Origin of the sequence: Xanthomonas vasicola pv. musacearum NCPPB 4379 (assembly GCF_000277895.2) — a bacterium.
Classification (GTDB): domain Bacteria; phylum Pseudomonadota; class Gammaproteobacteria; order Xanthomonadales; family Xanthomonadaceae; genus Xanthomonas; species Xanthomonas vasicola.
In genome coordinates, this window is record NZ_CP034655.1 from 4,621,256 (window position 1) to 4,675,000 (window position 53,745).

The following is a 53,745-nucleotide window of genomic DNA, read 5'->3' on the forward strand; positions in this document are numbered from 1 at the left end:
CGCCAGCTTGCACGGTGACCGATTCTTCAACGCGTTGCGCGGTGCTTTGCACACTGGTGCGCACATTGGAAAAATCGGGCGCGGGCGTCACCGCAGCGGTACTGTCGACCGACGAGGTGACGTTGGAAAAATCTGCTTTCTTGTCGACACTCATTGCTGCAATCCCTGTGCATCGCGGTGTCAGCAGGGTGCGCGGGGCGCCGTTAAGCGTGGATCGCGCCACTGTGAAGCTGGCGCGATTCCATCAGTGGCGCTTACTGGCGCAGGTCCCGAAAAAAAGACAGCGGCGTCGGCACGCTCGGCGAGCTGCGCAGCGGATTGATGTCCAGGCCGCCACGGCGCGTATAACGGGCCTCGACTACCAACCACTCCGGTGCGCACTGCGTCAGCACGTCATTGAAAATGCGCTCGACGCATTGCTCATGAAATTCGGCGTGGTCGCGGAAACTCACCAGATAGCGCAGTAGCCCTTCGCGGTCGATCGGTGCGCCGCGGTAACGCAGGGTGACGCTGGCCCAATCGGGCTGACCGGTGACCGGGCAGTTGGATTTGAGCAGGGCAGAGGTCAGCACTTCTTCCACCACGGGCTGGGCGTGTGCGGCGAGGTACGCGGCATTTGGCGGGCCGTAATCGTCGATGCTGACATCCAGCGCATCGATCGATTCACCCTCGCCTACCGCGTCGATCGGCGGCAGGCCGAATTCCACCGCCACATCGGCACCCGCGCGCGTGGACAGATCGGTGGCAATACGGGTACGCACCGCTTCGGCGCTGTTGAAGCGGGTGGCGTTGAGCGAATTGAGATACAGCTTGAGCGATTTGGATTCGATCAGCGCCGGCGAGTCGCACGGCACATGCAAGGTGGCGGTGGCCACGCAAGGCTTGCCTTGCGCATCGAGCCAGCTGAGTTCGTAGGCATGCCAGCGATCGCGGCCGATAAACGGCAAGTCGCCGCTCAGCCCGATCGCCTCGCGCCCGGCCGCACGCGGAATCGGAAACAGCAACGACGGGTCGTAGCCGCTTGGATAGGCGACCTCACGACCGAGGGTGGAATCTTCTGGGGTATTCATCTGCCCATTTTAGGCCGCACGGGCTGGCCCTGAGGTGTATGGGCAGGCGCATCGCGGAGCCAACGAACCACTTGCAGTTCACCGCGCGTACCCAATCACCCCGCACCGCCGCAGGAGGAGGGAATCGCCGAGCCCGCAGACGATTCCCTATTCCCGATTCAGCCCGCTTCACCCTGATGCAGATAATCCAGCGACACCTGCAGCAGCGCGCGCAAGCCCACATCCAGCGACGACTCGTCCAGCAGGAACTGCGGCGAATGGTTGCTGGGCGCGGTGGCCGGGTCGATGCCCTTGGCGGTGGAGCCGACGAAGAAGAACATCGACGGCACCTGCTGGGCGTAGAAAGAGAAATCTTCCGCGCCCATCTGCAACGGCGGTTCGTACACATTGTCGGCGCCCACCACGGCCTGCAGGCTGGGCAGCATCTTGGCGGTCAGTGCGGGGTCGTTGACGGTGGCCGGGTTGCCTGGCTGATCCGGCACCTGCGCCTCGACCTTGGCCCCATGCGCGGCGGCGGTGTGTTCGGCCACGTTCTTGAGATCGGCAAAGATCTGCTGGCGCATGCCTGCGTCGAAGGTGCGGATGGTGCCGACCATTTCCACATCGTCGGGGATGATGTTGTAGCGGATGCCGCCCTTGATCGCGCCGAAACTGAGCACGGCCGGCTGCTTGGACAGGTTGGCGCGACGGCTGATCACCGTTTGCGCGGCGCCGATCATGTCGGCGCTGGCCACGATCGGGTCGATGCCGTTCCACGGCGCCGAGCCATGGGTCTGGCGGCCGATCATCTTGATCGCGAAGCGATCCGACGCCGCCATCAGCGGGCCGCCGCGCACGGCGATCTTGCCGGCCTGCACGCTGGAGAACACATGCAGGCCGAACACCGCCTGCGGCTTGAAGTCGGCAAACAGGCCTTCCTTCAGCATCAGCGAGGCGCCGCCCTCTTCGTTGCCGGGCGCGCCTTCTTCTGAAGGCTGGAAGATCAGCATCACTTCGCCCGGTAACTGGTCGCGCATGCCGACCAGCGCCTCGGCCACGCCGAGCAGGATGGCGGTGTGGGCGTCGTGGCCGCAGGCATGCATCACCCCAACCTGCTCGCCGCGGTAATCGGCGGTGGCCTTGGAGGCGAACGGCAGCCCGGTCTGCTCTTTCACCGGCAGCGCGTCCATGTCCGCACGCAGCGCGATCATCGGGCCGGGCTTGCCGCCCTTGATGATGGCCACCACGCCGTGATGGGCGATGCCGGTGCGCGGCTTGAGGCCCAACTTGCGCAGCTGCGCGGCCACCGTGGCGGCGGTGCGCTCTTCGCGGTTAGACAGCTCGGGGTGCTGGTGGAAGTTGCGGCGCCATTGCACCACCTTGGCCTGCAGCGGGGCGGCGGCGGCCTGGACTTCGGGCCGTTGCGCGGTCTGCGCAGCGGCGAGCGTGGGCAGGGCGAGCAGCAGCGCGCTGGTCAGCAGACGGGAGGGGCGCATCGGCAATCCTCGAAAGGTGGTTTCTTAATGTAGTGCAGGCGCGCGCCGGATGGGCTGCAGTGGGGCCCGATTCAGCCCGGCGGTCAACCGCGGTAGCCGTGGCGCGTTGCCGCTGCAGTGCAAGTGTGAACGTTGCGGCCGTTTCGCCGGCCGAGCCGTTACTTCAGTAACGTTCAATCGGTAGAGCGCAACGATATGCTTTGCACAGCCGCCCCACGGTCGCACCCACGCGCCCGGCCCGCCCTCAGGAGTTGTCGCATGTCGCGTTTTTGGAAGATCACACCGCTGGTTGTAGCGGTGTTTGTCGTGGTGTTCGTCGCAATGCGGATGATGGGTGGGGGCAATCATGGCAAGCGCGCAGGCGCGCCGGACGGCAATGACCCGGACAACAGCGGCCCGGTCCCGGTGACGGTGGTGGCGGCCTCCACGCAGGATGTGCCGGTCTATGCCAGCGCGCTGGGCACGGTCACCGCGCTCAATACGGTCACCGTCAGCCCGCAGGTGGGCGGCCAGTTGATGAGCCTGAACTTCAAGGAAGGCCAGGAAGTGAAGAAGGGCGATCTGCTGGCGCAGATCGATCCGCGCACGCTGCAGGCCAGCTACGACCAGGCGTTGGCGGCCAAGCGCCAGAACCAGGCGCTGTTGGCCACCTCGCGGGTGAATTATCAGCGTTCCAACGACCCGGCCTACAAGCAATACGTCTCGCGCACGGATCTGGATACCCAACGCAACCAGGTTGCCCAATACGAGGCCGCGGTTGCGGCCAACGATGCGCAGATGCGCTCGGCACAGGTGCAGTTGCAGTTCACCCGCGTCACTGCGCCGATCGACGGCATCGCCGGCATCCGTGGCGTGGACGTGGGCAACATCGTCAGCAGCAGCTCCACGATCGTCACCTTGACCCAGATCCGCCCGATCTACGTGTCTTTCAACCTGCCCGAGCGTGAGTTGCAGGCAGTGCGTACCGGGCAAACGGCGGCGCCGCTGGCGGTGGCGGCGCTGGATCGCGGCGATGCGCATGTGATCAGCAGCGACGGCAAGCTGGATGTGATCGACAACCGCATCTCCGCCGACAGCGGCACTTTCGGCGCGCGCGCGATCTTCGCCAACACCGATAACGCGCTGTGGCCGGGTCAGTTCGTCAACGTGCGCCTGCAGCTGCGCACCATCACCGGCGGCACTGTGGTGCCGACCCAATCGGTACAGCGCGGCCCTGACGGCGATTACGTCTACGTGGTGGGCAGCGACAACACCGCACAGATGCGCACCGTGGTGCAGGGCGTGGAGGTGGACGACAGCCATGTGCAGGTGACCAAGGGCCTCAAGCCCGGCGAGCGCGTGGTGACCGAAGGCCAGTTCCGCCTGAAACCGGGCAGCAAGGTCAGCGCGCTCAAGCCGGGCGAAACACCGCCGGAGCCGACCGAAGCCGAACTCAAGGCCGCGAAGGACAAACAGAGCCGTGCTGGTGGCGCCGGCGGCCGCCGTGGCGGCGGTCCGCGCTAACTCTCGACCAACGGCGACGGAACCTCCGTCGCCGATGTGCGTCGGCGCTGCATGCGCCGGCTTCGCTTGACGTCTTCAGCAAGGACACCCCCCCGTGGGCTTTTCGACCATCTTCATCCGCCGCCCGATCGCCACTTCGTTGTTGATGGCCGGCGTCCTGCTGTTAGGCATCCTGGGCTACCGTCAACTGCCGGTCTCTGCATTGCCGGAAATCGACGCCCCCAGCCTGGTCGTCACCACCCAGTACCCCGGCGCCAATGCGACCACCATGGCCTCGCTGGTGACCACGCCGCTGGAGCGCCAGTTCGGGCAGATCTCCGGCCTGCAGATGATGACCTCCGATTCATCGGCAGGTCTGTCCACGATCATTCTGCAGTTCTCGATGGAGCGCGATATCGATATCGCCTCGCAGGATGTGCAGGCGGCGATCCGTCAGGCCACCCTGCCCTCCTCGCTGCCATACCAGCCGGTCTATAACCGGGTCAATCCGGCCGATGCGGCAATTCTCACGCTCAAGCTCACCTCCGATTCGCTGCCGCTGCGCGAAATCAACCGCTATGCGGATGCGATTCTGGCCCAGCGCCTGTCGCAGGTGCCGGGTGTGGGCCTGGTGTCGATCGCCGGCAACGTGCGCCCTGCCGTGCGCATCCAGGTCAACCCGGCGCAGCTGTCGAACATGGGCCTGACCATGGAGTCGCTGCGCAGCGCGCTGACCCAGACCAACGTCAGTGCGCCCAAGGGCTCGCTCAACGGCAAGACCCAGTCATACAGTATTGGCACCAACGACCAGCTCACCGACGCGGCGCAGTACCGCGAGACCATCATCAGCTACAAGGACGGCCGCCCGGTGCGGCTTGCCGACGTAGCCAACGTGGTCGATGGCGTGGAGAACGATCAGCTTGCCGCCTGGGCCGACGGCAAACAGGCGGTGCTGCTGGAGATCCGCCGCCAGCCCGGCGCCAACATCGTGCAGACGGTGGAGCAGATCCGCAACATCCTGCCGCAGCTGCGATCGGTGTTGCCGGCCGATGTACATCTGGAGGTGTTCTCCGACCGCACCGAAACCATTCGCGTCTCGGTGCATGAGGTGAAGTTCACCCTGGTGCTGACCATTGCGCTGGTGGTGGCGGTGATCTTCGTGTTCCTGCGCCGGCTGTGGGCCACCATCATTCCCTCGGTGGCGGTGCCGTTGTCGCTGGCGGGCACCTTCGGGGTGATGGCCTTCGCGGGCATGTCGCTGGACAACCTGTCGCTGATGGCGCTGGTGGTGGCGACCGGGTTCGTAGTCGACGATGCGATCGTGATGATCGAGAACATCGTGCGCTACATCGAACAGGGCAAGAGCGGGCCGGAAGCGGCCGAAATCGGTGCCAAGCAGATCGGCTTCACCGTGTTGTCGCTGACCGTGTCGCTGGTGGCGGTGTTCCTGCCGCTGCTGCTGATGCCGGGCGTGACCGGGCGGCTGTTCCACGAGTTTGCGTGGGTGCTGTCGATCGCGGTGGTGATCTCGATGCTGGTGTCGCTGACGCTGACACCGATGATGTGCGCCTACCTGCTCAAGCCCGATGCCCTGCCCGAAGGCGAGGACGCGCACGAGCGCGCGACCGCCGCCGGCAAGCGCAATCTGTGGACGCGCACCGTGGGCACTTACGAGCGCAGCCTGGACTGGGTGCTTGCCCATCAACCGCTGACCCTGGCCGTGGCGATCGGCGCGGTAGCGTTGACGGTGGTGCTGTATGTGACAATCCCCAAGGGCTTGCTGCCCGAGCAGGACACCGGCCTGATCACCGGCGTGGTGCAGGCCGACCAGAACGTGGCGTTCCCGCAGATGGAACAACGCACCCAGGCGGTGGCCGCCGCATTGCAGAAAGACCCGGCGGTGACCGGCGTGGCCGCCTTCATCGGCGCCGGCACCATGAACCCCACGCTCAACCAGGGCCAGCTGTCGATCGTACTGAAGACACGCAGCGACCGCGAGGGCCTGGACGAGGTGCTGCCGCGCCTGCAGAAAGCCGTGGTCGGCATTCCGGGCGTGGCCTTGTTCCTCAAGCCGGTGCAGGACGTCACCCTGGACACGCGCGTGGCCGCGACCGAATACCAGTATTCGATCTCGGACGTGGACAGCAGCGAGCTGGCCACCTGGGCAGGGCGCATGACCGAGGCAATGCGCAAACTGCCCGAGCTGGCGGACGTGGACAACAACCTGGCCAACCAGGGGCGTGCGCTGGAACTGAGCATCGACCGCGACAAGGCCAGCATGCTCGGCGTGCCGATGCAGACCATCGACGACACGCTGTACGACTCGTTTGGCCAGCGCCAGATCTCCACCATCTTCACCGAACTCAATCAGTACCGCGTGGTGCTGGAAGTGGCGCCGGAATTTCGTACCAGCACCGCGTTGATGAATCAGCTGGCAGTGGCCAGCAACGGCAGCGGCGCGCTTACCGGCACCAACGCCACCAGCTTCGGCCAGGTGACCTCGTCCAACTCGTCCACGGCCACCGGTGTGGGCGCGCAGAACACCGGCATCGTGGTTGGTGCGGGCAGCATCATTCCGCTGGCCGCGTTGGCCGAAGCCAAGGTCACCAACACACCGTTGGTGGTGAGCCACCAGCAGCAGCTGCCGGCCGTCACCATCTCGTTCAATCTGGCGCCTGGGCATTCGTTGTCGCAGGCCGTGGCGGCAATTGAGAAGGCACGCGAAGCGCTCAAGATCCCGACCCAGGTGCATGCGCAGTTCGTCGGCAAGGCCGCCGAATTCACCGGCAGCCAGACCGACATCGTGTGGCTGCTACTGGCCTCGATCGTGGTGATCTACATCGTGCTGGGCGTGTTGTACGAAAGCTACATCCACCCGTTGACGATCATCTCCACGCTGCCGCCGGCCGGTGTCGGTGCATTGCTGGCCTTGATGATGTGCGGGCTAAGCCTGTCGGTGGACGGCATCGTCGGCATCGTGCTGTTGATCGGCATCGTCAAGAAGAACGCCATCATGATGATCGACTTCGCCATCGACGCACGCCGCGAAGGGGCGAACGCGCACGATGCGATCCGGCGCGCCTGCCTGCTGCGCTTCCGTCCGATCATGATGACCACCGCAGCCGCCATGCTGGGCGCATTGCCGTTGGCGCTGGGCACCGGTATCGGCTCGGAACTGCGCCGCCCGCTGGGTATCGCCATTGTCGGCGGCCTGCTGCTCTCGCAGCTGGTGACGCTGTACACCACCCCGGTGATCTATCTGTACATGGAACGCGGCGGCGAGCGGCTGCGTGCATGGCGTGCGCGACGCGCGGCGCAGCGTGACGGCATCACCGCAGCATCCACGTCGGAGCGCTCGGCATGATGACCGGTGACGTCATCGCTGTTGGGTCTGCTCGTCCTCAGCATCGTCTGCTCGCACGCAGCGTTGGCTTTCGCCGATTCCCGAATCCCGATTCCCGATTCCCGGCAGTCACCCCATGAACATCTCTGCGCCCTTCATCAAGCGCCCGATCGGCACCTCGTTGCTGGCGATCGGTTTGTTCGTGATCGGATTGATGTGCTACCTGCGGCTGGGTGTGGCGTCACTGCCGAACATCCAGATTCCGATTATTTTCGTGCATGCCACGCAGTCCGGTGCCGACGCCAGCACCATGGCCTCCACCGTCACCGCACCGCTGGAACGTCACCTGGGCCAATTGCCAGGTATCGACCGCATGCGCTCCTCCAGCTCGGAGAGCAGCAGCCTGGTCGTGCTGGTGTTCCAGAGCAGTCGCAAAATCGATTCGGCCGCGCAGGACATCCAGACTGCGATCAATGCATCGCAGTCGGACCTGCCCTCCGGGCTCGGCACGCCGATGTACTCCAAGGCCAACCCGAACGACGACCCGGTGATCGCCATCGCGCTCACTTCGGACACGCAATCGGCCGATGAACTCTACAACGTTGCCGATTCGCTGCTGGCGCAGCGGTTGCGCCAGATCACCGGCATCAGCTCGGTGGATATCGCCGGTGCCTCCACGCCTGCAGTGCGAGTGGACGTGGATCTGCGTGCGCTCAACGCGCTGGGCCTGACCCCGGACAATCTGCGCAATGCCGTGCGCGCAGCCAATGTCACCTCGCCGACCGGATTCCTGTCCGACGGCAATACCACCATGGCCATCATCGCCAACGATTCGGTATCCAAGGCCGCCGATTTTGCGCAGCTGGCGATCGCCACCCAGTCCAACGGACGCATCGTGCGGCTGGGCGATGTGGCCACCGTTTACGACGGTCAACAGGATGCCTATCAAGCTGCCTGGTTCAACGGCAAACGGGCAGTGGTGATGTATGCCTTCACCCGCGCCGGCGCCAACATCGTCGAAACCGTGGACCAGGTGAAGGCACAGATTCCCGAGTTGCGTAGCTATCTGCAGCCCGGCACCACGCTGACGCCCTACTTCGACCGCACGCCCACCATTCGCGCCTCGCTGCACGAGGTACAGGTAACGCTGATGATCAGCCTGGCGATGGTGATCCTGACCATGGCGCTGTTCCTGCGCCGGCTGGCGCCAACGCTGATCGCCGCGGTGGCCGTGCCGCTGTCGCTGGCTGGTTCGGCGCTGGTGATGTACATGCTCGGCTTCACCTTGAACAACCTCAGCCTGCTGGCGTTGGTGATCGCAATTGGCTTCGTGGTCGACAATGCGATCGTGGTGATCGAAAACGTCATGCGCCATCTGGACGAAGGCATGTCGCGCATGGACGCCGCGTTGGCTGGTGCGCGCGAGATCGGCTTCACCATCGTCTCCATCACCGCCTCGCTGGTGGCGGTGTTTATCCCGATGCTGTTCGCCAGCGGCATGATCGGCGCGTTCTTCCGCGAGTTCACAGTGACCTTGGTGGCGGCAATCGTGGTCTCGATGCTGGTGTCGCTGACGTTGACGCCGGCACTATGCAGCCGCTTCTTGTCGGCACATGCTGAGCAAGAAAAGCCCAGCCGTTTCGGTGCCTGGCTGGACCGCATGCACGACCGCATGTTGCGTGCGTACACGGTGGCGCTGGACTTCTCGCTGCGCCACGCGCTGCTGCTGTCGTTGACGCCGTTGTTGCTGATCGCTGCCACCATCTTGTTGGGTAGCGCAGTCAAAAAGGGGTCGTTTCCCGCGCAGGATACCGGCCTGATCTGGGGCCGCGCCAATTCCAGTGCCACGGTGTCGTTCGCCGACATGGTCAGCCGCCAGCGCCGCATCACCGACATGCTGATGGCCGACCCAGCGGTGAAAACCGTTGGCGCACGCCTGGGCTCCAGCCGTCAGGGATCGAGCGCATCGTTCAATATCGAGCTGAAAAAGCGCGATGAAGGCCGTCGTGATACCACCGCAGACGTGGTTGCGCGCCTGAGCGCCAAGGCCGACCGTTACCCGGATCTGGACCTGCGCCTGCGCGCGATCCAGGACCTGCCCAGCGACGGCGGCGGCGGTACCAGCCAGGGCGCGCAATACCGCGTCTCGCTACAGGGCAACGACCTGGCGCAGTTGCAGGAATGGCTGCCCAAACTGCAGGCCGCGCTGAAGAAGAATCCACGCCTGCGCGATGTCGGCACTGATGTGGACACCTCGGGCCTGCGCCAGAACATCGTGATCGACCGCGCCAAGGCCGCGCGCCTGGGCATTACGGTCGGCGCCATTGATGGCGCGCTGTATGGCGCGTTCGGTCAGCGCTCCATTTCCACCATCTATTCCGATCTCAATCAGTACAGCGTGGTGGTCAATGCGCTGCCGTCGCAGACCGCCACGCCCAAGGCGCTGGACCAGATCTTCGTGCCCAACCGAGCCGGCCAAATGGTGCCGATCACCGCCGTCGCCACCCAGGTTCCGGGCCTGGCGCCGCCGCAGATCATCCATGAAAACCAGTACACCACGATGGATCTGAGCTACAACCTGGCGCCGGGCGTGAGCACGGGCGAGGCGGATCTGATCATCAAGTCCACCGTGGACGGCTTGCGCATGCCCGACGGCATCCGCCTCAGTGGCGATAACAGTTTCAACGTGCAGCTCAGCGCCAATTCGATGGGCATTCTGCTGCTGGCGGCGGTGCTCACCGTCTACATCGTGCTGGGCATGCTCTACGAGAGCCTGATCCACCCCGTGACCATTCTGTCCACCTTGCCGGCTGCCGGCGTCGGCGCGCTGCTGGCCTTGTTCATCACCAACACCGAACTGTCGGTGATCTCGATGATCGCCTTGGTGCTGTTGATCGGCATCGTCAAGAAGAACGCCATCATGATGATCGACTTCGCGCTGGTGGCGCAGCGCGTGCACGGCATGGATGCGCGTGCGGCCGCACGCGAGGCGTCGATCGTGCGCTTCCGCCCGATCATGATGACGACGATGGTGGCGATCCTGGCCGCCGTGCCGCTGGCGGTGGGCCTGGGCGAGGGCTCGGAGCTGCGTCGCCCGCTGGGCATCGCAATGATCGGCGGGCTGGTGTTCTCGCAGAGCCTGACCCTGCTCAGCACCCCGGCGCTGTATGTGATCTTCTCGTGCCTGAGCGAGCGCTGGAAAGCACGTCGCGCACGCCGTGCCGAACGCGCTGCGGCGCGGCGTCCGGCGGCACAAGCGCACTGAGGGTTCGCCGCAATCGGTCGCACGGCCCGATTGCGGTCTTCAGAGCGTTGCGGCGCAGCGCGCAGACGCGTTCGCCTGCGTGGTGATCCATGAGTGGTCCTCGCACGTATTTGCACGCAGACACATCCGCATGCGATCCGCCCGCGCAGCAATGTCATCGGCAATCGCTGAGCGCGGCCGGTGCGCCGCGCGTGTTCAAGCGATCGCGACTACTGGACATGGGCGTGCCGGGAGTAGGCTGCGCTGGTTGCGGCGCATGCCCACCCCGGCAATGCACGCAGCGATCTCGACCTGCAACCGGACCTGATGGCCGACGACATCGGCCTGCTATGGCTGGACAGAACCGCACGCAGCACTCCGCGCCGTAGCCCACCTGCTTCCAAAGGACTGCCGATGCACATTACGCCCTATCTGTATTTTGAAGGCACTTGCCGCGCGGCCTTCGCGCACTACCGGCACGTGCTGGGCGGCGAACTGATGCTGACCACTTAAGCACAAATGCCGCCACACGCTGGATCTGACACGTCGATCGACGCTGCGGCAGCGGACCTGGTGATGCATGTGACGCTCGCTGGAGCGAATGGCCCACTGCTGATGGGGTTCGGACATGCCACCGGGCCAGCAGTTGCAGGGCGCCAAACCGGTGTCGGTCGGGCTTGGTTTCGACGATAACCTTGAGGCCGAGCGCGCGTATGCGGCGTTGGCCGAAGGCGGTCAGATCCAGATGCCGTTTGGCGAAACGTTCTGGGCCGAAGGCTTCGGCATGTGCACCGACCGCTTCGGTGTCCAATGGCTGGTCAACGGCCGTGACCGGAGCCTGTGATGACCACGCCACTTCACGCCGCAGGAGACCCCGCATGATCACGCCAATTTTCGTCAACCTGCCGGTCAGCCTTCTTCACCGCCATGGGTTTTGCGTTCAACCCGGCCTATACCGATGAGAACGCCACCTGCCTGATCCTGGGCGAGAATGTCTTTACGATGCTGCTGGTCAAACCGTTCTTCCAGGGTTTCAGCCACAAAGGTATCTGCGATACGGCAAATGCTACAGAAACCATCACGACATTGGCGGTGAGCAGCCGCGCCGAGGTGGATGCGCTAGTGAGTAAAGCCCGCGCAACCGGTGGGCGGGCCGACGGCGAAGCGAAGGATGATGGCTTCATGTATCAACACGGCTTTGCCGACCCGGACGGCCACCTGTGGGAAGTCTTCCACAGCAGCGGCGCGCCGGGCTGAGGCGACGGTGAGGCCGCGCGCAATGCAACACTGCGCGCGGCGCCGGCTACACCAGCAAGCCCTGCAAGGACTCGCGCTCCAGCTGCGCATACAGCGCGAATTCGTCGTGCACCTGCGCACCTAGCGCCTGCTCGAAACTGCGCTTGCTCGAATGCGCGGCATAGGCGCGCTGTTCGGCACCACCGAGGTTGGACTGGAAGATGCCGGCCGCGCTAACCGGCAAAAAATCTTCGTAGATGATCGGGTCGGCGCTGACCAGGCCGAGCGCAATCGCGGTTTCTGCCGGCATCGCGGCCACTTGCGCCGGGTCGGCGCGGCCGGCGTCGGTGAGCGCATAGCGGAAATACCCCAACCCTTCCTGGCGCAGCAAGGCCTCGTCATCGGGGAAGGCCACAAAAGCAGTCTGCAGACGGGTGGCGTAATCGGTGCCCGTGCTGCCGGCACCGTCGGCATCGCGCGCCTGCGCAAGCAGTGCGTCGTACAGCGCGCGGCCCTTGGGTGTCAGCGCAAGCCCGCGCTGCTCGATCTCGCCGAAGCGTGCGGTATGCGTGCCATGCTCCGGCTGCCCGTCATCGCCGACAAAACGCACCGGCTCTTCCAGCGCCTTGAAACTGGTCTGCCGCAACAGAATCGGTACACGCCGACGCGGCGGTCCTTCGATCACCGCCTTGGCATTGATGCCGGCACGCTGCATCTGTTCCTGCGCCGCATCGATATCCAGCGTGCGCGGCGTGAGGTGATTGATGTGCGGGCCGTGGAAGCTCACCACATCGGCAATCAACTTATGCGCCTCGCTCAGCGCGCGATAGGTCGGCAGCGACACCGTGGCATCGCCATGCCAGCGGAAGGTTTCCAGCGCTTCGGCGACGAACTGCTTTGCCTGGCCGGCATCCAGCCCGCCTTGTTGTGCGTAGCACTCGATCAGCTGCAAGGCACCGGCGGTAAAGATCTGCCGCTGCTGCAGGATCTGCTCGGCCTGTGCGCGCAGCGTGGCGTCTTCGATCAACTCCAGCCGCAGCAACGAGGTGAACACGCGGAACGGGTTGGCCGACAGCGCCGCCTCGTCGATCGGGCGGAACGCAGTGGAATGCACAGGCACGCCGGCCACCGACAGATCGTAATAGCCCACCGGCTGCATGCCCATCACCGCAAACAGCCGGCGCAAGGTGGCCAGTTCGGCGGCCGTGCCGACGCGGATGGCGCCATGGCGTTCCAGATCCAGCCGCGCGCGTTCGTCGTTGCGCTGCAGCCGTGCCGCCAGCGCGGGATCGGCCTGCAGCGTCTGCGCATTGACCTGGGCCACCAGCGACATCAGATCGCCGTACAACGGCACCTCGGTGCGATACATGTCAGACATCGCCTGGGCGAACGAGCTGCGGATCTGATCGGGAGAGACAAAGGCGGTATCGCGCATGGGCTGGTCTTGGCTAAGTGCCGGCCGAAGCCAGCGTTGTCGCATTCTCGCCGACCTCGCCCTGCGCCGGCCAGCTGCACGGCAGCATCGCAGGCCACCTGTTGGCGCGCAGACAGCCACGCAACACTGGCGTGCGCGTGCGCGTGCCGCTGGACGCGACGCGCGCGCGCGCGCGTTAGAGCCCGGCCTGCGCCGCCGCCTCGGCCGCTTCGCTGGCCTGGCGCGCTGCTTCCAGACGCTGCGCAGCATCGCCGAGCTGACGCCGCAGCAAGGCGTCCAGGGTGATCGGGCGTTCCCAGCGGTCGTAGCTGGCGACGATGGCGTGCCGCAGCGCGCGCATGTGCGCGTTGTCCGGCGCCACCGACAGCCGCGTGACCACGCCCTCCCAGCCATCATGATGGTCGCGGCTGTAGGCACGCACAGTGTCACGGCACGACAGCTGCACGGTCTGCGCCCAGAAACACGCGAAATAGATATCCCCCGCATGCCAGCCCTGCACGTGCAGCAGCGCCTGCACGTACTCGCGCGGCGTGCCGGTATAGCGCGCCACCTCATCGATGAAACTGGCCGGATAGCGCTGCGCATAACTGCCCATATCGGCCAGATGCTGGTCCACCCAGGCATCACCGGTGCCCGGGATCACCCTCGGCGCCGGTTCTTTCGTTGCAGCAGTTGCTGTGGAGACCGGCGAAGTCTGCGCGGCACCCAGCGCCGGCCACAGCAATGCCACCAGCAATGGCAGAGAGCGCAACACGAATGAGCGGGACGCAGGCATGCCCCGATGATGCCGCATGCGTGCGGTGCTGTCAGGCAACGGTGCATCAAGACCCGGTGGCGGGGGCGCAAGGCGAGCCGTGCGCTCAACGAGCGATGTCTGGCAAGGAAGCGCCGTTAGAGCGTCCAAAGTTCAAGATCCGGCACAGGTGTGCGCGCAATTCGCAGCAGGTGCCTCACTCTGATTTCAACCTACTGCTGTCATCAGAAACGGCGCGCAGTCTGTAGAGGTCTAGGCACCGTCGCCATCAACAGCAAGGTGCGCTGACAAGATAGTTCTGTGATATCTGCGCCCACACAATGCACGGATGCACTCCTTGCATGAGCGCGCGTTTCCGGCCCTTAGCGCAGATCGTAAACCCGAACTGGTAACCTCGCGGCAGCCGCTCAGAGCGCAGGAGCCGATGTAGCCGGGACCGACGTAACGCTGGCGCGCGTCGCGGTTTTGCGGGCTGCTGTGGGGATCCGGACCATACAGGCCATTGCCATAGTAAACCTGGCCATAGGGACGGTTGCGCGAGGCACCCAGGCGGATGGGTCCACCAAACCCTCGGTATCCCCCATAGCCCGCGTAGCGGTCGTCAGCATCGTAACGGTCGCCCATTAACTCGGCGCTGCGATCACGCCCGCTCGGTCGAGCCTGCAACCTGGCGATGCTCTCGCCCTGCGCATCGACATAGCCCTGCTCGCGATCGAAGCGCACCTTACGGAAATACAGACGCGTTTGCAGGCGCACGTAATCGCCGCCTTCGTCGTCGTCGTAAGGCTGCCCGTCACGAAAGATGACTTCGCTCGGGTTGATGATTTCGTCTTCCAACTCGGCGGCAGCCGGCGGTGCGGCGCTCGTTAGCAGCCCGAGCAATAACGCCACACCGGCACGCTGGGGCAACGGACAACATGGTCATCGGCACTCCCTCCAAGCTCGGCCGCGCACGCATGCACAGCCGTCAACATCCTGTCGTTGGGCGCATGAGGCGCCCGCGCGTTGACGTATCAAGTTACCAAACCAGTATCGCCGCAACAACGGCGACCTAATCCAGCTTAGCGCTGCTGCGCCAACGCATCCAACCCATGCACTGCTGCCGGCCAGCCGGCGGCGTCGGGCACTTCGCGCATGCGCGGTTCGTCAGCGGCCACACCATGTTCCTGCTCGTGCGCCCAGGTCACGGCATACGGGGTGTAGATGCCCCAGCCGCCGATGGCCAGCACCGGTTCCACGTCCGAGCGCAGCGAATTACCGATCATGACGAACTGCTGCGCCGGCAGATCGAATTCACCGAGCACGCGCGCATAGGTCTGCGGATCCTTTTCAGACACCACTTCCACCCGCGGAAACAGATCCGCCAGGCCGGACTGCTGGATCTTCTGCTCCTGGTGAAACAGGTCGCCCTTGGTGATTAGCACCACGGCGTAATCGGCGGCAATCGCACTGACTGCCTCGCGCACGCCGGCAATTACCTCCACCGGATGCTGCAGCGTGGCACGGCCGATCTCGACGATGCGCTGGATATCGCTGGCTGCAATGCGCGCCTGCGTCAGTTCGATTGCGGTTTCGATCATCGACAGCGTCATGCCCTTGGCGCCGTAACCGAACACCTTGAGGTTGCGCCGTTCCACCGCAAGTAGATGCTGCTGCATGCGGCTGTCGCCCAGATCCAGATAACCGGACAGGATCGCTTCGAAATCCGCTTCGGCAGTGCGGTAATAGTCCTCGCTTTTCCAAAGGGTATCGTCGCCGTCGAAGCCGACCAGTTGGATCGCCTGGCCGTCGCGTTGTGCAAGTGCGCTCATCGCGCAAGGTTAGCAGCGCACCGATCTGGCGCCGTGCTCAATCGCCTGCAGCATCGCCCGGCCCGGGCTGGTAGCTGGCGAATTCGTCGCGCGACAGACGCCCATCGCCATTGCTGTCGAAGGCGGCGACATTCTCGCGCAACACCGGATCGGCACTGGCCTCGGCCAGTGTCAGCGATCCATCGCCGTCGGTATCCAGGCTACGGAAACTGCGCGGCGCCAGGCTGCCGGCGGAGGGCGCAACGGATGCCTCGGCGCCGCTCGTGGACCCGGCGGATCTGGGTGCGTCGGCAGGCAGCAAGGGCGTGGTCGCCGGTGCCGGGGGATCGATCGGCAAGGGCGACATCGCCGGAGCGGTGCCGCCAGCGGTCGTTGGTAAAGACGGTGCAGGCGTGGCCGGCCGCAATTCGGGCGGCGCGGCAACCGCACAGCACGGAATTGCCAGCCCGACTAAAAATGCAAGACGTGAGTGCGACATGTGGATAAGCGCCCGACGCGTAACGCATCACTTTAGCGCGATAGACGTCAATAAGACGGGAGCGACCCTGGCAGATCGCTCCCGCGTGACCATCCTGTTGTTATTGCGTACTACAGCGTGTGATCGAGCGTTGGCGTGGATCAATGCCAGCGCTCTCGAAGAAATACTTCCTCTCAGAAAGGCAGGGTGTATATCGAACAAACTATCTGCATTAATTACCCTGCGAGCCGCTTGCAGCTCCACCACCCTGCTGCTTGGCGACAAACGCCTTGTACTCGTCCGGGGTCAACTTTCCATCGGCATTGCCATCGGCTTGATCAAAGATTTGCGCAAGGCCGGCATTGACCTGCGCTTCCTGCTTGCTGATGGCGCCATCGCTATCGGTATCCACGCTGGCCCAGGTCTGGCCGCCACCGGATTGCGCGGAAGTGGCCGAACTACCCGACTGCGCCGCGGCATCCTGAGAGGTGCTTTGCGCCATTGCCGGCAGCGCCAGAGCGGCAGCAAGAGAGGCGGTTGCAGCGAGCAGCGAGGTGCGGTTGCGATTCTTCATTAGGGAGGTCTCCTTGGCTTGGGAATGCGCGGTGTCGCCGCACATGGCCTTACCCTACCCATCGCAAATGAACGTCCAACCCGGCGCAATTTTGCGCAAAACATTCTTTTAACCACAGCCTGAATGTTTGCGGTTAATCGCCTGTTAGGCATAGGTGAGTCAAACCGAAGCGACTCATTCAATGCATAAATTTTTTGCGACCTGAACCGCACTTTCACCGGCGATTTCACGCACTCGGCGCGTTATCGTCCCAGCTTCCGGAACTGAACAGTTTCCAACCGAGCACCACACCGGCAAGCGCACCGGCAACCTCAAGCACCACGCGCGAGCCCAATTCGTTGGGATCGTGGATCTTGGCCAGCGCCAAGCGGGCGTACAGCGGCGATTCCAGCCGCACGATACTGGTATAGACAAGATTCCAGATGTCGTCACCGGCGCCGATGGCCACGGTGAGCAGGCAGGCAATGCCGAGCGTCTGGCCATGGTTGAACTGCATACGCCGGGCGATGCGTTCCACTGCTGCAAAGACCAGCACCCCCAGGATGAGCGCGATCAGGCCAGCCTCCAGCGAACCGAGCAGGCCGAAGTGCAGGGGCAAATTCATCGTGACGATCCTGGCAGCAGGCGCATCAGTCTAGCGGCTGCTGCGTTTGAATCCGCGCGCGCGCCGCAACACGGGCGCTGCGAACGAACTGGATGCTAGCCGCGTCGATCGCAGCCGGGCGATGTGGAGATGGCAGGCGATTGCTGGCCTCAGTCCGCTACAGGGTGCAATGCCGTCGTGCATCGCGAAAACGGATTGGCAGGGTGCCGTGGCCGCGGGTGGCTCAGGCGTCGTCCTGCCCACGCGCACTCACCTGCGCCTCGCCCTCTTCATCCCAGCGCACGCTCACCGAAATGGGCTTGCAGCAGACCTGGCAATCTTCGATGTAGTGCTGGTCGCCGCCGGTCAAATCCAACGCCAGCGTGATCCACTCCCCGCAGTACGGGCAGGCGATATCCACAAAGCGTTCCGGGTCGGACATGGCGGTTCCTTGGATCTGTCGAAGCGGGTGATCAGGCGTTGCGGGCGACACCGGCGGGTGCGACGGCAGGCTGGCACTGAAGTGTACGACTGGCGCTGTGCTGGTGCTTGCGCTGTTGCCGGCGATGCGATAGCGACACGTACTGCCCAGAGCTGACGCATGCGCACTGCATTTCTCGCGCGTCCAACCTTCGGAAAAATTGCCGGCATCCAAGGTGGCCGCTTCCGCGTTGCAATGCACACCTGCCGCAAGCCGGCTACCGAGTGCGGGCACCACCTGATGGCCGAACGCCGACGCAGCTATTGATCGGTCGCCCGTCAGTCCACCGGAACATCGTAGGCGGTGTCAGGCCTGGGCTCGGGACGAAATGTGAAATGCCACCATTCCATCGGATAGTTGGCAAACCCTTCGGAAGCCATCGCACGCAGCAGGCGCTGGCGATGTGCGCGTTGCGCTGCACTGATGTCCGGCGCGTCGGTGTGCGCACGCGCATCGAAGAAATCAAAGCCGGTGCCCATGTCTACTGCGTGGCACGCGGCCGCCTTGCACTCCAGCAAGCCCAGATCCAGGGTCGCGCCGCGGCTATGTCCGGAGGTCGGGGCAATGTAATCGCCCAGCAATGCCCGCTTGTCCACCCGCGGGTAGTACTGTGCCTTGCTCGTCTGATCCTGCACATCAGCAGCCCAGGCCACGAATGCTTTCACAGACCGCACCGGCCGATAGCAGTCGAACACTTGCAACCTGTACCCCTCTGCCTTGAGCGTGCGCGCCACCCGCGCCAACGCTTCGGCAGGCGGCCGCAGCAGATAACACCGCGGCGCGTGATATCCCGGCACCACCTGCCCGGTGAAGTTGTTGCTGCTTGCATAACGCATGTCCAATGCGATGTTCGGCGCAAGAACATGCACGTCCACAAGGCCAGCCTCTGCGGCTGTCTTTACCGAGGACACATGCACGTCGCTGGCGACCAGGACAGATGGCGCCATGGCGATCATCAACAGGACGCCTCGAAGAAGAAGCTGTCGCCAGTAGCGACCTTTCCGAAACAGCAGGTTTCGTTTCATGTTTGTTTGCTTACAGAATGCAAAGTTCGCGCGGCGGATCACGCCGTGCCTCCTTCGCAACCATACACGGCGTGGCTTGATCACCATCGGCCTAGCGGCTATCGCTTTCGATTGGCTCAAGAGCCGGTCGCGGGCTAAAAGTTCTCGCGTCTTTGGTCAACGCAGCCAGAATGCGCAGATCCTCGGCATCCAGCGTGGTGGCGCTGTTGCTGCGGTAGTGATGGTGAAACGCCTGCAAGGTGGCGGCTGGATCGTCGATGCTGTAGCCAATCAGGGCAAGCGCCTGCCATGGGTCGAAACCTTCCGGAGCTGCAGGCGCGTCGGCCGAGGGCCAGCGGCCGAAGCCGGCTTCGGCCAGGCGCTTCCAGGGAAATAACGGACCTGGGTCGTTCTTGCGCGTCGGAGCAACATCCTCGTGGCCAACAATCTGCGTGCGCGGGATACGCAGGCGTTTACACAAGTCGTCCAGCAACACCAGCAGGCTGTCGATCTGTGCCGGCGCGAAGGGCTCGCTGCCGTCGTTGTCCAGTTCGATCCCGATCGAGGCGGAATTGATGTCGGTGATGGTGCCCCAGCGTCCGGCACCGCCGTGCCAGGCGCGCTGCGCATCGCTGACCAACTGGTAGCGCTGCCCGTCATTGCCAATCAGATAGTGCGCACTGACCCGACCACCGCTGTTACGGCCGCGCAGCGTGCTCAGGCTTTGCTGCACCGAATGCTGGTCGGTGAAATGCAACACGATCAGGATAGGTCGCCGCGTGTCGTAATTGGGCGAGGGAACCCACTGCGCCAGCGGGTTGCGCTGCGGTGCGTGCGCACAGGCGCCCAGCGACAGAGCAACCAGGCAGACGGCTGCACGCAGCCAGGCCGATGACGAAAGAGGGACGCTGGGCAGCACGGATTTCTCCTGAAAAGGCCGGACGACCTGCGCAGCGTGTCCCGGCTCGGCCACGCTGCGGTCGCCGTACCATTATCCGCCGAGTTGATGCTTGCGCGGCCCTCCGCACAGGGGAGCGCCAGCAGCACGGTGGCTCGCGCCCTGAGCTGATATGGCGGCAATGGCCATTAGCGTGGCCGTGGCGAAGATGGTGGTCAACTTTCTGCACACTCCGCACCGCAAGGCCTGCACTTAGACTGCCAGCGTGCGATCGCATTGCGGCGAAAACGCATGGATGCGGTCTGCGCCGCATGCCACTATCAACGTTCCTTCGCAGCCGCCAGCGGCTGCCTTCACCCTGAGTTCTGCATGCCATTGTCGCGCCGCCTGCTGATATTGCTGCTGATCGCACTCGCCCTGCCCTGCAGCGCCGTGTCCGCACCAACCGGCGCGCCGATTGCACACGCGCCGCCTTTCGTCGTTAGCGATGCACAGCTAACCGCAGAGTATTGGATCAAGCGCAGCCGCAACGCGCTGACGCCACGGATGACTCCCGCGCAGATCGCTGACTTCAATGCGCGCCTGCTACGCGAGGATGCATCGATGCACGACATCGCGCAGTTGCCCGACATGCTGGCCGCAACCGAAGTGCGCGCGCGCATCGAGACCGTGTCGGCCACGCCGACACGGCCGCTGTACGACGCAGATGGGCGGCTTCTGGATGCTGCACGCTTGGCTGCATTGCGCAAGGCCTTGGCGTTGGATGCGCTTCCCACACAGGTGCCACCGCGCTTTGCGCTGGTCGTCACCCGTGCAGCATTGCGGACCTTTCCCACTGCGCAGCGTGTGTTCACCAGTACCGACGACCACGATATCGACCGCTTCCAGGAATCGGCGCTGTATCCCGGCACGCCGGTCACGGTCCTGCACAGCAGCGCAGATGGGGCGTGGAAGTTCGTGATTGCCGCAAATTACGCCGCGTGGATCGCAAGCGCACAACTTGCCGAAGGTAGCCGCGCCGAGGTGCTGGATGACGCACGACGCGGGCCGCGCGTCATCGTCACCGCTGCCCGCACGCAGACCGCCTACACACCCGAAAACCCACCGATTTCTGCACTGACGCTGGACATGGGCACCAGCCTGCCATTGCTCGGTGACTGGCCGCAGCAGCAGCCGGTCAACGGACAGTTGCCGCTAGCGGCCTATGTGGTGCAACTGCCACTGCGCAGCGCCGATGGCCGCTTGCAGCTGGTGCCTGCATTGATCCCACGCGCTGCCGATGTCCGCATCGGCGCCTTGCCCGCTACCAATGCCGCAGTGTTAAGGCAGGCATTCAAATTCCTCGGCGAACGTTACGGCTGGGGAAACGATTACCACGCGCGCGATTGCAGTGGCTTCGTGCTGGATGTCTATCGCAGCCTCGGTATCGCATTTCCCCGCAATACCGGCGACCAGGCGCGCAGCCCGGTGTTGCACAGCGTGCCGTTCGATACAGCTGCACCATTGCCGAAACGTTTGCGGCAGATCGCAAGGCTGCAAGTCGGCGATCTGATCTATATCCCCGGCCATGTGATGCTGGTCATCGGGCATGCAGATGGCACGCCATGGGTAATCCATGATGTGGCCGGTGCCAGTTACCGCGCGGCCGATGGCAGCGTGCAGCGCGCACGTTTGAATGGCGTGTCGGTGACACCGTTGCTACCACTGCTCACCAGCGATGGCTCTCGCATTCGTCGATCACATCACCCGCATCCAACGTGTTGCGCTAACGGACACCCCATGAAGATCACTGGCTTCCGGCTTGGCATGGTGCGCGTGCCGTTGAAAACGCCGTTCAAGACGGCCGTGCGCACCGTGCAGGCCATCGAGGATGTGGTAGTGCTGCTGCAGACCGATAGCGGCCATATCGGCCATGGCGCAGCGCCGGCCACCGCACCCATCACCGGCGATACCCATGGCAGCATCATTGCCGCAGTCGAGCACTGCATCGGCCCCAAACTGATCGGCCAGGACGTAGCCGATCTCAACCGGCTATGTGGCCTTGTGCAACACGCACTTGAGCGCAACACCAGCGCCAAGGCCGCCGTGGAAATCGCGCTTTACGATCTGTGGGCACAAGCGTTCGGCGCGCCGCTGTACCAGCTGCTCGGTGGTGGCACGCCGCGTATCACCACCGACATCACCATCAGTGCCGATGCCATCGACACCATGGTGACGCAAGCGCAAGCGGCGCTTGCAAGCGGCTATCGCGCACTGAAGATCAAGGTCGGCAAGGACATCGATTCGGATGTCGAACGTGTCACTGCGATCCATGCGGCAGTTGCTGGGCGCGCATCGCTGCGACTGGATGCCAATCAAGGCTGGACGCCCAAACACGCGGTACGCACCATGCGCACGCTGGAAGATGGCGGCATCGTGCTGGAGCTGCTGGAGCAACCGGTCAAGGCTGCCGATGTCGACGGGCTCGCCTTCGTGACCGCACGCATCGACACACCGGTGATGGCCGATGAAAGCGTCTTCTCGCCCGCGCAGGTGATCGATCTGATCCAGCGTCGCGCCGCCGACATCATCAACATCAAACTGATGAAGACCGGCGGGCTGTCCAACGCCATCCGCATCGCCGATATCGCCGCGTTGTATGGATTGCCGTGCATGATCGGTTGCATGATCGAGTCCAGCATCAGCGTCGCCGCTGCGGTGCATTTGGCGGTCGCCAAGGCCGACAGCATCACCCTGGCCGATCTGGATGCGCCCGCGCTGGGACAGTTCGATCCAACCGAGGGCGGCGTGCAGTTCGACGAGGCGCAGATCCACATCGATGATTCGCCGGGGCTAGGCATTCGCCGCATTCGTGGGCTGGAGCTGTTGCCGGATTAAGATTGGCTTAGCTGACGACCATCAGTCGGGTGTGGACGGCGCAGAGGAGACGCAGTGTTATGAGTGGTAATTGCGGATTCTGCGTAACGGAGGCACCTGCCAGGCAGCTAAGCGGTCATTCTGTTTGGCGCTCCTAGTGAGTGTGCCCTCACCGCTCGCGGGACACGCCGTAAACCCGCCCATGGGGCTCGATGGCGACATCCATGCTGCTAACAGTCCCGCAATCGGTAAGAACACCGCACCAGACAATTGGCTGGTGGTTTATTGGAGAAGCGAGCATCGCGCGACCGTTACTGGTTGCTTGAAAATGCTGCGCACCGCTTGACTCGACTAGTCCTTGCCCGCTCACCGTCGCGGGCCTCTAGGCGGCATGGATGCCGCCACGGAGCGTACTTGCAGCGTGTCCTGCGAAGGTGGGCGGGCAAGGACACTGCAACCAGCGCAAAGATCAAGCACTCCGCGCTAACTCCTACACGAAACTACGCCTCAAAAAACGAAAGCAACACGAAGCAAGGGTGTTTCCCGCGATAAGCCGGCACCAACAGGGCGCATGGACATCACACGCACATGCACCATGCAACCGCATTGCTGAGTACAGTAGTGACAACGCGGCATCGATCACACAGCACCACCGTAGCGCGCCGTTTCCAGACAACCGTGATCGCCCACAGACTCATCCCGCTCGACCCAACGCCCGGAGCCTGCATGCACCTTGCCACCGTGTTTCGATCCATTGTGCTGCTGGCGCTGGCAAGCTGTAGCAACCTTGCCGTCGCTGCCGATCCAATCGATGCCTTGAATCAGGCACGCACATTGATCGTGGTGACCACCCCGGACTGGAACAGCACGCAAGCGCATCTGCAGACGTTTACCCGCGTGGACCGCAAATGGCAACCGGCGGCGCAGAGCTTTGCGGTCGCGCTCGGGCGGCATGGCAGCGCCTGGGGAGACGGCCTGCATCCGGCGCAGACGCAGGGCCCGCAAAAGCGCGAAGGCGATGGCCGCAGCCCAGCTGGCATATTCGCCATCGGCCCGGCCTTTGGCTACGCCCCGAGTATCGACAGCGTGATGCCGTACCAGGCGATGAGCGCCACCCACCACTGCATGCATGTGCCCAGCTCGCCGCTCGACAACCGCATCGTCGATGCTGCGCAAGTTGGCGAGAAGGCCGTCGCCGGCTCGACCGAACCGATGCGCCTGGACCTGCGCCACGCAGGCGATGTGCGCTACAGCGAGGGCTTCGTGATCGCGCACAATCCCAAGGCCATTCCCGAGCGCGGCAGCTGCATCTTCGCGCATCTGTGGCGCACGCCGGGCCAGTTCACCGCCGGCTGCACCGCCATTGCAGCGGCCGACATGCAACGCCTGCTCGGCTGGTTGAAGCCGGAGGATCACCCGCTGTTCGTGCTGCTGCCACGCGCCGAATATGCACGTCTGCACACTGCGTGGCACTTGCCCGCACTGACCGAGGAGGCGCCATGAGCACACCGCAGCCTGCACCGGATGCAACGGGTTTGGTTCGCGTGGTCAGCCGCTGGCAGATCGTCGGCCTGTCGATCAACGACGTCATCGGCAGCGGTATCTATCTGCTACCCGCAGCAACCGCCGCCCTGTTGGGGCCGATGAGTTTGTGGGCGGTGATGCTGGCCGGCCTGGCGGTCGCCTTGCTGGTGCTGTGCTACGCGCAGGCAGCTAGCTATTTCGATACGCCCGGCGGCAGCTATCTCTACACGCGCGAAGCCTTCGGCCCGTTCGTCGGTTTTCAGATCGGCTGGATGATCTGGCTCACCCGCATCAGTTCGGCGGCCGCCTTGAGCAACGGTCTGGCCGACGCTGTAGCGCGGTTCTGGCCCACCGCCACTACCGATACCTGGGCACGCTTGCTAGTGGTGGTCGGCTCGCTGGGCCTGCTCACCGCGATCAACGTGATCGGCGTGAAATCTGCTGCGCGCACCGGCATCGCGCTGGTGATCGGCAAGTTGTTGCCATTGCTGCTGTTCGTGGCAATTGGCTTGTTCTATGTCGATTGGTCGTGGGCGTTTGCCGGCACCACACCGGATCTGCGCGACCTGGGCAATCTCGGCGAAGCGGCTTTGTTGCTGCTGTTCGCCTACGCAGGTTTCGAAAACATTCCCGCAGCCGCTGGCGAGTACCGCAACCCGCGGCGTGATGTGCCCTTCGCCTTGATCACCATGATCGTCACCGTGACCCTGATCTACGCCGCGGTGCAGGTGGTGGCCCAGGGGACGCTACCGAATCTTGCCGCCTCGCCCACGCCGCTGGCAGATGCCGCAAGCCGATTCGGTGGCGAAGCGTTGGCACTGATTTTGACCGTGGGCGCCACCATTTCCATCCTCGGCACCACCAGCAACACGGTGATGCTGGGCCCACGCTTCTTGTTTGCGCTTGCACGCGATGGGTATGGCCCAGCGTTTCTGGCACGCGTGCATCCGCGCTTCCACACGCCTGCCGCAGCAGTGCTTACTCAGGGCGCACTGTCGCTTGCATTGGCGTTGTCGGGATCGTTTACGCAGTTGGCATTACTGTCGATGGTCACGCGCCTGTTTGCTTACATCGGCACCGCAGCGGCGGTGATCGTGCTGGCGCGCAGATACCGGCAACGCACCGATACCTTGCGCCTGCCTGGCGGCCCAGCCATCCCCATCGCCGCCTTGGTGCTGTCGCTGGGTTTGCTGGCCAGCGCCAGTTGGCAGAATCTGGCCGCCGCAGGCGTGGCGCTGGTGGTCGGCTGGGTGTTCTATCTATTTCCGCGCAAGCAGGTTGAGAACAGCTGAGAGCAATACGGTGTCGTTATCAAGCGGAGTGGATAGCGCGCAGTAACCACAGCGCGCGCACTGATACAACGCGTCAGACACTTGCCGCGCTAGGCTAGAGGCCACGTTCGCTCAATCACAACAAACCGTTTCGCAGCACGCTCGCGCAGCGCTCACGCATACCTAACTGCATGCGTCCAACGCTGCGGCTCTCACCTTATGGGAGCTTGCGATGAAACTGCGCCATGTCTACAGCACTGCCGATCTCGACAGCGCGCAACGCGTACTGCAGGCCGCACGGGGTGCGGGTATCGATAATGATGCGCTTTCATTGATCGCCCGCTCCGATATCGAACTGCAGGATGTGCCCGACGAACGCAAGGACGCCAAAACCGATTTCCTCCCCGCGGCCGCACGCGGCGCAGCAACCGGCGGTGCGGCCGGCCTGGTCGCAGGGCTGGTTGCCATTGCCGTGCCGCCGATCGGGCTGACCTTGGCCGGCGCAGGCGTCATGGCATTGGCCGGCGCACTGGTCGGCAGCTGGTCATCGGCATTAATCGGCGCAACCGTGCCCGACCCGGTACGCCGTCAGTTTGAAGACGAAATCCAGGCCGGGCGTGTGCTGGTCATCCTCGATGCCGAGCAGGCGGCATTGCAGAACGCGGAGCCAGCCATGGTGGCCGCAGGCGCGACACCACTGCCATACGAAGCCGCCTCGGCGACTACCTGATTGCATACCACACACTATGCCCGCTGCACGACGCTGCAGTGATAGCACAGCCGAATGTCGTTGTACCGCTTGGCCCTGACGCCTTGATGTCCCACTCACTCGCTTTGGCAATGAAATTAACAGCAAGCGATCTACGGTAAACGCACATCCACCACGGAGACGCGCATGAACGTGCCGTATCAGATTCCGGGCCGTGCCCCGGACGAAGACCGCAGTCAGAACGTATCGACGTATTGGCGCGAACGCTTCACTGAAGAGCCGTATTACACCGAGGGCGATCGCTACGAAGATTATGAAGGCGCTTACCTGGCTGGTCATGAGGCGCGCATCCGCGACAACGCGCGCGCCTACGATCAGGTTGAAGCCGAGTTGCATCGCGATTGGGAAGCCAAGCGCGGAACGTCGTCCCTAAGCTGGAGCAAGGCGCGACACGCGGTCAGACGCGCCTGGGAAAACGCAGCCGATTTCGTGACTGGCGACGATACCCACAAGCGCTGAAACAACAACGCCACCGCCACGGTGGCGTTGTTGCATCGCACGATCTGCAATGTATCAGTCGAGTGCCGGTGGCAGGCTATGCGCACTGCGCGGTCCGTCATTGATCTCCATCGTATCGCGGGTATTCTTCTGCACCGCAACCGCATCAAACAGACTCAGCGCATAGGCCATTGCGTAAAAACCTTTCTCGCTCAGCAACAACGTGGCGTTGATCAGGCCGATGGTCAGCAGCACCAATGCCGAAATCCGCGAAAACCAGCAAATGGCGTAGTAAAAGCCGGTGACTGGAATTCCATCGGCGCGGTCACGCACGCTCTTCTGCAATGACACCGATGCGAACAAACCGAACAGCAGCAGCGTGAAGTAGTAACCCTTTTCGTTGAGCAAGATCTGGGCATTCCACAACCCGATCAGATACGCCGCACCGCCCAGCAACAATGCGGCCCAGGATGCGGCGATAAAAGCAGGCGAGGTTTTTTGAGTGGCCGTGGAAACTCCTTTTCATGGTGAAACGATGCATGACATACAACGATGTGAGACGCGGACGTCTTGCAGACAGTGATCTGCAACAAGGGCGACCTCGGCGGCGTCGTGTAAGGTATTGAAACCCGACGCGGGACACGTTGCGGGAGGTCTGCAGCGTCACCGCGCCCTATCCCCAGGAGGACCCCATGTCTGTCCGACGTCTGCTTGCTCTGGCCTGCTCGGCCACCCTGTTCACTGCCGGCGCTGCAGTTGCTGCGCCCGCAGCGGCCCCCGCGGCCTCCATCCCCAAAGCACAGTGGCCGTTCCAGGCCACTGCGGTCGCCGACTTCGACGAACCCTGGGCCATGACTTTCCTGCCCGATGGCAGCTTGTTGGTGAGCGAAAAGCGCGGCGCCTTGATGCGGCTGGACCCCAAGACCAAACGCAAAAGCACCATCACCGGCGTTCCGGCCGTCGCCTACGGCGGCCAAGGCGGTTTTGGTGATGTGCTGGCGCATCCGCGCTTCGCCAAGAACGGCCTGGTCTACGTGAGTTATGCAGAGCCGGGCGAGGGCGACACACGCGGCGCCGCGGTAGCGCGCGCCAAGCTCACGCTGGATGCAACCGGCGGCGGCACGCTGTCGGACCTGAAAGTGATCTGGCGCCAGGACCCCAAGGTCACCGGCAATGGTCACTTCGGGCATCGGCTCGCGTTCGGGCCGGATGGCAAGCTATGGATCAGTTCCAGCGAACGGCAGAAATTCACTCCCGCTCAGGACATGAAAGCCAACCTCGGCAAGCTGATCCGGCTCAACGACGACGGCAGCGTGCCGGCCGATAACCCCTTCGTTGCGCAAGGCGGCGTTGCCGGGCAGGTGTGGTCGTTGGGTCACCGCAATATTCTCGGGCTGGCCTTCGACAGCAAGGGGCGCCTGTGGGAACACGAAATGGGTCCACTTGGTGGCGATGAGTTGAACCTGATCCAGCGCGGTGCCAACTACGGTTACCCCATCGTCTCCAACGGCGACAACTACGACGGCACGCCGATCCCGGACCACAACACCCGCCCTGAATTTGCCGCGCCCAAGATCAGCTGGACGCCGGTGATTTCGCCCGCAGGCTTTGTGATTTACAGCGGCAAGCAGTTCCCGGCGTGGCGCGGCAATGGCTTTATCGGCGGGCTGTCGTCGATGGCGCTGGTACAGGTGTCGTTGGGCGACCAGCCACGCGAAGTGGTCCGTTACGATATGGGCGCACGCATCCGCGAAGTGGAGCAAGGCCCGGACGGCGCGCTGTGGCTGCTCGAAGACGAGGCCAGCGGCAGTACCGGACGTCTGCTGAAACTCACGCCCAAGAGCAACGCGGCGGTCGAGAACGACGCTTGACCGATTTCCGCTGCATAAGCCGGTGTATCTGACGCGACGCACAGACACGCGCGATGGCGACAATGGACCGTCGTCATTGTTCTCAAGCACACATCAACTGGCGCTTCGTGTTGTAGCAGTGGTCACCCGGTTCGCAGTATCGCCCCGCGCTGTTTGAGCGCTGACGATCATAAGGATGAATGCATCACCGGCGGGCGAAGATGCGCGCCGGTGTTATCGATGCGGTGCGTTGATGCATCGCCCTAGTTGGATGGAGCACCCGCAGCTGCGGTGATCACTCCTCAAATTGCCCAACTGCCAGCACCACCGCAACTAGCGGCTTTTGGCCCAACTCCCGCCACTCGCTCGATAGCGCAGCTCAGGATGCAATGGCGAGCAGAAGCCCGCCGCCGTCAGCTGTCCAGCAACTCGAACGTCACTGCCTCGCCGCTCTTGGCCGACGCGCATACCCACACATCGAACAGACCCGGCTCCGCACCGAAGATACCCTTGTGATTGGTAAACGCCAATGCATCACGCGCCAACGTAAACACCACGTCCCGGCTCTCGCCCGGCTGCAGCAGCACCTTGCGGAACCCCTTGAGTTCGCGCACCGGGCGCACGCGGCTGGCCACGCGATCGTGCACATACAGCTGCACTACTTCCTCGCCTGCGACCTTGCCGGTGTTGGTAACGCGCGTGGTAATGGTCAGCGTGTCATCCCAACCAAGTTGCGCCGCGCTCAACTGCGGCTGTGCATACGCAAACGTGGTGTAGCTCAAGCCATGCCCGAACGGATACAACGGTTCGTTAGGCATTTCGCGCCAACGCGCCTTGTACTCTGACAGGGCGGGCAACTCCGGCCGGCCGGTGCGCAGGTGATTGTAGAAATACGGCTGCTGTCCGGTGACCTGCGGGAAGCTGATCGGCAAACGCGCCGACGGGTTGTAGTCACCGAACAGCACATCGGCCACGCCGGTGCCGGTCTGCGTGCCCAGATACCAGGTCACCGCAATCGCGTCGGCATCGCGCACTGCACCACTCAAGGCCAGCGCGCGGCCATTGCGCAGCAACACCACCATCGGTGTGCCGGCCGCTGCAACCGCTTCAGCCAGCGCCTGTTGCGCCGGCGGCAGGGTGATCTCGGTGCGCGATTGCGCTTCGCCACTGAAGCGCTGCGGCTCGCCCAGCGCCAGAACCACCACATCCGCCGCCTGCGCCGCATCGATCGCAGCGGAGATACCGCCCGGCAGCGCTTCTTCCAGGCCGCAACCTTGCACCACGCTCAGGTCTTCGGTGCCGACCACCGCACGCACGCCCTGCTCCAGGGTCACGTAGCGCTCCTTGTCGCCGAACAAGGTCCAGCAACCCTCGATGTTCTCGCGGTCCTGCACGAATGGGCCAATCAACGCGATGCGTTGGCCGCTCTTTTTCAAAGGCAGCAGTGCGCCTTCGTTCTTCAGCAGCACGATCGAACGCCGCGCCGCATCGCGCGACAGCGCATCGTGCGCTGGCAGATGCGCGGTGTCGGCTTCGCGCGCCGGGTCCAGCGAGCGATACGGATTGTCGAACAAGCCGATCGCTTCTTTCAGCTGCAGGATGCGCCGCACGCTGGCATCCAGCGTGGCCATCGGCACCTCGCCGCTTTCCACCAGCGACGGCAGATGCGCGGCATAAAAGCCGCTCTGCATGCTCAGGTCCAGACCGGCCAGGAAGGCCTTCTTGGTCGCATCGCGCTCGTCGGCGGCATAGCCGTGCGCGATCAATTCCATGTCGGCGGTGTAATCGGAAATCACCACGCCTGGGAACTGCCATTCGCCGCGCAAAATCTCGGTGAGCAACTCATGGTTGGCGCTGGCCGGCACGCCATTGATGTCGTTGAAGGACGACATCACGGTCAACGCGCCAGCATCGAAGGCGGCCTTGAACGGCGGCAAGTGCACATCGCGCAGGGTCTGCGGCGCAATGTCGACGGTGTTGTATTCCATGCCCGCAGCCACCGCGCCATAGGCGGCGAAATGCTTTGGCGTGGCCAACAGCGAATCATGCGCGGTCAGGTCGCTGCCCTGGAATCCGCGCACGCGGGCGGCGGCAAAGGCGGCGCCCAGCAACACGTCTTCGCCGGCGCCTTCGGCACCACGGCCCCAACGCTGGTCGCGGGCAATGTCCACGGCCGGTGCGTAAGTCCAGTGCAGGCCGGCAGCGGTGGCCTCAATCGCGGTGGCGCGCGCGGTGCGCTCGGCCAACTCGGGCTCGAAACTCGCCGCCTCGCCCAGCGGGATCGGGAACACCGTGCGCATGCCGTGGATCACGTCAGCAGCCAGGACAACCGGAATGCCCAACCGGCTTTCTTCCAAGGCGACTTTCTGGATCTGCACGCCCAGCGCGGCGCCAACGCCATTGAACAGCGAGCCGACCCGGCCGGCGCGCACCTGCTGCAATACCTCGTCGGCATTGAGCACGTTGGCTTCGGGATTCACGTCCGGCGCGAAGGGGCGCACCATGTCGGCGAACACACCCAACTGTCCGACCTTCTCTTCGACGGTCATCCGGGCAATCAGGGTTTCGATGCGATCAGCAGCCATGAGATCCTTGAGAAAACGTTTACATGGCCGTCAATTCTAGCCTGACGCGCCTGCGGGGATGCAAGTTTTGAGGCCCGGGAGTCGGGATCGGGGATGTGTAGCGCCCGGTTGCGTCGCGTGGGTGCGCCGGATTGATAACCGCGCGGCTCTTGCTCCAGCACGCCGTGGGTCTCCATGCAGCGAAAGTGGCCAGCGCTGCATGCAGCCGGCGGGGAATCAGACCGCCCGTTCCCGCTCGATGATCACGCCCACTGCCTGCGCGCCGCGCACCGCACCGGGCTTGCTCAGCTTCAACCGCAGCCAGTGCACGCCGAATTCGTCCAGCACGAGCGCCGCGCAGCGCTCGGCCAGCGTCTCGACCAGCCCGAAGTCCGACGCCCGCACGAATTCGATCAGGCGCTTGCTCACCGCCTTGTAGTTCAGCGTATCGGCAATGTCGTCGCTGGCCGCCGGAATGCGGTTGTCAAACCCTATCTCCAGATCGAACCGCAAGGTCTGGCGAATGCGCCGCTCCCAATCGTAGATGCCGATCAGCGCATCGATGTCGAGACCTTCAATAAACACTTTATCCATGGGAGCCGGGATTTGGGATTTGGGATTGGGAGTCGGGATGAGCAAGAGCAGGCAAACAAGAGCAGAGCAAACAAGAAACCGGGCTACGAATCCCCACTCCCCACTCCCGAATCCCGCGCCGCCGCCAACACCGGCAAGCTCGCCATATCCCACCGCGGCGTCACATGCACCGCTGCATCGGCGCGCTCGCCGGCTTGCAGCCGCAGCGCACCAGCGAAGGCGATCATTGCGCCGTTGTCGGTGCACAAGGCAGGGCGTGGGAAGCAGACCCGGCCACCACGGCGCTGCGCGGCCTCCTGCAGGCGCGCGCGCAAGCGCTTGTTCGCGCCTACGCCGCCAGCCACCACCAACGTAGTGCACTCGGCTGCATCCAGCGCGCGCAGGCATTTGATGACCAGGGTGTCGACCACCGCGTCCTCGAAGCCGCGCGCGATGTCCGCCCGGGTGGTGTCGGACTGGTCGCTGGACCGCCAGGCCAACAGCACCTGCGTCTTGAGCCCACTGAAACTGAAATCCAGGCCCGGCCGGTCGGTCATCGGCCGCGCGAACGTGTAGCGCCCCGGCGTGCCGGTTTCGGCCAATGCCGCCAGCTGCGGGCCGCCCGGGTACGGCAGGCCCATCATCTTGGCGGTCTTGTCGAAGGCCTCGCCGGCCGCGTCGTCCAGGGTCTCGCCCAGCACGTCGTAGCTGCCCAGCGCCTTCACCGACACCAATTGGGTATGCCCGCCCGAGACCAGCAAGGCCACGAACGGCGGCTCCGGCGGGTCGTCTTCCATCAACGGCGCCAGCAAGTGGCCTTCCATGTGGTGCACGCCGATCGCCGGTACATCCAGTGCCCAGGCCAGCGAACGCGCCACCCCGGCACCGACCAGCAAGGCGCCAACCAGGCCTGGGCCGGCGGTGTAGGCCACGCCGTCGAGTTCGTCGATACCCACCCCGGCCTCGCCCAGGGTCTGGCGGATCAGCGGCAGCAGCTTGCGCACGTGGTCGCGGCTGGCCAATTCCGGCACCACGCCGCCATATTCGGCATGCAGCGCAATCTGGCTATACACCGCGTGGGCGCGCAGCGCCGGCACGCCGGACAAGGCGGTGTCGTAGACCGCTACACCGGTCTCATCGCACGATGATTCGATCCCAAGGACTTTCACGGCAGCTCGGCAAGCATGGACATGTCACTATTTTCGCAGTTTTTGCGCTGCGCAGATCGGCCGATGGCGATATGCTGCGCCGCCCCGCCGTTGTAGCCGTATCCGGCCCAAGCGCACGCTTTATAAGCGTCGTGCCAGGAAATTCTGCAGGGGGCTTGCAGGTCGTTGGCAAGTCGTTATAATGCGCGGCTCGCCGGGGCAACCCGGAAATTCCGTCACGCGAGTCCGCTCGCACCCGCCCGGGGCTCCCGGACGGAAATCCCATTTTCTGGAGAACACATGCCCAGCGTTAAAGTCCGCGAGAACGAGCCCTTCGAATTTGCGCTCCGTCGTTTCAAGCGCACCTGCGAAAAGGCCGGCGTGCTGGCCGAAACCCGCAAGCGCGAGTTCTATGAAAAGCCGACCCAGGAGCGTAAGCGTAAGGCTGCCGCTGCCGTGAAGCGTCAGCTGCGTCGTTCCTCGCGCGACGTCACCAAGCGCCAGCGCTTGTACTGATCGAACGCGGTTCCTTGCCGGTGGGTCTGCGCTGAAGGCGCGTCTCACCGGGAGCGAACCCAAGAGCCGGCACGCGCAAGCGTCGCCGGCTTTTTGTATTGGTCTGTCATGCGGTTTCGCGTCAGCGACATCGAGCAGCCCGCGCAAGACGCGTGCCGCCCGCCGCGCGCATTACGACGCGCGTGGGTGCCCTACATTTCGGCCGACGCACCAAGCCCGTTCCGGCGCCTCGGTCACCATTGAATACCCACACACTCAGGAGTCACCGCATGCCCCTCAAGCAGCAGCTCACCGATGACATGAAGGCCGCCATGAAGTCCGGCGACAAGCACAGCCTGGGCGTGATCCGGCTGATCAATGCCGCGATCAAGCAGAAGGAAGTGGACGAGCGCATCGAGATGGACGATGCCGCGGTGATCGCCGTGCTCGACAAGATGGTCAAGCAGCGCAAGGACTCGGTCACCCAGTTCGAAGCCGCCGCACGCGAAGATCTGGCGCAGATCGAGCGCGAAGAGATCGTGGTGATCGAGCGCTATCTGCCGGCCAAGATGGGCGAAGCCGAAATCGTGGCCGCCATCCAGGCGGCGATCTCTGAGACCGGCGCCAGCAGCCCGGCCGATATCGGCAAGCTGATGGGCGCGCTCAAGCCCAAGCTGGCCGGTCAGGCCGACATGGGTCTGGTCTCCACCCTGGTCAAGCAGCACCTGGCAGGCTGATGTCCCCGCAGTGCCCTGCGCTAAGGCCAGGGCACTGCGAACAGCGCGCGGCGGCGACTACGGCACTGCTTTGTGCAGCGCCGAACGAATTTCCAGTTGAAGTCACAAACGTCCCACGGGCTGTGGTGCGGCATGCCGATCTTCGAGGGACAAGGCAGTCGCACATCTGCGGCACGCGAAGTACGACATAAGAAGCGACATCACGTCCAATGCACCCTGCAGCTGTGCAGCTTTGCAGCGAAAGCGCTACACCGTCTGCGAGGCTGTAATTGCGCGGGCGTTCGTGATTGCCAAGCGTGCGTCCTGATGCCTGTACGTACGCACCTTGTGCCCACACCTGCTGCCCGTTGAAGTCGCTGTCTATACAAAGGCACGCGATGCGCCCGGCCGCTGGCAGACCACCCACGCCGGCTGCACACCACACCGCTTCACTGCTCCACACATGCGTGCTTTCACCCTTCCTTCGATCCAGCCCTGTTAGAAAGATTGCGCCAGCGCAGGCATAGGCAAGGTCTTTCCGCATACCGACTTTGCTCTGAGCTCACCTGCGCGCACAACGGTATGCGCCAAGGATTCTCCCGCCGGTGACGACGCTTTCATCCGCCTATCTGCACAAGCATCTGAGCCGTCTGCAGCGCAGCGTGCCGATGGCATTGCTAAACCGCTTTATCGAGATCGACGTGATGACGCAGGCGGCGTCGTTGTCGTTCTACGCGCTGTTGTCGCTGGCCCCGCTGCTGGTACTGCTGTTGTGGCTGACTGCATCGCTTTATCCACCTGCGCAAGAGGCGTTGGTGCAGCAGGTCGCGCAATTGGCGGGCGGCAGCGCTGCCGAAGTGGCGCAGACCATCATTCGCAATGCTACCGACCAGCCTGGGGTTGGCTCGCTGGCTGGCCTGTGGAGCACGCTGTTGTTGTTCATTGGCGCCACGGCAGTGTTTGCGCAGCTGCAGAACGCCTTGAACCTGATTTTCCGCACCGACAAGCAACGCCTGGACGGCCTGATGGCGTGGCTGAAAAAGCGGGTGTTCTCGTTCGGCGTGATCCTGGCACTGGGCTTTTTGCTGATCGTGTCGATGATCGCCACCACTGCACTGCAGGTGGTGTTCGCACGCCTGCCCTCGGTGTTGCCTGCGGTCGGTTATGTAACGACGCTGGCGTTGTATTCGCTGGCATTCGCGTTCCTGTATCGCTATCTGCCCGATCGCACCGTCGATTGGCGCCAGGCGTTCCTGGGCGGCGTCATCACTGCGCTGTTGTTTGCGCTGGGCCGCTACGCCATTGGCGTGTACATCGCCACTGCGGCGCCAGGCAGCGCGTACGGCTCGATGGGGACGCTGGTCATCCTGCTGGTGTGGATGTACTACGCCTCGGTGGTGTTCTTCGTCGGGGCCTTGATCACCGCGGTGATCGACGAGCGCGTGCGCTCGCATCGCAAGCTGCGCGAGGCCGGCGTAGACCCCGAGCATCCGCCGGTGATCGTACCGCCTGCCGATGCAGCGCCTGTGGCGTCACCGTCGGAGTCGGAAGCGCTGCCGCGCGGCTGAGGTTGGCTGCAGTTCCTGCATCGTTGGTGTCCCCAGCGATCCCCAGGACAGGGCGCCGGCAGGCCGCTGAGATATCCTAGCGGGATGGCCCGCATCCCCGACGCGTTTATCGACGAATTGCTCGCACGCACCGACATTGTCGAGGTGGTTGGCGGTCGCGTGCCGCTCAAGCGTCAGGGCAAGGAATATTCGGCGCGCTGCCCGTTCCATGACGAGCGCTCGGCCTCGTTCACTGTGTCGCCGACCAAGCAGTTCTATCACTGCTTCGGCTGCGGCGCGCATGGCACCGCGATTAGCTTCTTGATGAATTACGACCGCCTCGAATTTCTCGATGCGGTCGACGAGCTGGCCAAGCGTGCCGGCATGGACATCCCGCGCGAAACCCAGCAACGCACGCCGCAGCAGCAGGACGACAGCCGCGAGCTGTATTCGGCATTGGAAGCGGCGACCAAGTTCTTCCAGCGTCAGCTCGAGGGCAGCGAACGTGCCCGAGACTATCTGGACGGGCGTGGCGTGGATGCCGACAACCGCGCGCATTTCCAGATTGGCTATGCGCCCGATGGCTACAGCGCGTTGAAGGACACCCTGGGCACCGATGCGCGGCGCATGAGTGTGCTTGAGCGCGCCGGGCTGTTTTCCAAGAACGATCGCGGCCACGTCTACGACAAATTCCGCGACCGGGTGATGTTCCCGATCTTCGACCGCCGCGGCCGCGTGATCGCCTTCGGCGGACGCATCATGGGCGCGCCGGCCGATGGCCGCGACCCGGGCCCCAAGTACCTCAATTCGCCGGAAACCGCGCTGTTCCACAAGGGCCGCGAGTTGTACGGCCTGTGGCAGGTGCGTCAGGCCAATCAGAAGATCGAACGGCTGATCGTGGTGGAGGGCTACATGGACGTGGTCTCGCTGTTCCAGTTCGGCGTGACCCAGGCCGTGGCCACGCTGGGCACCGCGACCACGCCCGAACATGCCGAGCTGCTGTTTCGCAACGCACACAAAGTCTATTTTTGCTTTGACGGCGATAGAGCGGGTAGGTCTGCAGCGTGGAAAGCGCTGGAATCGGTACTGCCGAAAATGAGAGAAGAAAAGCAGGTCTTCTTTCTCTTCCTTCCCGATGGCGAGGATCCGGACAGCATCGTCAGAAGTCAGGGGCCCGACGCATTCAATGCCCGCCTTGAAAAGGCAACCCCTATTTCAGAGTTTTATTTCAATCAGCGTCTGCAAGGAGCACAACTTGCCAGCAGAACCGGACAGGCTGCTTTTTTCGACAAATGCAAACCCGATATCGTGGCAATGCCGGATAGTGGTTTCAGAGACATCATGGTTACCCGGATCAAAGAACTTACCGGCCAGGATATCTTTGGAGCATCTAAGAGGCAGAGCAGCCTTCCATCCAATACCAACGGCAGAGAGGCAGTTCCCAAGCGCAGCTTGGTGCGCGCCGCCATTGCGATCCTACTGCAACAGCCATCGCTGGCGCTTAGCCTGGACCGCCACCACGACCTAGCTGGCCTGCGCCTGCCTGGTGTGGAACTGCTGATCGAGTTGCTGGATCTGGTCCGGCAACGCCCGGAAATCAGCACCGGCGCGCTGCTGGAGCACTTCGCCGAGCGCGAGGAGCAGGTCGCTTTGCAAAGGTTGGCGGCGCAGGAACTGCCCGGCGACGAGCACAGTTGGGCAATCGAGCTGCACGACGTCGTTGCACAACTCGACAAGCAGCTGCTGCGGCAACGTGTGGAAGAACTACAGGCCAAACAGCGCGCGCAGGGGCTGGACGACACCGATAAATACGAAATGCGCGAGCTGCTCAAGGCGCTCGCAGCGTTGTGATGCAGCGCTGCCTGGATGAGGGAGGCGCAAGGCAACTGTGCACTGTTGCGCTGTTTCAGGCCTAGCCCGTAGTGGGGATGCTACAGGCTGGGTCCACACGCATCGTAGAATGGCGCATATCAGGCGCATGATCGCGCGCTACCGTTGGACCTCAATGAAGAAGCTGCTGGCGCGGTTGCGCATTGACCCTTTTACTCTCGCGTTGCTGTGCACGGTCACACTGGCCTCGTTTCTCCCGGTCTCGGGCGCCGCCGCTGCGGTCATGGACGATGTCACCGATGTGGCGATCGCTGCGCTGTTCTTCCTGCACGGCGCGCGGCTGTCGCGCGAAGCGGTCAAGGCCGGCGCGTTGCATTGGCGCTTGCATCTGGTGATTCTGGGCTGCACCTTCGTGCTGTTCCCGCTGCTCGGGCTGCTGTTCAAACCACTCGCGCATCTGGCACTGACGCCGGAGTTGTATGTCGGTGTGCTGTTCCTGTGCGCGCTGCCGTCTACGGTGCAATCCTCGATCGCGTTTACCTCGATGGCGCGCGGCAATGTGCCGGCTGCGGTCTGCGCAGCCTCGCTTTCCAGCCTGCTCGGCGTGTTTTTCACCCCATTGCTGATGGGCGCCCTGGTCGGAAGCCAGGGTGCCATGGCGCATCCGGCCGAGGCGATCGGCAAGATCCTGCTGCAGTTGCTGGTGCCGTTTCTGGCCGGCCATTTCATGCGTCCATGGATCGGCGGCTGGGTCGAACGTCACCGCGCCGTGCTGCGTTACACCGACCAGGGCACCATTTTGCTGGTGGTCTACACCGCCTTCAGTGCATCGGTGAACGAAGGGCTGTGGCAGAAGACGCCGCTGCCTGCGTTGCTGGCGGTACTCGGCACTGCAGCGTTGTTGCTCGCCATTGCGATGCTCTCGATCACCTTCATCGCGCGGCGCATGCACTTCAGTCGCGCCGACGAAATCGCCATTGTTTTTTGCGGCTCGAAGAAAAGCCTGGCCACGGGCGTGCCGATGGCCAAGGTGATGTTTGCCGGTGGCGGCTTGGGCGCGATCGTGTTGCCGATCATGCTGTATCACCAGTTGCAGCTGATCGTGTGCGCCTTCGTGGCCGCACGGTATGCACGCAATGCACCAAGCGAGTCGCAAGGCGCAACCGAGCGCCATCGATGACGGGCCGCGCCAACGTCCGGCGGCTGCGTATCGCGTGACAGCAGTTCGCCTCACCCGTAGATCCGGTTTCTAAGCAGATATACAACGGTAATCACGCACGTCCGTATCGGCGCGCCAGCGCTCGCTAGAGTACGTGATCAACCTCCTGCCCCGGTGATTGCCATGACGCTGTCGCTTCGACGTCCCTCCCCGTCCTTGCTTGCGCTGCTGGCGGTACTGTCCGCGCTCGCTGCCTGCGACAAGCCCGCCCCGCCTGCGGCGGCTGCACAAACCAACGCCACGTCCACGCCGGCGCCTGCTGCCAGCATCGCCTGGCGCGAGGGCGATGTGGAAGACGCCTTTGCCGAAGCCAAGGAAAGCGGCAAGCCCATCCCGTTGTACTGGGGCGCTGCCTGGTGCCCGCCCTGCAATCGCCTCAAGGCCACGCTGTTCAAGGACCCGGCCTTTATCGCGCGCACCCAGCAATTTGTCGCCGTGCACCTGGATGGCGACTCCGAAGGCGCGCAGGCCTGGGGCGAGCGCTTCGGGGTCAAGGCCTATCCCACCATCATCGTGCTACGCCCGGATCGCAGCGAAATCACCCGTCTAGCCGGCGATGCCGATAACGCGCGCCTGGCCGAGGTGCTGCGGGTTGCGGCCAAGAGCACCAGCAGCGCGCAGCAATTGCTCGACAAGGCACTGCACACACCGCAACAGCTCAGCGCAGACGATTGGGCCGTGCTCGGCAACTATGCCTGGGGCACCGACGACCGGCTGGTCAAACCCGATGATGCCGCCCACGTGCTCACCCAGCTGTCGACAGCGGCACCACAACCGGCACTGCAACGCAGCTTCGCCCTGGCCGCCATTAGCGCCGCCAAGCACTCGCCTGCTGCTAGTACCGCCAATCGCACCTTGCTGGAAGCGGTGTTGGCCGACCCGGCAGAAGTGCGCGCCAATCTCGACACACTGAGCTATGTGCCCGCGCGTCTGATCACGGCCGCCAGCAACGATGCCGGCGTGCGCACCACGCTCTCCAACGCATTGAATCAGGCCTTGGACAAAGTCTACGCCGATCCGTCCTTGCCGATTTCCGACCGGCTTGGCACCGTATATGCGCGTATCCAGCTGGCACGCCTGGCACAAGGCCAGCCCACTGAAACCGAGGCCAAGGGCCCGCAACCGCCGCTGCCGAAAGACGTGGTAGACGTCGTGCATCAGCGCGTGCAGTGGGCGACGAACACGGCCAAAACCGACGAGGAACGCCAATCCACCATCAGTACCGCCGGCACATTGCTGAGCGAAGTAGGCGATAGCAGCGGGGCCGAGCAATTGCTGTTGGCCGAGTTGTCGCGCAGCAAGGCGCCGTACTACTACATGCCCGAGCTGGCGGATCTGGCCGAACATCGCGGCGACAAGAAGACCGCGCTGTCGTGGCTCAAGAAGGCCTATGACAGCGCACAAGGCCCTGCCACGCGCGTGCAGTGGGGCGTGATGTATGTGGATGGGCTGATCCGGCTCAGCCCCGACGACACCGTCGGCATCGAGAGCGCCGCCACGCAGGTGATCGGCGAGCTGGCCGGCCAACCGGATGGTTACCGGCAACGCACACGTCAGCGCTTTGCCACGCTTGGCGCCGCATTGAAGACCTGGAGCAAGCAGCACCGCCAGGACGGCAGCGCAGTGCTGGCGCGCCTGCAACAGAAAATGCAATCCAGCTGCGACAGCAAGAACACCAGCGAATGCGCCAACTGGTTGAGTTGAGCCGACACCGCGTTGCAAGCAACCGAGGAATGACTCAACCCGGCGAGGAAACGGAACCCGCGGCGTCTGCTGATCTGGACGCCGCGCGATTTACGTGCATGTCCGAATACACCTGTATGTCGGAGCAAGGCCTGTCATGTTCGCGCCAAGGTCGCGCGCGCGCTTGGCTGCGCGTTTCGATGGCCGACCAGCCTGCCGGCCACTACCACCTTCAACGCCACCTACCTAGTGCTGTTGAGCGAGGTCGGCGCGCACCTTGCGGAAAAGCGCCCGTTGAGTCCCGCGCCTGTCAGCCGATGCACACTGCTGCGACTAGCGCACCCACGGCAGCAGCAGATGGTCGACCATCAGGAAGGCGAACAGCGCCATCAGATACACGATGGAATAGCCGAACATCTTCATCGAAAACAATTCGTCCGGCGGGTTCAGCATGCGCCACGCGTACCAGAGGAACACCGCGTTGAGCACGATTGCACCGCCCAGGTAAAACACCCCGCTCATGCCCACCGCCACCGGCAGCAAGGTCACGATGGCCAGCAATACGGTGTAGACCAGGATCTGCTTGCGCGTATGCGGCACGCCGTGGGTCACCGGCAACATCGGGATCGCCGCCTTGGCGTAATCGGCGCGGCGAAAGATCGCCAAGGCCCAGAAATGCGGCGGCGTCCAGATGAAGATGATCAGCACCAGCAGCGAGGCGTTGATCCAGTCGGCGCTGGTCGGCAGCCCGGTCACCGCGGCCCAGCCCAGCATTGGCGGCGTGGCGCCTGCCAAGCCGCCAATCACGATGTTTTGCGAGGTCGCGCGCTTCAGATACACCGTGTAGATCACCGCGTACCCGATCAGCGATGCGAAGGTCAGCACCGCGGTGATGACATTCACCCATACCACCAGAATGGTCATGGAGATCACGATCAGCGCGCCAGCGAACACCAGCACCTGCCATGGCTGCACCTTGCCCACCACCAGCGGGCGCCATGAAGTGCGCGCCATCTGTGCGTCGATCTTGGCGTCGAGCAACTGATTGATCGCTGCCGCCGCCGAGGCTGCCAGCCAGATACCCAGAAAGCCCAGCGCGCCGGTGCGCACCTGCAGCCAGGTCGGCATGTCGGGAATGGCCAGGAACATGCCCACCAAGGCGGTGAACACGATCAGTGCCACCACCTTGGGCTTGGTCAGATCCCAATAATCGCGTGCGCTGACAGCCATGCTCACTCCGGCGCGCGCAGCCGCGCCAGTAGCGAGACCAGCACGAACAGCAACGCCACTGCGCCGCCGTTATGCATGACCGACACTTCCAGCGGCAGCGCCAGCTTCACGTTGAGCATGCCCAGCGTCACCTGCACGGCCACCATCAGCGCAAGCGCCGCAGCCCAAATCCGCATCCCCGGCGAACGCGACAAGCGCCAGGCCAGCCACCACAAATAGAGCGCAGTCGCAATCGCCCACAGCCGGTGCGCCATCTGGATTGCGATACGCGCCGCACCATCCAGCACGCCGCCTTCGTAATCCACTCCAATGCCGCGCCATAGCGTGAAGCCTTCGCGGAAATCGTGCGGCGGCCACCACTGGCTGACGCAACGCGGGAAATTATCGGCCGACCAGCTGCCCCCCCCACACGCCAGTGCGGCGTAGTTCGCGCTGACCCAGCCACCGAGCGCGATCTGCAGGCCCAGCACCGCCACGCCCAGGCGCAGCAGCCACTTCAAGCGCGAGGCGTCGGCCAGGGTGATCGGCAGATGCGTCGCACGCCAGGCCATCCACACCAGCAGCGAGAACATCAGCATGCCGCCCAGCAGGTGCCCCATCACCACGATGGGCTTGAGCAGCAGCGTCACCGTCCACATGCCCAACAGCGCCTGGAAGATCACCACCGCCAGCGTCAGCACCGCCGCGCGCGCCAGATCGATGTTGCTCCAGCGCAAAGCCGCCAGCAGCAGGATGGCTTCGCCGGCGATCGCCACGCCCAAGCCCACTCTGTGCCAGCCGGACATGTAGAGCGGGATCGACAACGCCACCAGCACGGCGGCCGACACTACCTGGGCAATGCCCATGCGGCGGCGACGCACCGCCAGCAACGACAGCACCAGCACTTCCACCCCCAGCGCGCCGGCCAGGAAACGATGCACCTGCTCACGCCAGGCCTTGTGCGATTCCAGCGGGCGGATCTTGCTAGCCACATGCGCGTTGGCTTCGTCGGTGGTCTGCGGCCAGGTCACACGGCCATAGCAGGTCGGCCAGTCCGGGCAGCTCATACCGGCATCGGACAGCCGCACGAACGACCCGAACAGGATCGTGCTCGCAGTGAACAACGCGGCCAGCCAGGCCATGCGATGGAAGTGACGGAACAATGCCGGTGGCGCAAACAGATTCATCGAAACGGGCTCACATCAGTTTCAGCAGCTTGACCAGATCCGACCGCAAGCCGGCCGGGTCGAAGCCGGGGGCATAACGCAGGATCACGAAGCCATTGGGGTCGATCACATACACCGGCACGCCGGCGGCATCGTTGCCGCGCGGCAATGCCTGGCGCAGGCGGGCATCGTCGCGCAGCACGCGCAATTCCGGCATCGGCGGCAGCCCGGCCGGCGGCGCGCCAATCCACAACACCTCCACCTTGTCGGCGCGGTGCCCGAGCAACTGCCACACCTTGTCCAGCTCCGCGGCCAACATCACGCACTGCTGGGTGCAATTGGCCGGCGGCGCCACCGCAATGCGCCAGATGCGCTCGCTCGGCGCCCACGCATACGGCTGCCCGTTCGCACGCACCGGCACCAACGCCCGCAGATCCGCGGGCGGCTTCAGCAGTTCGCCGTTATTGCGCATCGATGCCGGCTGCCATCCGGAGAAGCGCAGCACGCCGGCCAGCAACATCGAGCCGAAGAACAGCACTGCCAGGGCAATCAGCATCCTGCGGCCGCGTTTGACCGAGTGCGGCGTGGCCGATGTGGATGAGGTCATACCGGCGATTTTCTCATGCCGCAGGCGTCAGTGCCCGCGGCGGCGGCGGCGCCCAAGCCCTGTCAGCAGCGCCGCGGTCGCCAGTACCGCTGCGGCCAGCCCGAACCATTGCACCGCGTAACCCAAGTGCCGCGCGGGTGGCAGCGTATTCGGCAGCATTTCCAGATCGCGTGCGTAGCCAACCGGCAGTGCAGGGTCCAGCCGCAGGACCTGCGACCAAATGTCGCGCCTGCCAAGCGTGCTACGTAAGGCCTTCGCATCCAGACGCGTAGCCAACCAGGTCTGCGGAGCGGCACCCGGCGCCATTGCCGGCCCGATCGCCAGCCCCGCCGACGGCGGTGCGCTCAAGAGTCCCTGCATGACCTGCACGCCAGTCAGTGCGGCGATGCTGGGCAACTTCCGATCCGCCGGTAAGGGCAGCCAGCCCAAATCGACCAACATGCTTGTCGACACGCCGTCAGGCAACGCCAGTTGATACACGCGCACACCAGCACGCCCGTCATGCAACTGATTGTCCAGCAAGACCAGTTGTGGCAAAAACCGCACTGGCCCACGCACCCATGCCAAATCATGCGGCGTCGCTAGCGCCTGCGCCAAGGGCAGCGTGGTATCGCGCACATGCGCGGCACGATCCAACAAGGCTTGCTTGCTATGCATGCGCTGCAACTGCCAATGCCCAAGCGCCGCAAAACCCGCGCTCACCAGCAGCGCCATACACCAGCCGAACACCGCCGTGTGCTTGCGCGTCATGACAATCGACGCAAAAAGGCGTGCAATGTCATCACCACGCCGACTGCACCGGGGCTGTTGTGAACGATTCGCTCAAGACGCTGCTGATTGTCGCCTTCCTGATCGTGATTCTGTGGAACCTTGGCGCCGGCCTCTACTACCTGCTCACCGACCGCGGTGAGACCAAGCGCACCGTCAACGCATTGACCTGGCGCATCGGGTTATCGGTAGCGTTGATCGCCATCGTGATCCTCGGCATTTATACCGGCTGGATCAAGCCGCATGGCATCGGCCGCTGAGCGGCTGGTAATTGGGGATTCGGCATTAGGGATTGGTACGAGCAAACGCGGATCGCTCTTGCGAATCCCAAATCACTAATCCCGAATCCCTGCACTCAAAGGACATATACGAACAGGAACAGCGCCAGCCACACCACGTCGACGAAGTGCCAGTACCACGCAGCCGCTTCAAAAGCGAAATGGTTATCGCGTGTGAAGTGTCCCTTCGCTGCGCGCAGCCACATCACTGCCAGCATGATGGTACCCAGTAGCACATGCATGCCGTGGAAGCCGGTGAGCATGAAAAAGGTTGAACCGTAGATGCCCGAGCCAAGGGTGAGATTGAGCTCGGTGTAGGCGTGGATGTATTCCTCCGCCTGCAGGAACAGGAACACGCAGCCCAGCAGCACGGTCAGGCCCAGCCACAGCAGCAATGCGCCGCGGCGTCCGCCTTTGAGTGCGTGGTGGGCGATGGTCAAGGTCACGCCTGAGCTGAGCAGGATCAACGTATTGATCAGCGGCAGACCCCAGGCCGGAATGGTCTGGAACTGCCCACCAATCGTGCCCGGGCCATTGGTCGGCCAGGCAGCGGAATAGCCGTTCCACAATAGTTCGTTGGTCATCACGCCATCGCCTTCGCCGCCCAGCCAGGGCAGCGTCAGCACGCGCGTGTAGAACAGCGCACCGAAGAAGGCGCAGAAGAACATCACCTCGGAAAAGATGAACCACACCATCCCCATACGGAACGAGCCATCCACCTGGCGGTTGTAATGCCCGGCATTGGATTCGCGGATGACATCGCCAAACCACATGAACAAGGTCGCCAACAGCATCGCCACGCCGGCGAAGAACGTCCAGCGCCCCCATGCCGCGTCGTTGAGCCAGCTGGCCACGCCGATCATCATCACGAACATCGCGATCGACCCGACAAAGGGCCATTTGCTTTGGCTCGGGACGAAATACGCGTCGGCGTTGGGACTGTGATCGGCCATGGCGTTGTTTCCGTGTCGTGGTGCGTGTGGATGAAGAATCAGGGTGCGGCGCGCGGCGCGGCCGACGTGCCACCGCCCTGCAGTTCCGAGGTTAGCGCGTCGTTGCGATAGAACGTGTAGGACAAGGTAATCGTGGTGACTTCCGGCGGCAGTGCGGGGTCGACGATGAAACGCAGCGGCATGTCGCGCGTTTCGCCAGCCTGCAAGGTCTGCGCGGTGAAGCAAAAGCATTCGGTCTTGTTGAAATAGCCCGACGCTCGCGCAGGTGCAACCGATGGCACCGCACTACCCACCACCGCACGCGCGCCATCGTTACGCGCGAAGTACAGCGCCTCGTTGAGTTCGCCCGGCACTACATCCATCGTCATCTGCTCGGGATGGAAGGTCCACGGCAATCTGGAATTGACACCGCCATCGAACTCAACGCGCACCGTGCGCCTGCCGGCGGCGGGCGGTGCGCCCGCGTTTGCACGGCTACTGCCGGGCGCGCGCTCCATGCGAATTCCAAACACTTTTTCGCAGGCGATGCGGTACAGCGGCACCAGGGAGAACGTCAGCACGAACACACCCAGCACCACGCCCAGCAGCTTGAACAAGCCTGCCGTCGGTGCGTGTGTGTGCGGGCGTGCATTCACCGCCCGATGACTCCCGAAGCGATGAAGCCTGCATAGATCAGCAATGCAATGATGCCGACCGTGATTGCGGTGCGACGCACGGCGCGGCGCTGCTGCGCTTGCCGCTCGGCTGCAGATAACAGACGCGTCACCGCCGGCTCCGAGGCGGATTCAGTGACCGAGGTCTTCATGCGCAAGATCTCCAGGCTTGATCAACGGCGGTACGGTGAAGGTATGTGCCGGCGCCGGCGACGGCACCGTCCATTCCAGGCCCTTGGCGCCTTCCCAGGCGCGCGCATCTGCCCGTGCGCCGCTGCGCAGCGACGACAGCAGAATCGCAGCCATCAGGAACGGCGTGGCGAACATGCCGAACGCACCGATCGAACTGACCAGATTCCAGTCGGCGAACACCACGTTGTAATCGGGAATACGCCGCGGCATGCCGGCCAAGCCAAGGAAGTGTTGCGGGAAGAACAGCAGGTTGACGAACACCATCGTCCACCAGAAGTGCACCTTCGCCCAGGTTTCGTTGTACATCCGCCCGGTCCACTTGGGCCACCAGTAGTACACCGCCGCAATCAGCGCGAACACCGCACCGGTGACCAGCACGTAGTGGAAATGCGCCACCACGAAATAAGTGTCGTGATACTGGAAGTCGGCCGGCACGATCGCCAGCATCAGGCCGGAAAAACCACCGATGCTGAAGAGAATCACGAACGCCACTGCCCACAACATTGGCGATTCGAAGGTCAGCGAACCCTTCCACATCGTGCTGACCCAGTTGAACACCTTCACCCCGGTCGGGATGGAGATCAGCATGGTGGCGAACATGAAATAGATTTCGCCACCGAGCGGCATGCCCACGGTGAACATGTGGTGCGCCCACACGATGAAGCTCAGGAACGCGATTGCCGCGATCGCGTACACCATTGCCTGGTAACCGAACAGCGGCTTGCGGCTGAAGGTTGGGATGATTTCGCTGACCACGCCGAACGCCGGCAGGATCATGATGTACACCTCGGGGTGCCCGAAGAACCAGAAGATGTGCTGGTACATCACCGGGTCGCCGCCGCCGGCCGCATTGAAGAAACTGGTGCCGAAGAATTTGTCGGTCAGCAACATGGTCACTGCGCCGGCCAGCACCGGCATCACCGCAATCAGCAGGAACGCGGTAATCAGCCACGCCCAGCAGAAGATCGGCATCTTCAACAGATCGATCCCGGGGGCGCGCATATTGAGCACGGTGGCGATGATGTTGATCGCGCCCATGATCGAACTGACGCCGGCCACGTGGATCGCGAACACGCTGAAGGCCACGTTGTAGCCGCCTTGCAGCGACAGCGGCGGGTACAGCGTCCAGCCGCCTGCCGGCGCGCCGCCCGGCAGAAACAGCGTCAGCAGCAATAAGGTGAAGGCCACCGGCAGCAGCCAGAACGACCAGTTGTTCATGCGCGGCAATGCCATGTCCGGCGCACCGATCTGCAACGGAATCATCCAGTTGGCCAAGCCGACAAAGGCAGGCATCACGCCGCCGAAGATCATCACCAGTGCATGCACGGTGGTCATCTGGTTGAAGAATTCCGGTTTGACGAACTGCAAGCCGGGCTGCATCAATTCGGCGCGAATCACCACGCTCATCGCCGCGCCGATGATGAACATCACGAAGGAAAACAGCAGATATAGCGTGCCGATGTCCTTGTGATTGGTTGAAAAGAACCAGCGCTCGACGAAACCGGGCTGGTGGTGTCCGTGGTGATCGACTGCGGTATGGGCCATGACGGAACGACCTCTGCGAAGCGAGCGGTTGCGAGCGACTAAAGAGCGGCGGTCGGTGTTGCAGCTGGGGCGGGCGCTGCGGCAGGCGCAGTGTCACCTGCCGGCGTTGCCGGTGCAGCGGAAGGCGGTGCGGCGGTTGGACCCGCAGGTGCCGCTGCCGGAGCAGTGCCTGCCGCGCTGCGGCGCGACGCCAGCCAGCGCTGGAATTCGGCCTTGGGCAGCGCTTCCACCACGATCGGCATGAAGCCATGATCCTTGCCGCACAACTCGGCGCACTGCCCGCGATACACGCCCGGCTGTTCGATGTTGGTCCAGGCTTCGTTGACAATGCCGGGAATCGCGTCCTGCTTCCATCCCAGCGCAGGCACCCACCAGGCGTGGATCACGTCGTCGGCAGTGATCACGAAACGGATCTTGGTGTTCACCGGCAGCACCAGGCGATTGTCCGCGTCCAGCAGGTAATGTGGCTGCGAGGCCGCAGTCGGGCGCTCGCCGCTTTGCCGGATACGATCGGATTCGCGTGCCAGGCGACTGGTGAATTCCACGCCCTGGCCGAGATACTCGTATTTCCACATCCATTGATAGCCGGTCACCTTGACCGTCATTTCCGATTCGCGGGTGTCGTACATTGCGATCAATTTGGCCGTCGCCGGCCAGGCCATCGCGATCAGCACCAGCACCGGAATCACCGTCCACAGCACTTCAGCAGTGGTGTTGTGACTAAATTGCGCAGCCACCGCGCCTTTGGATTTGCGGAACTTGAAGATCGCATAGCCCATCGCGCCGAACACCAGCGCGCCAATCACCACGCACACCCACAGCGCCACCATGTGCGCCTCGTAGGCCATGCGCGCGGTCTGGGTCACCCCCCGGCCCATGTTGAGCTGCCATTCCTTGGGATCGGCCGATTGCGCCCCGGCGGCCGGTGCGCTCAGCAGCGCAGCCATCGCCAGGCCCACGTGTGTGTAAGTGCTCATCGACTTCGAGCTGCTGCGTTGCGTCATTGCCTAGACCCTTACGTCATCGGTGACGGCCATTGGCGGCCGCGAGCAAGCGTTTCAGCGTAGTTGCCAGTTCCACACGTTCGGCCGGCCCGAGAAAACTTCCAATCTCGATCTGCTTGCCGCTGCTGACCAGCAACACCCTGTCGTCGCGCTCCATGCATAACCGCACCCAATGCGGATGTGCCTGGAACGCTGGTGGCGCATGCCCGGACGGAAACACCTCGACAACGGTCTCCTCCACCCGGATCGCTTCTTCGCGCTCGCCACTTCGCCACAACGTCCGTAGCGCCAGCGCCACCACACCACTGTGCACCAAGGCGAACACCGGCGCGAACGCATTGCCGGTCCACCAGCCCAGGCCTGCAAACAGCCACATCATTCCTGCCAACACTGCGAACAGCTGCACAAATTGCCTGGCCGACAGTGCCCGCGGAGGCCGCAACCGCAGCTGCGTCCCAACCCCTTCGGACATCAACGGCAGCACTTCGATCATAAACAGCACGCAGCGCACTGCGGGAATAGCCCGATGGTAGACCCGCGCCAACGCATGCGGCAAGCATTTCCGGCGATCAAAAATTTGCTGCAGTGCAGCTAAAAATGCGCGTAAATCAATCACTTCCGAATTACCCCGTCGAAAGCCGTGCCGAAACCCTGCGGCGCGCACGCATGACAACGACATGCACAAAACGGCGGGAAAGCCGCCGCTTCCACACAAGTGCGCATGCCATGCGGCTCACTAGAATGAGCACGGAATCCAAGGCACCTTTCGCATGAACGCTCAGCTCGACCCGCTTGCTTCCACCTCAGTTGCGCGCCCGCTTCTGGCGCCCGAACTGCCCGCTGCACCTGGCGCATTGCGTGCTGCCATTACCGCAGCCTGGCTCAAGGACGAAACCGAGCACGTGCGTGAGTTGCTCGACCAGGCCCGCCTGCCCGCCGCTGAGCAAGCCAAGGTGCAAGCGATCGCTGCCGATCTGGTCACCCGTGTGCGCGCACGTGCGCAGGACCAGGGCGCCATCGAGGCCTTCATGCGCCAGTACGACCTGGGCAGCGAAGAAGGCGTGTTGCTGATGTGCGTCGCCGAGGCACTGTTGCGCATTCCCGACCAAGACACCGCCGACAAGCTGATCCGCGACAAGCTCGGCGATGCGGATTGGAAGAAGCACATGGGCGGCAGCGATTCGGTGCTGGTCAATGCCTCCACCTGGGGCCTGATGCTGACCGGCCAGTTGGTGCAGCTCAACGACCTCACCCGTGCCGATGTGCCAGGTGCCTTCAAACGCCTGATCGGCCGCGTCGGCGAACCGGTGATTCGTCTGGCCGTGCGTCAGGCCATGAAGATCATGGGCCACCAGTTCGTCATGGGCCGCACTATCGGCGAAGCGCTGTCGCGTTCGCGCAAGGGCGATAACGCCAACTACCGCTACTCGTTCGACATGCTCGGCGAAGGCGCGCTCACCATGAAGGATGCGCAGCGCTATCTGCAGGCGTATCGCGATGCGATTCATGCGATCGGCCGCAGCGGCAAGTTCGTTGGTACCGACGTGTTCGCTGCGCCCAGCATTTCGATCAAACTCTCGGCACTGTATCCGCGCTACGAGCATGCAAAGCGCGCCCGCGTGATGGCAGAGCTTGTTCCCGGCGTGCTGGAGCTCGCCCAGTTGGCCAAGTCGTATGGCATCGGCTACACCGTCGACGCCGAAGAAGCCGACCGTCTGGAACTCTCGCTGGACATCATCGAAGCCACTTTCTCCGACCCGTCGTTGGATGGCTGGGAAGGCTATGGCCTGGCGGTGCAGGCGTATCAAAAGCGCACGCCGTACACGATCGATTTTCTTGCCGATCTCGCGCGCCGTGTCGGGCGACGTATTCCGGTGCGCCTGGTCAAAGGCGCGTACTGGGACGCGGAAATCAAGCGCGCGCAAATTGAAGGGCACCCTGGCTACCCAGTATTTACCCGCAAGCAAAATACTGACGTCTCGTATCTGGCCTGCGCACGTCGCATGTTCGCGCACAATGACGCGCTCTATCCGATGTTCGCCACGCACAACGCGCAGACCATTGCGGCGGTGCGTGCGATCGCAGCAGGCAAGACCTACGAGCATCAGAAACTGCATGGCATGGGCGATGACCTTTATGCCGAAGTGATTCCAGCCGATCGTCTCGGCCTGCCATGCCGCGTGTATGCACCGGTCGGCTCGCACGAAGATTTGCTGCCGTATCTGGTGCGCCGCCTGCTGGAAAACGGCGCCAATTCCAGCTTCGTCAATCGCATCACCGATGAAGATGTCGCCATCGAAGACCTCATCCGCGATCCGGTCGAGGCGGTGTCGTCGTTCACCTCCATCCCGCATCCCAAGATTCCACTGCCGGCCGATTTGCTGCGTAGTCAGAACCAGAACAGGAAAAACTCCATGGGCGCCAATCTCGCCAACGACAACGATCTGCGCCAGCTGGCCGAGCAACTCAACGCCGCCATCAAACCCTGGAAAGCGACGCCTTTGGTGCCTGGTGCGCTGATCAGCACGCCCAGCCAGGCGGTGTTGAATCCAGCAGATCGCCGGGAGACGGTTGGGCAGTGGCACCCAGCTGATCCGGACACCGTGCAGAAGTCGTTGGTCAGTGCTGCGGCCGCGCAACCTGGCTGGAACCGCACACCTGCAGCGAGCCGCGCCACTATCCTGGAGCATGCAGCCGATTTACTTGAAGCGCGCATGCCCGAGTTCATGACGATCTGCGTCAAGGAAGCCGGCAAGACGCTGCCCGACGCAGTGGCCGAAGTCCGCGAGGCTGTGGATTTCCTGCGCTACTACGCCGGCCAGGCGCGCGCGCAGTTTGGTGCGCCTGAGCGCCTGCCCGGGCCCACCGGCGAATCCAACGAATTGCAGCTGCATGGCCGTGGCGTGTTCGTCTGCATCAGTCCCTGGAACTTCCCGCTGGCGATTTTCCTCGGCCAAGTTGCCGCGGCGCTGGCGGCCGGCAACACCGTCATTGCCAAGCCGGCCGAGCAGACCAATCTGATTGGCTTTGCGGCAGTCAAACTTCTGCACGAAGCCGGCGTACCCGAAGCGGCTGTGCAGTTCCTGCCAGGCGATGGCGCCACCGTTGGCGCCGCGCTGACCAATGACCCGCGCGTCGCCGGTGTCGCCTTCACCGGCTCTACCGAAACCGCACGCATCATCAACCGCACCTTGGCCGCGCGCGATGCTGCCATCGGCGTCTTGATTGCCGAAACCGGCGGCCAAAATGCCTTCATCGCCGACTCGTCCTCGCTGCCCGAAGCAGTGGTCAAAGACGCCATCTCCAGCGCCTTCATTTCCGCCGGGCAGCGTTGCTCCGCCGCACGCGTCCTGTTCGTCCAGGACGATATCGCCGACAAGGTCATGACCATGCTGGCCGGCGCGATGGGCGAGTTGAAGATCGGCGATCCCAGCCTGCTCTCCACCGACGTTGGCCCCGTGATCGACGCCGATGCGCTCAAGATTCTCGACTATCATGCTGCACGCATGGATCGCGAAGCGCGCTTGATTGGAACCACCACGCTGGACGGCGGCACCGCGCACGGCAGCTTCTTCGCGCCACGCGCCTATGAGCTGACATCGCTGGCCCAGCTACAGCGCGAAATTTTCGGCCCCGTGCTGCACGTAATTCGTTGGAAAGCCGATCAGCTTGACGCCGTTATCGACCAGATCAACGCGACAGGTTATGGCCTCACCCTGGGTGTCCATTCGCGGATCGACGAAACCATCGACCGCATCACCTCGCGCGTGGCGGTCGGTAACGTCTACGTCAATCGCAACCAGATCGGTGCCGTGGTCGGCGTACAACCCTTCGGCGGCCAAGGCCTTTCCGGGACTGGTCCCAAAGCCGGCGGCCCGCATTACCTGCTCCGCTTCGCGACCGAAAAGGTCGTTACCGTCAACACCACCGCGGCAGGTGGCAATGCCTCTTTGCTGACGTTGGGCGACTGATTCTTTCTGCGGTCCAATGATAGGTCGCACTACCGGAGAATCAAAAACACCGCAAGAGCAGGGTTATTGAATGATGGCGCCGGGCAGCAGACGCTCGATCTGCTCAGGAATCGGCCAGCGCAAATCCGGCCGACGCAGGATGACGCCATGGATGCGTTGCGCAACCAGGTGCGGCGACAAGCCGCGCAGCGTAGTTTCAACTTCGGGCAACTCGGGCATTAGCGCATCCAAAGAACTGCCGGTCACGCACCGGCAAAGCAGCATAGGGAGGCCGATGAGCTCGAATGCAATCGGCACGTTTTTACAGATACTCTGCACCCACTGCACCCACTGCTTACACCTGAGACAGTAATGAGTACGCAGCAGCGCCCGCCGTAGGGATGTTTGGAGACTTATGGCGATGTGCTGCGCTGCTGCGGCAAGTCAGCTGCCGGCATTTACTCCTGCAATTCGCACAGCACATCACCTGCAGCCGTGTCCAAGACGCGGCCTCAAGATGGGTTGGTTGTGCTGGGTGAAGCCAGCGCCTATGCAGCGGGAGGCTGTGCACATTTTCCTCACGTCGCGCGCAAAAAGAAACCCTCCATCCATTCGGATAGAGGGTTTCGGGTAAAGCCCCTGGCGATGACCTACTCTCGCATGGCTTGCGCCACACTACCATCGGCGCAGCTGCGTTTCACTTCCGAGTTCGGGATGGGATCGGGTGGTTCCACAGCGCTAATTTCACCAGGGAGACGGTTGGAGCGTCGCCAGTTGGGGCTTTTCGTCAAACGTTTGCACAAGCAAGTGCAAACATTTGCTGAAGAAGCACCTACGGCGCTCGTCTCGCATAGTTAACTTGTGACGTAGCTTGCATTTGATGATCTACCAACGTTCGTTGGGACCAAGGCAACTTGAGGTTATATGGTCAAGCCGCACGGATCATTAGTATCAGTTAGCTCAATACATTGCTGTACTTACACACCTGACCTATCAACCACGTAGTCTACATGGTTCCTTTAGGGGGCTTGTGCCCCGGGAAGTCTCATCTTGAGGCGCGCTTCCCGCTTAGATGCTTTCAGCGGTTATC

The 53,745-nt window shown here is 63.4% G+C and carries 48 protein-coding genes, 2 rRNA genes and 2 pseudogenes (2 of these 52 only partly in view); 22 read left to right on the forward strand and 30 right to left on the reverse strand.

The window, feature by feature from the left end; genetic code table 11:
* The 3 genes from KWO_RS21315 to KWO_RS21325 all read right to left on the reverse strand — a co-directional run.
* Window positions 1-154: the 5' portion of a LysM peptidoglycan-binding domain-containing protein gene (locus KWO_RS21315; RefSeq protein ID WP_010380009.1), read on the reverse strand. The gene continues 140 nt to the left of window position 1, outside the view; the window shows 154 of its 294 coding nt (coding positions 1-154); the start codon lies at window positions 152-154; its stop codon lies off the left edge, out of view.
* Window positions 155-254: 100 nt separating this feature from the next.
* Window positions 255-1,070, reverse strand: a complete 816-nt coding sequence (queF, locus tag KWO_RS21320) for an NADPH-dependent 7-cyano-7-deazaguanine reductase QueF (RefSeq protein ID WP_017113405.1) — start codon at window positions 1,068-1,070, stop codon at window positions 255-257.
* A 158-nt stretch (window positions 1,071-1,228) separates the two neighbouring features.
* Window positions 1,229-2,545, reverse strand: coding sequence for a M20 family metallopeptidase (locus tag KWO_RS21325; protein WP_010363731.1), 1,317 nt, complete (start codon window positions 2,543-2,545; stop codon window positions 1,229-1,231).
* 258 nt (window positions 2,546-2,803) lie between these two features.
* Here KWO_RS21325 and KWO_RS21330 point away from each other — a divergent pair, with 258 nt between their 5' ends.
* From KWO_RS21330 to KWO_RS21355, 6 genes are all read left to right on the forward strand, one after another.
* Entirely contained in the window at window positions 2,804-4,048 is a 1,245-nt protein-coding gene (locus tag KWO_RS21330) for an efflux RND transporter periplasmic adaptor subunit (RefSeq protein ID WP_017113406.1), read from the forward strand.
* A 94-nt stretch (window positions 4,049-4,142) separates the two neighbouring features.
* Window positions 4,143-7,391: an efflux RND transporter permease subunit gene (locus KWO_RS21335; protein WP_010380018.1), complete on the forward strand. Its 3,249-nt coding sequence runs from the start codon at window positions 4,143-4,145 to the stop codon at window positions 7,389-7,391.
* A 115-nt stretch (window positions 7,392-7,506) separates the two neighbouring features.
* Window positions 7,507-10,635, forward strand: coding sequence for an efflux RND transporter permease subunit (locus KWO_RS21340; protein WP_010380021.1), 3,129 nt, complete (start codon window positions 7,507-7,509; stop codon window positions 10,633-10,635).
* Between the two features lie 306 nt (window positions 10,636-10,941).
* Window positions 10,942-11,127 (forward strand): hypothetical protein, encoded by a 186-nt coding sequence (locus tag KWO_RS21345; protein ID WP_017113407.1) that lies wholly within the window; start codon window positions 10,942-10,944, stop codon window positions 11,125-11,127.
* Window positions 11,128-11,242: 115 nt separating this feature from the next.
* Entirely contained in the window at window positions 11,243-11,458 is a 216-nt protein-coding gene (locus KWO_RS21350; RefSeq protein ID WP_017113408.1) for a VOC family protein, read from the forward strand.
* 83 nt (window positions 11,459-11,541) lie between these two features.
* Window positions 11,542-11,871, forward strand: coding sequence for a VOC family protein (locus KWO_RS21355; RefSeq protein WP_010380023.1), 330 nt, complete (start codon window positions 11,542-11,544; stop codon window positions 11,869-11,871).
* 46 nt (window positions 11,872-11,917) lie between these two features.
* On the opposite strand, the gene hglS is transcribed toward KWO_RS21355, so the two are convergent.
* The 8 genes from hglS to KWO_RS21395 form a co-directional block, all read right to left on the reverse strand.
* Window positions 11,918-13,285 (reverse strand): 2-oxoadipate dioxygenase/decarboxylase HglS, encoded by a 1,368-nt coding sequence (hglS, locus tag KWO_RS21360; protein ID WP_017113409.1) that lies wholly within the window; start codon window positions 13,283-13,285, stop codon window positions 11,918-11,920.
* Window positions 13,286-13,460: 175 nt separating this feature from the next.
* Window positions 13,461-14,078: a hypothetical protein gene (locus KWO_RS21365; RefSeq protein ID WP_017112508.1), complete on the reverse strand. Its 618-nt coding sequence runs from the start codon at window positions 14,076-14,078 to the stop codon at window positions 13,461-13,463.
* A gap of 213 nt (window positions 14,079-14,291) precedes the next feature.
* Window positions 14,292-14,930, reverse strand: a complete 639-nt coding sequence (locus KWO_RS21370; RefSeq protein WP_017113663.1) for a hypothetical protein — start codon at window positions 14,928-14,930, stop codon at window positions 14,292-14,294.
* 170 nt (window positions 14,931-15,100) lie between these two features.
* On the reverse strand, window positions 15,101-15,850 hold the full coding sequence (locus KWO_RS21375) for an HAD family hydrolase (protein WP_010363742.1): 750 nt from the start codon (window positions 15,848-15,850) through the stop codon (window positions 15,101-15,103).
* Window positions 15,851-15,887: 37 nt separating this feature from the next.
* Complete coding sequence (locus KWO_RS21380) at window positions 15,888-16,295, reverse strand: EF-hand domain-containing protein (RefSeq protein ID WP_026112116.1); 408 nt, start codon at window positions 16,293-16,295, stop codon at window positions 15,888-15,890.
* A 244-nt stretch (window positions 16,296-16,539) separates the two neighbouring features.
* Window positions 16,540-16,881, reverse strand: coding sequence for an EF-hand domain-containing protein (locus KWO_RS21385; RefSeq protein WP_010363744.1), 342 nt, complete (start codon window positions 16,879-16,881; stop codon window positions 16,540-16,542).
* Window positions 16,882-17,107: 226 nt separating this feature from the next.
* The gene (locus KWO_RS21390; protein WP_010380034.1) at window positions 17,108-17,485 is read right to left on the reverse strand and encodes a membrane protein; all 378 of its coding nucleotides are present in this window, start codon (window positions 17,483-17,485) and stop codon (window positions 17,108-17,110) included.
* 223 nt (window positions 17,486-17,708) lie between these two features.
* Entirely contained in the window at window positions 17,709-17,906 is a 198-nt protein-coding gene (locus KWO_RS21395) for a CPXCG motif-containing cysteine-rich protein (protein ID WP_010380036.1), read from the reverse strand.
* A gap of 159 nt (window positions 17,907-18,065) precedes the next feature.
* Between KWO_RS21395 and KWO_RS22740 the strand changes: the two genes are divergently transcribed.
* Window positions 18,066-18,212 carry a hypothetical protein gene (locus tag KWO_RS22740; RefSeq protein WP_017121793.1) on the forward strand — a complete coding sequence of 49 codons (147 nt, stop codon included), beginning with the start codon at window positions 18,066-18,068 and terminating at the stop codon, window positions 18,210-18,212.
* An 11-nt stretch (window positions 18,213-18,223) separates the two neighbouring features.
* On the opposite strand, the gene KWO_RS21400 is transcribed toward KWO_RS22740, so the two are convergent.
* Together KWO_RS21400 and KWO_RS21405 are read right to left on the reverse strand one after the other, a co-directional pair.
* Entirely contained in the window at window positions 18,224-18,970 is a 747-nt protein-coding gene (locus tag KWO_RS21400; RefSeq protein WP_010380038.1) for a M15 family metallopeptidase, read from the reverse strand.
* 91 nt (window positions 18,971-19,061) lie between these two features.
* Entirely contained in the window at window positions 19,062-19,868 is an 807-nt protein-coding gene (locus KWO_RS21405; RefSeq protein WP_010380040.1) for an N-acetylmuramoyl-L-alanine amidase, read from the reverse strand.
* Window positions 19,869-20,216: 348 nt separating this feature from the next.
* Here KWO_RS21405 and KWO_RS21410 point away from each other — a divergent pair.
* From KWO_RS21410 to KWO_RS21435, 6 genes and pseudogenes are all read left to right on the forward strand, one after another.
* Window positions 20,217-21,630 (forward strand): annotated as a pseudogene (locus tag KWO_RS21410) (C40 family peptidase).
* Window positions 21,627-22,724: a dipeptide epimerase gene (locus tag KWO_RS21415; RefSeq protein ID WP_017114117.1), complete on the forward strand. Its 1,098-nt coding sequence runs from the start codon at window positions 21,627-21,629 to the stop codon at window positions 22,722-22,724. Before KWO_RS21410 ends, KWO_RS21415 begins: the two are co-directional and overlap by 4 nt.
* Window positions 22,725-23,429: 705 nt before the next feature.
* Window positions 23,430-24,206: a L,D-transpeptidase family protein gene (locus KWO_RS21420; RefSeq protein WP_010380044.1), complete on the forward strand. Its 777-nt coding sequence runs from the start codon at window positions 23,430-23,432 to the stop codon at window positions 24,204-24,206.
* The gene (locus KWO_RS21425; RefSeq protein WP_010363761.1) at window positions 24,203-25,519 is read left to right on the forward strand and encodes an APC family permease; all 1,317 of its coding nucleotides are present in this window, start codon (window positions 24,203-24,205) and stop codon (window positions 25,517-25,519) included. Before KWO_RS21420 ends, KWO_RS21425 begins: the two co-directional genes overlap by 4 nt.
* A gap of 211 nt (window positions 25,520-25,730) precedes the next feature.
* Window positions 25,731-26,228, forward strand: a complete 498-nt coding sequence (locus KWO_RS21430; RefSeq protein ID WP_010380047.1) for a hypothetical protein — start codon at window positions 25,731-25,733, stop codon at window positions 26,226-26,228.
* 165 nt (window positions 26,229-26,393) lie between these two features.
* Complete coding sequence (locus KWO_RS21435) at window positions 26,394-26,726, forward strand: hypothetical protein (RefSeq protein WP_010363765.1); 333 nt, start codon at window positions 26,394-26,396, stop codon at window positions 26,724-26,726.
* 54 nt (window positions 26,727-26,780) lie between these two features.
* On the opposite strand, the gene yiaA is transcribed toward KWO_RS21435, so the two are convergent.
* Entirely contained in the window at window positions 26,781-27,164 is a 384-nt protein-coding gene (gene yiaA / locus KWO_RS21440; RefSeq protein WP_010380050.1) for an inner membrane protein YiaA, read from the reverse strand.
* 233 nt (window positions 27,165-27,397) lie between these two features.
* Here yiaA and KWO_RS21445 point away from each other — a divergent pair, with 233 nt between their 5' ends.
* Complete coding sequence (locus KWO_RS21445) at window positions 27,398-28,576, forward strand: PQQ-dependent sugar dehydrogenase (RefSeq protein ID WP_010380052.1); 1,179 nt, start codon at window positions 27,398-27,400, stop codon at window positions 28,574-28,576.
* A 392-nt stretch (window positions 28,577-28,968) separates the two neighbouring features.
* Here KWO_RS21445 and KWO_RS21450 read toward each other — a convergent pair whose 3' ends face one another.
* The 3 genes from KWO_RS21450 to tsaD form a co-directional block, all read right to left on the reverse strand.
* Window positions 28,969-31,140, reverse strand: coding sequence for a glycoside hydrolase family 3 N-terminal domain-containing protein (locus KWO_RS21450; RefSeq protein WP_010380054.1), 2,172 nt, complete (start codon window positions 31,138-31,140; stop codon window positions 28,969-28,971).
* A 216-nt stretch (window positions 31,141-31,356) separates the two neighbouring features.
* Window positions 31,357-31,713, reverse strand: coding sequence for a dihydroneopterin aldolase (gene folB, locus KWO_RS21455; protein WP_010363774.1), 357 nt, complete (start codon window positions 31,711-31,713; stop codon window positions 31,357-31,359).
* Window positions 31,714-31,796: 83 nt separating this feature from the next.
* On the reverse strand, window positions 31,797-32,861 hold the full coding sequence (tsaD, locus tag KWO_RS21460; protein ID WP_017112513.1) for a tRNA (adenosine(37)-N6)-threonylcarbamoyltransferase complex transferase subunit TsaD: 1,065 nt from the start codon (window positions 32,859-32,861) through the stop codon (window positions 31,797-31,799).
* Window positions 32,862-33,140: 279 nt separating this feature from the next.
* Here tsaD and rpsU point away from each other — a divergent pair, with 279 nt between their 5' ends.
* The 6 genes from rpsU (at window position 33,141) to KWO_RS21490 (ending at window position 40,351) form a co-directional block, all read left to right on the forward strand.
* Window positions 33,141-33,356, forward strand: coding sequence for a 30S ribosomal protein S21 (gene rpsU / locus KWO_RS21465; RefSeq protein WP_002808376.1), 216 nt, complete (start codon window positions 33,141-33,143; stop codon window positions 33,354-33,356).
* 269 nt (window positions 33,357-33,625) lie between these two features.
* Window positions 33,626-34,072 carry a GatB/YqeY domain-containing protein gene (locus KWO_RS21470; RefSeq protein ID WP_010380058.1) on the forward strand — a complete coding sequence of 149 codons (447 nt, stop codon included), beginning with the start codon at window positions 33,626-33,628 and terminating at the stop codon, window positions 34,070-34,072.
* 584 nt (window positions 34,073-34,656) lie between these two features.
* Complete coding sequence (locus KWO_RS21475; protein WP_010374652.1) at window positions 34,657-35,619, forward strand: YihY/virulence factor BrkB family protein; 963 nt, start codon at window positions 34,657-34,659, stop codon at window positions 35,617-35,619.
* An 84-nt stretch (window positions 35,620-35,703) separates the two neighbouring features.
* Window positions 35,704-37,449 (forward strand): DNA primase, encoded by a 1,746-nt coding sequence (dnaG, locus tag KWO_RS21480; protein WP_010374654.1) that lies wholly within the window; start codon window positions 35,704-35,706, stop codon window positions 37,447-37,449.
* A gap of 109 nt (window positions 37,450-37,558) precedes the next feature.
* Window positions 37,559-38,608, forward strand: coding sequence for a bile acid:sodium symporter family protein (locus KWO_RS21485; RefSeq protein ID WP_010374656.1), 1,050 nt, complete (start codon window positions 37,559-37,561; stop codon window positions 38,606-38,608).
* 162 nt (window positions 38,609-38,770) lie between these two features.
* Entirely contained in the window at window positions 38,771-40,351 is a 1,581-nt protein-coding gene (locus KWO_RS21490) for a thioredoxin family protein (protein WP_010380062.1), read from the forward strand.
* 312 nt (window positions 40,352-40,663) lie between these two features.
* On the opposite strand, the gene cyoE is transcribed toward KWO_RS21490, so the two are convergent.
* Genes cyoE through KWO_RS21510 form a run of 4 tightly spaced genes read right to left on the reverse strand, consistent with a single transcriptional unit; the run spans window position 40,664 to window position 44,062 of the window.
* Window positions 40,664-41,560, reverse strand: coding sequence for a heme o synthase (cyoE, locus tag KWO_RS21495; RefSeq protein WP_010374660.1), 897 nt, complete (start codon window positions 41,558-41,560; stop codon window positions 40,664-40,666).
* A 2-nt stretch (window positions 41,561-41,562) separates the two neighbouring features.
* Window positions 41,563-42,726, reverse strand: a complete 1,164-nt coding sequence (locus KWO_RS21500) for a COX15/CtaA family protein (RefSeq protein WP_010380064.1) — start codon at window positions 42,724-42,726, stop codon at window positions 41,563-41,565.
* 10 nt (window positions 42,727-42,736) lie between these two features.
* Window positions 42,737-43,312, reverse strand: coding sequence for a hypothetical protein (locus KWO_RS21505; protein WP_010374664.1), 576 nt, complete (start codon window positions 43,310-43,312; stop codon window positions 42,737-42,739).
* A gap of 27 nt (window positions 43,313-43,339) precedes the next feature.
* Window positions 43,340-44,062 (reverse strand): SURF1 family protein, encoded by a 723-nt coding sequence (locus KWO_RS21510; RefSeq protein WP_010380066.1) that lies wholly within the window; start codon window positions 44,060-44,062, stop codon window positions 43,340-43,342.
* A 59-nt stretch (window positions 44,063-44,121) separates the two neighbouring features.
* Here KWO_RS21510 and KWO_RS21515 point away from each other — a divergent pair, with 59 nt between their 5' ends.
* Window positions 44,122-44,340: a twin transmembrane helix small protein gene (locus KWO_RS21515; RefSeq protein ID WP_010374668.1), complete on the forward strand. Its 219-nt coding sequence runs from the start codon at window positions 44,122-44,124 to the stop codon at window positions 44,338-44,340.
* A 95-nt stretch (window positions 44,341-44,435) separates the two neighbouring features.
* Here KWO_RS21515 and KWO_RS21520 read toward each other — a convergent pair whose 3' ends face one another.
* Genes KWO_RS21520 through KWO_RS21545 form a run of 6 tightly spaced genes read right to left on the reverse strand, consistent with a single transcriptional unit; the run spans window position 44,436 to window position 49,198 of the window.
* Complete coding sequence (locus tag KWO_RS21520) at window positions 44,436-45,311, reverse strand: cytochrome c oxidase subunit 3 (protein ID WP_010374670.1); 876 nt, start codon at window positions 45,309-45,311, stop codon at window positions 44,436-44,438.
* A 38-nt stretch (window positions 45,312-45,349) separates the two neighbouring features.
* A complete protein-coding gene (locus KWO_RS21525) occupies window positions 45,350-45,946 on the reverse strand; it encodes a cytochrome c oxidase assembly protein (RefSeq protein ID WP_010380069.1) in 597 nt (198 codons plus the stop codon).
* On the reverse strand, window positions 45,943-46,116 hold the full coding sequence (locus tag KWO_RS21530) for a hypothetical protein (RefSeq protein WP_010374673.1): 174 nt from the start codon (window positions 46,114-46,116) through the stop codon (window positions 45,943-45,945). Before KWO_RS21530 ends, KWO_RS21525 begins: the two co-directional genes overlap by 4 nt.
* Window positions 46,097-47,701, reverse strand: coding sequence for a cytochrome c oxidase subunit I (gene ctaD / locus KWO_RS21535; RefSeq protein WP_010374675.1), 1,605 nt, complete (start codon window positions 47,699-47,701; stop codon window positions 46,097-46,099). The genes KWO_RS21530 and ctaD overlap by 20 nt, the downstream gene beginning before the upstream one ends.
* A gap of 38 nt (window positions 47,702-47,739) precedes the next feature.
* Window positions 47,740-48,705 (reverse strand): cytochrome c oxidase subunit II, encoded by a 966-nt coding sequence (gene coxB / locus KWO_RS21540; protein WP_017112514.1) that lies wholly within the window; start codon window positions 48,703-48,705, stop codon window positions 47,740-47,742.
* A 16-nt stretch (window positions 48,706-48,721) separates the two neighbouring features.
* Window positions 48,722-49,198: a DUF2244 domain-containing protein gene (locus KWO_RS21545; RefSeq protein ID WP_017112515.1), complete on the reverse strand. Its 477-nt coding sequence runs from the start codon at window positions 49,196-49,198 to the stop codon at window positions 48,722-48,724.
* Window positions 49,199-49,475: 277 nt separating this feature from the next.
* On the opposite strand from KWO_RS21545, the gene putA reads away from it, so the two are divergent.
* Window positions 49,476-52,676: a bifunctional proline dehydrogenase/L-glutamate gamma-semialdehyde dehydrogenase PutA gene (gene putA / locus KWO_RS21550; RefSeq protein ID WP_010380077.1), complete on the forward strand. Its 3,201-nt coding sequence runs from the start codon at window positions 49,476-49,478 to the stop codon at window positions 52,674-52,676.
* 78 nt (window positions 52,677-52,754) lie between these two features.
* Here putA and KWO_RS21555 read toward each other — a convergent pair.
* The 3 genes and pseudogenes from KWO_RS21555 to KWO_RS21565 form a co-directional block, all read right to left on the reverse strand.
* A pseudogene (locus KWO_RS21555) lies at window positions 52,755-52,895 on the reverse strand (DNA-formamidopyrimidine glycosylase family protein); the annotation flags it as partial.
* 397 nt (window positions 52,896-53,292) lie between these two features.
* A 5S ribosomal RNA gene (gene rrf, locus KWO_RS21560) occupies window positions 53,293-53,407 on the reverse strand.
* Between the two features lie 172 nt (window positions 53,408-53,579).
* Window positions 53,580-53,745: ribosomal RNA gene (locus tag KWO_RS21565) — 23S ribosomal RNA — on the reverse strand; it runs 2,715 nt beyond the window's last position.

What these genes read in the sequence shown, in the direction of transcription:
- queF (WP_017113405.1), bottom strand. Translation starts at nt 1,070, where the DNA reads ATGAATACCCCAGAAGATTCCACCCTCGGTCGTGAGGTCGCCTATCCA.
- KWO_RS21425 (WP_010363761.1), top strand. Translation starts at nt 24,203, where the DNA reads ATGAGCACACCGCAGCCTGCACCGGATGCAACGGGTTTGGTTCGCGTG.
- coxB (WP_017112514.1), bottom strand. Translation starts at nt 48,705, where the DNA reads ATGACGCAACGCAGCAGCTCGAAGTCGATGAGCACTTACACACACGTG.
- folB (WP_010363774.1), bottom strand. Translation starts at nt 31,713, where the DNA reads ATGGATAAAGTGTTTATTGAAGGTCTCGACATCGATGCGCTGATCGGC.
- KWO_RS21385 (WP_010363744.1), bottom strand. Translation starts at nt 16,881, where the DNA reads ATGAAGAATCGCAACCGCACCTCGCTGCTCGCTGCAACCGCCTCTCTT.
- KWO_RS21485 (WP_010374656.1), top strand. Translation starts at nt 37,559, where the DNA reads ATGGCGCATATCAGGCGCATGATCGCGCGCTACCGTTGGACCTCAATG.
- KWO_RS21445 (WP_010380052.1), top strand. Translation starts at nt 27,398, where the DNA reads ATGTCTGTCCGACGTCTGCTTGCTCTGGCCTGCTCGGCCACCCTGTTC.
- KWO_RS21375 (WP_010363742.1), bottom strand. Translation starts at nt 15,850, where the DNA reads ATGAGCGCACTTGCACAACGCGACGGCCAGGCGATCCAACTGGTCGGC.
- KWO_RS21450 (WP_010380054.1), bottom strand. Translation starts at nt 31,140, where the DNA reads ATGGCTGCTGATCGCATCGAAACCCTGATTGCCCGGATGACCGTCGAA.
- KWO_RS21435 (WP_010363765.1), top strand. Translation starts at nt 26,394, where the DNA reads ATGAACGTGCCGTATCAGATTCCGGGCCGTGCCCCGGACGAAGACCGC.
- rpsU (WP_002808376.1), top strand. Translation starts at nt 33,141, where the DNA reads ATGCCCAGCGTTAAAGTCCGCGAGAACGAGCCCTTCGAATTTGCGCTC.
- KWO_RS21545 (WP_017112515.1), bottom strand. Translation starts at nt 49,198, where the DNA reads ATGATCGAAGTGCTGCCGTTGATGTCCGAAGGGGTTGGGACGCAGCTG.
- KWO_RS21395 (WP_010380036.1), bottom strand. Translation starts at nt 17,906, where the DNA reads ATGTCCGACCCGGAACGCTTTGTGGATATCGCCTGCCCGTACTGCGGG.
- cyoE (WP_010374660.1), bottom strand. Translation starts at nt 41,560, where the DNA reads ATGGCTGTCAGCGCACGCGATTATTGGGATCTGACCAAGCCCAAGGTG.
- dnaG (WP_010374654.1), top strand. Translation starts at nt 35,704, where the DNA reads ATGGCCCGCATCCCCGACGCGTTTATCGACGAATTGCTCGCACGCACC.
- KWO_RS21330 (WP_017113406.1), top strand. Translation starts at nt 2,804, where the DNA reads ATGTCGCGTTTTTGGAAGATCACACCGCTGGTTGTAGCGGTGTTTGTC.
- KWO_RS21415 (WP_017114117.1), top strand. Translation starts at nt 21,627, where the DNA reads ATGAAGATCACTGGCTTCCGGCTTGGCATGGTGCGCGTGCCGTTGAAA.
- KWO_RS21505 (WP_010374664.1), bottom strand. Translation starts at nt 43,312, where the DNA reads ATGACCTCATCCACATCGGCCACGCCGCACTCGGTCAAACGCGGCCGC.
- hglS (WP_017113409.1), bottom strand. Translation starts at nt 13,285, where the DNA reads ATGCGCGATACCGCCTTTGTCTCTCCCGATCAGATCCGCAGCTCGTTC.
- KWO_RS21510 (WP_010380066.1), bottom strand. Translation starts at nt 44,062, where the DNA reads ATGACGCGCAAGCACACGGCGGTGTTCGGCTGGTGTATGGCGCTGCTG.
- KWO_RS21520 (WP_010374670.1), bottom strand. Translation starts at nt 45,311, where the DNA reads ATGGCCGATCACAGTCCCAACGCCGACGCGTATTTCGTCCCGAGCCAA.
- ctaD (WP_010374675.1), bottom strand. Translation starts at nt 47,701, where the DNA reads ATGGCCCATACCGCAGTCGATCACCACGGACACCACCAGCCCGGTTTC.
- putA (WP_010380077.1), top strand. Translation starts at nt 49,476, where the DNA reads ATGAACGCTCAGCTCGACCCGCTTGCTTCCACCTCAGTTGCGCGCCCG.
- KWO_RS21340 (WP_010380021.1), top strand. Translation starts at nt 7,507, where the DNA reads ATGAACATCTCTGCGCCCTTCATCAAGCGCCCGATCGGCACCTCGTTG.
- KWO_RS21420 (WP_010380044.1), top strand. Translation starts at nt 23,430, where the DNA reads ATGCACCTTGCCACCGTGTTTCGATCCATTGTGCTGCTGGCGCTGGCA.
- KWO_RS22740 (WP_017121793.1), top strand. Translation starts at nt 18,066, where the DNA reads ATGCGCACTGCATTTCTCGCGCGTCCAACCTTCGGAAAAATTGCCGGC.
- KWO_RS21430 (WP_010380047.1), top strand. Translation starts at nt 25,731, where the DNA reads ATGAAACTGCGCCATGTCTACAGCACTGCCGATCTCGACAGCGCGCAA.
- KWO_RS21470 (WP_010380058.1), top strand. Translation starts at nt 33,626, where the DNA reads ATGCCCCTCAAGCAGCAGCTCACCGATGACATGAAGGCCGCCATGAAG.
- KWO_RS21365 (WP_017112508.1), bottom strand. Translation starts at nt 14,078, where the DNA reads ATGCGGCATCATCGGGGCATGCCTGCGTCCCGCTCATTCGTGTTGCGC.
- KWO_RS21500 (WP_010380064.1), bottom strand. Translation starts at nt 42,726, where the DNA reads ATGAATCTGTTTGCGCCACCGGCATTGTTCCGTCACTTCCATCGCATG.
- KWO_RS21345 (WP_017113407.1), top strand. Translation starts at nt 10,942, where the DNA reads ATGGCCGACGACATCGGCCTGCTATGGCTGGACAGAACCGCACGCAGC.
- KWO_RS21390 (WP_010380034.1), bottom strand. Translation starts at nt 17,485, where the DNA reads ATGAATTTGCCCCTGCACTTCGGCCTGCTCGGTTCGCTGGAGGCTGGC.
- KWO_RS21355 (WP_010380023.1), top strand. Translation starts at nt 11,542, where the DNA reads ATGGGTTTTGCGTTCAACCCGGCCTATACCGATGAGAACGCCACCTGC.
- KWO_RS21490 (WP_010380062.1), top strand. Translation starts at nt 38,771, where the DNA reads ATGACGCTGTCGCTTCGACGTCCCTCCCCGTCCTTGCTTGCGCTGCTG.
- KWO_RS21325 (WP_010363731.1), bottom strand. Translation starts at nt 2,545, where the DNA reads ATGCGCCCCTCCCGTCTGCTGACCAGCGCGCTGCTGCTCGCCCTGCCC.
- KWO_RS21350 (WP_017113408.1), top strand. Translation starts at nt 11,243, where the DNA reads ATGCCACCGGGCCAGCAGTTGCAGGGCGCCAAACCGGTGTCGGTCGGG.
- KWO_RS21400 (WP_010380038.1), bottom strand. Translation starts at nt 18,970, where the DNA reads ATGAAACGAAACCTGCTGTTTCGGAAAGGTCGCTACTGGCGACAGCTT.
- KWO_RS21530 (WP_010374673.1), bottom strand. Translation starts at nt 46,116, where the DNA reads ATGAAGACCTCGGTCACTGAATCCGCCTCGGAGCCGGCGGTGACGCGT.